The organism is Siccibacter colletis (assembly GCF_025914095.1).
GTDB classification, from domain to species: domain Bacteria; phylum Pseudomonadota; class Gammaproteobacteria; order Enterobacterales; family Enterobacteriaceae; genus Siccibacter; species Siccibacter colletis.
This window is the reverse complement of the sequence record NZ_CP074352.1, coordinates 2,117,830-2,169,655: the sequence shown is the minus strand read 5'-3', so window position 1 is coordinate 2,169,655 and position 51,826 is coordinate 2,117,830. Positions and strand designations below refer to the sequence as shown.

The 51,826-nt window shown below is 51.3% G+C and carries 79 protein-coding genes, 1 tRNA gene and 2 pseudogenes (2 of these 82 running past the window's edge); 61 read left to right on the top strand and 21 right to left on the bottom strand.

The genetic code is table 11. From position 1 onward, the window contains the following. Positions 1 to 33, top strand: a pseudogene (locus KFZ77_RS10505) (Gfo/Idh/MocA family protein) (its annotated part extends 894 nt beyond the left edge of the window); the annotation flags it as partial. A gap of 32 nt (positions 34 to 65) precedes the next feature. Here KFZ77_RS10505 and KFZ77_RS10500 read toward each other — a convergent pair. The 15 genes from KFZ77_RS10500 to KFZ77_RS10430 form a co-directional block, all read right to left on the bottom strand. After that, on the bottom strand, positions 66 to 1,358 hold the full coding sequence (locus KFZ77_RS10500) for a tyrosine-type recombinase/integrase (protein ID WP_264384144.1): 1,293 nt from the start codon (positions 1,356 to 1,358) through the stop codon (positions 66 to 68). 31 nt (positions 1,359 to 1,389) lie between these two features. Continuing rightward, on the bottom strand, positions 1,390 to 1,647 hold the full coding sequence (locus KFZ77_RS10495) for an excisionase family protein (protein ID WP_264384143.1): 258 nt from the start codon (positions 1,645 to 1,647) through the stop codon (positions 1,390 to 1,392). A gap of 98 nt (positions 1,648 to 1,745) precedes the next feature. Then, entirely contained in the window at positions 1,746 to 2,276 is a 531-nt protein-coding gene (locus KFZ77_RS10490) for a hypothetical protein (protein WP_264384142.1), read from the bottom strand. 27 nt (positions 2,277 to 2,303) lie between these two features. Beyond that, positions 2,304 to 2,555, bottom strand: coding sequence for a TraR/DksA family transcriptional regulator (locus KFZ77_RS10485; protein ID WP_264384141.1), 252 nt, complete (start codon positions 2,553 to 2,555; stop codon positions 2,304 to 2,306). A 2-nt stretch (positions 2,556 to 2,557) separates the two neighbouring features. After that, positions 2,558 to 2,842 (bottom strand): hypothetical protein, encoded by a 285-nt coding sequence (locus tag KFZ77_RS10480; RefSeq protein ID WP_264384140.1) that lies wholly within the window; start codon positions 2,840 to 2,842, stop codon positions 2,558 to 2,560. 103 nt (positions 2,843 to 2,945) lie between these two features. Then, on the bottom strand, positions 2,946 to 3,365 hold the full coding sequence (locus KFZ77_RS10475; RefSeq protein ID WP_264384139.1) for a regulator: 420 nt from the start codon (positions 3,363 to 3,365) through the stop codon (positions 2,946 to 2,948). Positions 3,366 to 3,371: 6 nt separating this feature from the next. Further along, on the bottom strand, positions 3,372 to 3,854 hold the full coding sequence (locus KFZ77_RS10470; protein WP_264384138.1) for a siphovirus Gp157 family protein: 483 nt from the start codon (positions 3,852 to 3,854) through the stop codon (positions 3,372 to 3,374). Further along, positions 3,851 to 4,747 (bottom strand): RecT family recombinase, encoded by an 897-nt coding sequence (locus KFZ77_RS10465; protein WP_264384137.1) that lies wholly within the window; start codon positions 4,745 to 4,747, stop codon positions 3,851 to 3,853. The genes KFZ77_RS10470 and KFZ77_RS10465 overlap by 4 nt, the downstream gene beginning before the upstream one ends. Before the next feature lie 17 nt (positions 4,748 to 4,764). Next, on the bottom strand, positions 4,765 to 5,046 hold the full coding sequence (gamL, locus tag KFZ77_RS10460; RefSeq protein ID WP_264384136.1) for a host nuclease inhibitor GamL: 282 nt from the start codon (positions 5,044 to 5,046) through the stop codon (positions 4,765 to 4,767). Positions 5,047 to 5,116: 70 nt separating this feature from the next. Continuing rightward, positions 5,117 to 5,434 (bottom strand): hypothetical protein, encoded by a 318-nt coding sequence (locus tag KFZ77_RS10455; protein ID WP_264384135.1) that lies wholly within the window; start codon positions 5,432 to 5,434, stop codon positions 5,117 to 5,119. Positions 5,435 to 5,444: 10 nt separating this feature from the next. After that, a complete protein-coding gene (locus KFZ77_RS10450; protein WP_031524541.1) occupies positions 5,445 to 5,651 on the bottom strand; it encodes a phage encoded cell division inhibitor protein in 207 nt (68 codons plus the stop codon). Next, positions 5,648 to 5,809, bottom strand: a complete 162-nt coding sequence (locus KFZ77_RS10445; protein ID WP_264384134.1) for a hypothetical protein — start codon at positions 5,807 to 5,809, stop codon at positions 5,648 to 5,650. The genes KFZ77_RS10450 and KFZ77_RS10445 overlap by 4 nt, the downstream gene beginning before the upstream one ends. Further along, entirely contained in the window at positions 5,806 to 6,012 is a 207-nt protein-coding gene (locus KFZ77_RS10440) for a hypothetical protein (RefSeq protein WP_035891763.1), read from the bottom strand. The genes KFZ77_RS10445 and KFZ77_RS10440 overlap by 4 nt, the downstream gene beginning before the upstream one ends. A gap of 162 nt (positions 6,013 to 6,174) precedes the next feature. Then, on the bottom strand, positions 6,175 to 6,657 hold the full coding sequence (locus KFZ77_RS10435) for a hypothetical protein (protein WP_264384133.1): 483 nt from the start codon (positions 6,655 to 6,657) through the stop codon (positions 6,175 to 6,177). Positions 6,658 to 6,703: 46 nt separating this feature from the next. Further along, positions 6,704 to 6,895: a DUF7167 family protein gene (locus tag KFZ77_RS10430; protein ID WP_264384132.1), complete on the bottom strand. Its 192-nt coding sequence runs from the start codon at positions 6,893 to 6,895 to the stop codon at positions 6,704 to 6,706. Between the two features lie 856 nt (positions 6,896 to 7,751). Between KFZ77_RS10430 and KFZ77_RS10425 the strand changes: the two genes are divergently transcribed. Next, complete coding sequence (locus KFZ77_RS10425) at positions 7,752 to 7,961, top strand: hypothetical protein (RefSeq protein WP_264384131.1); 210 nt, start codon at positions 7,752 to 7,754, stop codon at positions 7,959 to 7,961. A 51-nt stretch (positions 7,962 to 8,012) separates the two neighbouring features. On the opposite strand, the gene KFZ77_RS10420 is transcribed toward KFZ77_RS10425, so the two are convergent. From KFZ77_RS10420 to KFZ77_RS10410, 3 genes are all read right to left on the bottom strand, one after another. Continuing rightward, positions 8,013 to 8,135, bottom strand: coding sequence for a hypothetical protein (locus tag KFZ77_RS10420; RefSeq protein ID WP_264384130.1), 123 nt, complete (start codon positions 8,133 to 8,135; stop codon positions 8,013 to 8,015). Positions 8,136 to 8,169: 34 nt separating this feature from the next. Further along, entirely contained in the window at positions 8,170 to 8,517 is a 348-nt protein-coding gene (locus tag KFZ77_RS10415; protein ID WP_264384129.1) for a hypothetical protein, read from the bottom strand. Positions 8,518 to 8,729: 212 nt separating this feature from the next. Continuing rightward, entirely contained in the window at positions 8,730 to 9,440 is a 711-nt protein-coding gene (locus tag KFZ77_RS10410) for a LexA family protein (RefSeq protein ID WP_264384128.1), read from the bottom strand. A gap of 103 nt (positions 9,441 to 9,543) precedes the next feature. On the opposite strand from KFZ77_RS10410, the gene KFZ77_RS10405 reads away from it, so the two are divergent. From KFZ77_RS10405 to KFZ77_RS10290, 24 genes are all read left to right on the top strand, one after another. Next, positions 9,544 to 9,732 (top strand): Cro/CI family transcriptional regulator, encoded by a 189-nt coding sequence (locus KFZ77_RS10405; RefSeq protein ID WP_032619413.1) that lies wholly within the window; start codon positions 9,544 to 9,546, stop codon positions 9,730 to 9,732. Positions 9,733 to 9,861: 129 nt separating this feature from the next. Continuing rightward, a complete protein-coding gene (locus KFZ77_RS10400; RefSeq protein WP_264384127.1) occupies positions 9,862 to 10,146 on the top strand; it encodes a lambda phage CII family protein in 285 nt (94 codons plus the stop codon). Positions 10,147 to 10,183: 37 nt separating this feature from the next. Continuing rightward, a complete protein-coding gene (locus KFZ77_RS10395) occupies positions 10,184 to 10,351 on the top strand; it encodes a hypothetical protein (RefSeq protein WP_264384126.1) in 168 nt (55 codons plus the stop codon). Next, positions 10,338 to 11,234, top strand: a complete 897-nt coding sequence (locus tag KFZ77_RS10390; RefSeq protein ID WP_264384125.1) for a DNA replication protein — start codon at positions 10,338 to 10,340, stop codon at positions 11,232 to 11,234. Before KFZ77_RS10395 ends, KFZ77_RS10390 begins: the two co-directional genes overlap by 14 nt. Continuing rightward, positions 11,224 to 12,627, top strand: coding sequence for a DnaB-like helicase C-terminal domain-containing protein (locus KFZ77_RS10385; protein ID WP_264384124.1), 1,404 nt, complete (start codon positions 11,224 to 11,226; stop codon positions 12,625 to 12,627). Before KFZ77_RS10390 ends, KFZ77_RS10385 begins: the two co-directional genes overlap by 11 nt. After that, positions 12,627 to 12,929 carry a protein ren gene (locus KFZ77_RS10380; protein ID WP_264384123.1) on the top strand — a complete coding sequence of 101 codons (303 nt, stop codon included), beginning with the start codon at positions 12,627 to 12,629 and terminating at the stop codon, positions 12,927 to 12,929. The genes KFZ77_RS10385 and KFZ77_RS10380 overlap by 1 nt, the downstream gene beginning before the upstream one ends. Beyond that, positions 12,926 to 13,207: a hypothetical protein gene (locus KFZ77_RS10375; RefSeq protein WP_264384122.1), complete on the top strand. Its 282-nt coding sequence runs from the start codon at positions 12,926 to 12,928 to the stop codon at positions 13,205 to 13,207. The genes KFZ77_RS10380 and KFZ77_RS10375 overlap by 4 nt, the downstream gene beginning before the upstream one ends. Continuing rightward, complete coding sequence (locus KFZ77_RS10370) at positions 13,204 to 13,611, top strand: hypothetical protein (RefSeq protein WP_264384121.1); 408 nt, start codon at positions 13,204 to 13,206, stop codon at positions 13,609 to 13,611. The genes KFZ77_RS10375 and KFZ77_RS10370 overlap by 4 nt, the downstream gene beginning before the upstream one ends. Further along, entirely contained in the window at positions 13,608 to 14,099 is a 492-nt protein-coding gene (locus tag KFZ77_RS10365) for an ead/Ea22-like family protein (protein ID WP_264384120.1), read from the top strand. The genes KFZ77_RS10370 and KFZ77_RS10365 overlap by 4 nt, the downstream gene beginning before the upstream one ends. Before the next feature lie 3 nt (positions 14,100 to 14,102). Beyond that, positions 14,103 to 14,288 carry a hypothetical protein gene (locus KFZ77_RS10360; RefSeq protein WP_264384119.1) on the top strand — a complete coding sequence of 62 codons (186 nt, stop codon included), beginning with the start codon at positions 14,103 to 14,105 and terminating at the stop codon, positions 14,286 to 14,288. A gap of 3 nt (positions 14,289 to 14,291) precedes the next feature. Further along, on the top strand, positions 14,292 to 15,113 hold the full coding sequence (locus KFZ77_RS10355) for a DUF551 domain-containing protein (protein WP_264384118.1): 822 nt from the start codon (positions 14,292 to 14,294) through the stop codon (positions 15,111 to 15,113). Positions 15,114 to 15,399: 286 nt separating this feature from the next. Then, a complete protein-coding gene (locus KFZ77_RS10350; RefSeq protein WP_264384117.1) occupies positions 15,400 to 15,831 on the top strand; it encodes a recombination protein NinB in 432 nt (143 codons plus the stop codon). Next, a complete protein-coding gene (locus KFZ77_RS10345; RefSeq protein WP_264384116.1) occupies positions 15,824 to 16,396 on the top strand; it encodes an NUMOD4 domain-containing protein in 573 nt (190 codons plus the stop codon). The genes KFZ77_RS10350 and KFZ77_RS10345 overlap by 8 nt, the downstream gene beginning before the upstream one ends. Next, on the top strand, positions 16,389 to 17,024 hold the full coding sequence (locus tag KFZ77_RS10340; RefSeq protein WP_264384115.1) for a recombination protein NinG: 636 nt from the start codon (positions 16,389 to 16,391) through the stop codon (positions 17,022 to 17,024). Before KFZ77_RS10345 ends, KFZ77_RS10340 begins: the two co-directional genes overlap by 8 nt. Positions 17,025 to 17,539: 515 nt before the next feature. After that, entirely contained in the window at positions 17,540 to 18,040 is a 501-nt protein-coding gene (locus KFZ77_RS10335) for an antiterminator Q family protein (protein WP_264384114.1), read from the top strand. A 90-nt stretch (positions 18,041 to 18,130) separates the two neighbouring features. Next, positions 18,131 to 18,208, top strand: a tRNA-Met gene (locus tag KFZ77_RS10330). 146 nt (positions 18,209 to 18,354) lie between these two features. Further along, complete coding sequence (locus KFZ77_RS10325; protein ID WP_264384113.1) at positions 18,355 to 18,735, top strand: hypothetical protein; 381 nt, start codon at positions 18,355 to 18,357, stop codon at positions 18,733 to 18,735. Continuing rightward, positions 18,725 to 19,009 (top strand): hypothetical protein, encoded by a 285-nt coding sequence (locus KFZ77_RS10320; RefSeq protein WP_264384112.1) that lies wholly within the window; start codon positions 18,725 to 18,727, stop codon positions 19,007 to 19,009. Before KFZ77_RS10325 ends, KFZ77_RS10320 begins: the two co-directional genes overlap by 11 nt. After that, complete coding sequence (locus KFZ77_RS10315) at positions 19,006 to 19,473, top strand: lysozyme family protein (RefSeq protein ID WP_264384111.1); 468 nt, start codon at positions 19,006 to 19,008, stop codon at positions 19,471 to 19,473. The genes KFZ77_RS10320 and KFZ77_RS10315 overlap by 4 nt, the downstream gene beginning before the upstream one ends. After that, complete coding sequence (locus tag KFZ77_RS10310; protein ID WP_264384110.1) at positions 19,473 to 19,727, top strand: hypothetical protein; 255 nt, start codon at positions 19,473 to 19,475, stop codon at positions 19,725 to 19,727. The genes KFZ77_RS10315 and KFZ77_RS10310 overlap by 1 nt, the downstream gene beginning before the upstream one ends. After that, on the top strand, positions 19,724 to 19,993 hold the full coding sequence (locus tag KFZ77_RS10305) for a hypothetical protein (RefSeq protein WP_264384109.1): 270 nt from the start codon (positions 19,724 to 19,726) through the stop codon (positions 19,991 to 19,993). Before KFZ77_RS10310 ends, KFZ77_RS10305 begins: the two co-directional genes overlap by 4 nt. Positions 19,994 to 20,137: 144 nt before the next feature. Further along, entirely contained in the window at positions 20,138 to 20,311 is a 174-nt protein-coding gene (locus KFZ77_RS10300) for a hypothetical protein (RefSeq protein ID WP_264384108.1), read from the top strand. Between the two features lie 315 nt (positions 20,312 to 20,626). Continuing rightward, on the top strand, positions 20,627 to 21,304 hold the full coding sequence (locus KFZ77_RS10295; protein ID WP_264384107.1) for a Rha family transcriptional regulator: 678 nt from the start codon (positions 20,627 to 20,629) through the stop codon (positions 21,302 to 21,304). Positions 21,305 to 21,515: 211 nt separating this feature from the next. Beyond that, positions 21,516 to 21,842, top strand: coding sequence for a GrlR family regulatory protein (locus tag KFZ77_RS10290; protein ID WP_031519214.1), 327 nt, complete (start codon positions 21,516 to 21,518; stop codon positions 21,840 to 21,842). A 33-nt stretch (positions 21,843 to 21,875) separates the two neighbouring features. Here the strand turns inward: KFZ77_RS10290 and KFZ77_RS10285 are convergent, their stop codons facing one another. After that, a complete protein-coding gene (locus KFZ77_RS10285) occupies positions 21,876 to 22,166 on the bottom strand; it encodes a hypothetical protein (RefSeq protein WP_152548335.1) in 291 nt (96 codons plus the stop codon). Between the two features lie 27 nt (positions 22,167 to 22,193). Between KFZ77_RS10285 and KFZ77_RS10280 the strand changes: the two genes are divergently transcribed. Then, entirely contained in the window at positions 22,194 to 22,409 is a 216-nt protein-coding gene (locus KFZ77_RS10280) for a hypothetical protein (protein ID WP_264384106.1), read from the top strand. A 3-nt stretch (positions 22,410 to 22,412) separates the two neighbouring features. Further along, the gene (locus tag KFZ77_RS10275) at positions 22,413 to 22,604 is read left to right on the top strand and encodes a hypothetical protein (RefSeq protein ID WP_264384105.1); all 192 of its coding nucleotides are present in this window, start codon (positions 22,413 to 22,415) and stop codon (positions 22,602 to 22,604) included. A 27-nt stretch (positions 22,605 to 22,631) separates the two neighbouring features. Here KFZ77_RS10275 and KFZ77_RS10270 read toward each other — a convergent pair whose 3' ends face one another. After that, the gene (locus tag KFZ77_RS10270; protein WP_264384104.1) at positions 22,632 to 23,063 is read right to left on the bottom strand and encodes a hypothetical protein; all 432 of its coding nucleotides are present in this window, start codon (positions 23,061 to 23,063) and stop codon (positions 22,632 to 22,634) included. A gap of 20 nt (positions 23,064 to 23,083) precedes the next feature. Between KFZ77_RS10270 and KFZ77_RS10265 the strand changes: the two genes are divergently transcribed. The 18 genes from KFZ77_RS10265 to KFZ77_RS10180 all read left to right on the top strand — a co-directional run bounded on the left by KFZ77_RS10265 (position 23,084) and on the right by KFZ77_RS10180 (position 37,604). Continuing rightward, complete coding sequence (locus KFZ77_RS10265; RefSeq protein WP_264384103.1) at positions 23,084 to 23,647, top strand: terminase small subunit; 564 nt, start codon at positions 23,084 to 23,086, stop codon at positions 23,645 to 23,647. Continuing rightward, positions 23,644 to 25,191, top strand: a complete 1,548-nt coding sequence (locus KFZ77_RS10260; RefSeq protein ID WP_264384102.1) for a terminase — start codon at positions 23,644 to 23,646, stop codon at positions 25,189 to 25,191. The genes KFZ77_RS10265 and KFZ77_RS10260 overlap by 4 nt, the downstream gene beginning before the upstream one ends. Before the next feature lie 80 nt (positions 25,192 to 25,271). Beyond that, the gene (locus KFZ77_RS10255) at positions 25,272 to 26,642 is read left to right on the top strand and encodes a DUF1073 domain-containing protein (RefSeq protein ID WP_264386177.1); all 1,371 of its coding nucleotides are present in this window, start codon (positions 25,272 to 25,274) and stop codon (positions 26,640 to 26,642) included. Beyond that, the gene (locus tag KFZ77_RS10250; RefSeq protein WP_264384101.1) at positions 26,587 to 27,576 is read left to right on the top strand and encodes a phage minor head protein; all 990 of its coding nucleotides are present in this window, start codon (positions 26,587 to 26,589) and stop codon (positions 27,574 to 27,576) included. Before KFZ77_RS10255 ends, KFZ77_RS10250 begins: the two co-directional genes overlap by 56 nt. A 37-nt stretch (positions 27,577 to 27,613) precedes the next feature. Continuing rightward, complete coding sequence (locus tag KFZ77_RS10245) at positions 27,614 to 27,952, top strand: hypothetical protein (protein ID WP_264384100.1); 339 nt, start codon at positions 27,614 to 27,616, stop codon at positions 27,950 to 27,952. A 70-nt stretch (positions 27,953 to 28,022) separates the two neighbouring features. Then, complete coding sequence (locus tag KFZ77_RS10240; protein WP_264384099.1) at positions 28,023 to 29,216, top strand: DUF2213 domain-containing protein; 1,194 nt, start codon at positions 28,023 to 28,025, stop codon at positions 29,214 to 29,216. Between the two features lie 3 nt (positions 29,217 to 29,219). Further along, the gene (locus KFZ77_RS10235) at positions 29,220 to 29,654 is read left to right on the top strand and encodes a hypothetical protein (RefSeq protein WP_264384098.1); all 435 of its coding nucleotides are present in this window, start codon (positions 29,220 to 29,222) and stop codon (positions 29,652 to 29,654) included. Between the two features lie 10 nt (positions 29,655 to 29,664). Then, the gene (locus KFZ77_RS10230) at positions 29,665 to 30,762 is read left to right on the top strand and encodes a major capsid protein (protein WP_264384097.1); all 1,098 of its coding nucleotides are present in this window, start codon (positions 29,665 to 29,667) and stop codon (positions 30,760 to 30,762) included. 9 nt (positions 30,763 to 30,771) lie between these two features. Then, the gene (locus KFZ77_RS10225) at positions 30,772 to 31,137 is read left to right on the top strand and encodes a hypothetical protein (RefSeq protein WP_264384096.1); all 366 of its coding nucleotides are present in this window, start codon (positions 30,772 to 30,774) and stop codon (positions 31,135 to 31,137) included. Between the two features lie 2 nt (positions 31,138 to 31,139). Then, positions 31,140 to 31,520 carry a DUF7370 family protein gene (locus tag KFZ77_RS10220; protein ID WP_264384095.1) on the top strand — a complete coding sequence of 127 codons (381 nt, stop codon included), beginning with the start codon at positions 31,140 to 31,142 and terminating at the stop codon, positions 31,518 to 31,520. Positions 31,521 to 31,692: 172 nt separating this feature from the next. Further along, entirely contained in the window at positions 31,693 to 32,043 is a 351-nt protein-coding gene (locus tag KFZ77_RS10215; RefSeq protein WP_264384094.1) for a hypothetical protein, read from the top strand. Between the two features lie 2 nt (positions 32,044 to 32,045). Continuing rightward, complete coding sequence (locus KFZ77_RS10210) at positions 32,046 to 32,471, top strand: HK97 gp10 family phage protein (protein WP_264384093.1); 426 nt, start codon at positions 32,046 to 32,048, stop codon at positions 32,469 to 32,471. After that, positions 32,468 to 32,851, top strand: a complete 384-nt coding sequence (locus KFZ77_RS10205) for a phage tail termination protein (protein WP_264384092.1) — start codon at positions 32,468 to 32,470, stop codon at positions 32,849 to 32,851. The genes KFZ77_RS10210 and KFZ77_RS10205 overlap by 4 nt, the downstream gene beginning before the upstream one ends. A 55-nt stretch (positions 32,852 to 32,906) precedes the next feature. Beyond that, positions 32,907 to 33,650 (top strand): Ig-like domain-containing protein, encoded by a 744-nt coding sequence (locus KFZ77_RS10200; RefSeq protein ID WP_264384091.1) that lies wholly within the window; start codon positions 32,907 to 32,909, stop codon positions 33,648 to 33,650. Positions 33,651 to 33,709: 59 nt separating this feature from the next. Next, on the top strand, positions 33,710 to 34,384 hold the full coding sequence (locus KFZ77_RS10195; RefSeq protein ID WP_264384090.1) for a DUF6246 family protein: 675 nt from the start codon (positions 33,710 to 33,712) through the stop codon (positions 34,382 to 34,384). A gap of 87 nt (positions 34,385 to 34,471) precedes the next feature. Then, positions 34,472 to 34,747, top strand: coding sequence for a hypothetical protein (locus KFZ77_RS10190; protein ID WP_264384089.1), 276 nt, complete (start codon positions 34,472 to 34,474; stop codon positions 34,745 to 34,747). Between the two features lie 41 nt (positions 34,748 to 34,788). Next, entirely contained in the window at positions 34,789 to 37,251 is a 2,463-nt protein-coding gene (locus KFZ77_RS10185) for a phage tail length tape measure family protein (protein WP_264384088.1), read from the top strand. Beyond that, the gene (locus KFZ77_RS10180; RefSeq protein WP_264384087.1) at positions 37,251 to 37,604 is read left to right on the top strand and encodes a phage tail protein; all 354 of its coding nucleotides are present in this window, start codon (positions 37,251 to 37,253) and stop codon (positions 37,602 to 37,604) included. Before KFZ77_RS10185 ends, KFZ77_RS10180 begins: the two co-directional genes overlap by 1 nt. A gap of 90 nt (positions 37,605 to 37,694) precedes the next feature. Here the strand turns inward: KFZ77_RS10180 and KFZ77_RS10175 are convergent, their stop codons facing one another. Then, entirely contained in the window at positions 37,695 to 37,913 is a 219-nt protein-coding gene (locus tag KFZ77_RS10175) for a hypothetical protein (protein WP_264384086.1), read from the bottom strand. Positions 37,914 to 38,079: 166 nt separating this feature from the next. Between KFZ77_RS10175 and KFZ77_RS10170 the strand changes: the two genes are divergently transcribed. From KFZ77_RS10170 to KFZ77_RS10100, 15 genes and pseudogenes are all read left to right on the top strand, one after another. Beyond that, the gene (locus KFZ77_RS10170; RefSeq protein ID WP_264384085.1) at positions 38,080 to 38,784 is read left to right on the top strand and encodes a phage minor tail protein L; all 705 of its coding nucleotides are present in this window, start codon (positions 38,080 to 38,082) and stop codon (positions 38,782 to 38,784) included. Beyond that, positions 38,784 to 39,503, top strand: a complete 720-nt coding sequence (locus KFZ77_RS10165) for a C40 family peptidase (RefSeq protein ID WP_264386176.1) — start codon at positions 38,784 to 38,786, stop codon at positions 39,501 to 39,503. The genes KFZ77_RS10170 and KFZ77_RS10165 overlap by 1 nt, the downstream gene beginning before the upstream one ends. Further along, entirely contained in the window at positions 39,446 to 39,973 is a 528-nt protein-coding gene (locus KFZ77_RS10160) for a tail assembly protein (RefSeq protein ID WP_264384084.1), read from the top strand. The genes KFZ77_RS10165 and KFZ77_RS10160 overlap by 58 nt, the downstream gene beginning before the upstream one ends. 9 nt (positions 39,974 to 39,982) lie before the next feature. Then, a complete protein-coding gene (locus KFZ77_RS10155; protein WP_264384083.1) occupies positions 39,983 to 43,129 on the top strand; it encodes a host specificity protein J in 3,147 nt (1,048 codons plus the stop codon). Positions 43,130 to 43,439: 310 nt separating this feature from the next. Then, positions 43,440 to 44,141: a hypothetical protein gene (locus KFZ77_RS10150; protein ID WP_264384082.1), complete on the top strand. Its 702-nt coding sequence runs from the start codon at positions 43,440 to 43,442 to the stop codon at positions 44,139 to 44,141. A gap of 112 nt (positions 44,142 to 44,253) precedes the next feature. Beyond that, entirely contained in the window at positions 44,254 to 44,481 is a 228-nt protein-coding gene (gene cor / locus KFZ77_RS10145; RefSeq protein WP_264384081.1) for a phage exclusion lipoprotein Cor, read from the top strand. A gap of 56 nt (positions 44,482 to 44,537) precedes the next feature. Next, complete coding sequence (locus tag KFZ77_RS10140; RefSeq protein WP_264384080.1) at positions 44,538 to 45,734, top strand: phage tail protein; 1,197 nt, start codon at positions 44,538 to 44,540, stop codon at positions 45,732 to 45,734. Next, on the top strand, positions 45,734 to 46,324 hold the full coding sequence (locus tag KFZ77_RS10135) for a tail fiber assembly protein (RefSeq protein WP_264384079.1): 591 nt from the start codon (positions 45,734 to 45,736) through the stop codon (positions 46,322 to 46,324). Before KFZ77_RS10140 ends, KFZ77_RS10135 begins: the two co-directional genes overlap by 1 nt. 78 nt (positions 46,325 to 46,402) lie before the next feature. After that, positions 46,403 to 46,642 carry a DNA polymerase V gene (locus tag KFZ77_RS10130; RefSeq protein WP_264384078.1) on the top strand — a complete coding sequence of 80 codons (240 nt, stop codon included), beginning with the start codon at positions 46,403 to 46,405 and terminating at the stop codon, positions 46,640 to 46,642. Position 46,643: 1 nt separating this feature from the next. Continuing rightward, positions 46,644 to 47,030 carry a HumD family translesion DNA polymerase gene (locus KFZ77_RS10125; RefSeq protein ID WP_264384077.1) on the top strand — a complete coding sequence of 129 codons (387 nt, stop codon included), beginning with the start codon at positions 46,644 to 46,646 and terminating at the stop codon, positions 47,028 to 47,030. Further along, the gene (locus KFZ77_RS10120; RefSeq protein ID WP_264384076.1) at positions 47,030 to 48,304 is read left to right on the top strand and encodes a Y-family DNA polymerase; all 1,275 of its coding nucleotides are present in this window, start codon (positions 47,030 to 47,032) and stop codon (positions 48,302 to 48,304) included. The genes KFZ77_RS10125 and KFZ77_RS10120 overlap by 1 nt, the downstream gene beginning before the upstream one ends. A 131-nt stretch (positions 48,305 to 48,435) precedes the next feature. Next, positions 48,436 to 48,579: pseudogene (locus KFZ77_RS10115) on the top strand (Gfo/Idh/MocA family oxidoreductase); the annotation flags it as partial. Beyond that, positions 48,576 to 50,849 carry a glycoside hydrolase family 65 protein gene (locus KFZ77_RS10110; protein ID WP_264384075.1) on the top strand — a complete coding sequence of 758 codons (2,274 nt, stop codon included), beginning with the start codon at positions 48,576 to 48,578 and terminating at the stop codon, positions 50,847 to 50,849. The pseudogene KFZ77_RS10115 and the gene KFZ77_RS10110, both read left to right, overlap by 4 nt. After that, complete coding sequence (pgmB, locus tag KFZ77_RS10105; RefSeq protein ID WP_264384074.1) at positions 50,846 to 51,529, top strand: beta-phosphoglucomutase; 684 nt, start codon at positions 50,846 to 50,848, stop codon at positions 51,527 to 51,529. The genes KFZ77_RS10110 and pgmB overlap by 4 nt, the downstream gene beginning before the upstream one ends. Before the next feature lie 10 nt (positions 51,530 to 51,539). Further along, positions 51,540 to 51,826 carry the beginning of an ABC transporter ATP-binding protein gene (locus KFZ77_RS10100; RefSeq protein ID WP_264384073.1) on the top strand. The gene runs 796 nt beyond the window's last position, so only the first 287 of its 1,083 coding nucleotides appear in the window; the start codon lies at positions 51,540 to 51,542; the stop codon falls past the right edge of the window.

Genomic DNA, 51,826 nt, shown 5'->3' with positions numbered 1-51,826 from the left:
GCGGACGACAATCGCCACCTGCGCAGTATGGAGCATACGTCTACTTAACTTACTGAAATAACAAACTATCCTGCCGATGATCTAACCGCGTGGGGCATGGGTGGGGCAAAGTCGGATAATTTCTGGTTCAGAAGTGCGATCTGTTCCGAGTTGTTATCCGACATCCAGGCACCATAAACCTGATAAACCATCTGCGCGTTTGCATGACCCATCTGACTGGCGATAAAGTTAGGATTAGCTCCAGCTGTAAGTGACCAGCATGCATATGTGTGACGCGACTGATAAGCTTTGCGATGTCTGAGGCCGGCACGCTTCATCACCTTATCCCAAATCTTATTGATCGAACCTACCGAGTAATGGCCCGCAACTGAATTGCGCGTGGTCATGCTCGGGTTGAACACGAAGGTACATGGATGTATTTCAGCTCTCCCGTACTCCCTCATCTTCACTTCTATTTCATACTGCCGCCCGACACGGCTATATAGCGCCTGACTTTTCAGTACATCAACAGCTGGTCCTATGAGGTGGATAACCCTGTCAGTACCTGCATCCGTCTTGGGGAGGGTAAACTCCTTCACCACGGTGTGATTCCTTCTCACCGTTATTGTGCCAGCAGTAAGGTCGATGTCCTCCCATGCCAGGCCGCAAAGTTCTCCATGTCGCATGCCGGTATAAACAGCCAGTGACCAGAAGTTCTTAATCTGATCGTGATGGCATGCATCGACGAACCTCAAGAACTCATCCCTGGTTAGTGGATCTGGCTCAGACCTCGAACGCTTGAGCGCAGTTATCCCATGGAAGGGATTCTTCTGGATGTAGCCACTTGCCATGCCGAACTGGAACATGCCATGGATAATCTTCATGTAGCTGTTCACGGTCGGTACACTTCGCCCCTTCACTGGAGATTTCTGCCATCGCTTCATATCCTGATAACCGGTCAGCAATTCCTTTCTGATTAGCAGCAAATCCTCGTAAGTGACAGCTGAAGCCAGCTTGGTCTCTCCCAGCCTCGGAAGCATGCACTTGATGATGGATTTATATCTGTCGAGCGTGTTGTTCGATATCTCCATCGTCTTAAGGTCGATCCACCTTTTGCACAGCTCACCGACTGTAATCTGCCTCATCTCTTCGCCAAAGCGCGATAGGTTAGGAGAATCCGGGAAGCGGGCAGGGTAGTCGAAATTTCCTGTCTTTATTTCATAGCAGACCGATGACCTGAGCTCGCCAGCCATCTTTCTGTTTTTGGGCGTGTCCGGCACCCCGAGGTTTTCCCTAACCCTTGTTCCTTTGTACATGAACCATATGCGGATGCTCCCACCATGGTTTTCAACGCCTGTTGGATAGGCTGACTTCGCCATATTTCCTCCTGCGTCCAAGAGCGCCATAAGCTTAACCCTTTAAGGCAATCTGAGCACCAGGCTGTTTACTTGCCTGACGCTCAATCCATTCATTGATAGCCTCGCGGTTATACAGGCACTCACTGTTCGGCTTTGGCTCACCGTCTGGTGAAAAATGAATGTACTCGCGTCCCTGCATCCATGACTCTCGTCGGGCGCGGCTGATGGTACCGGGGCGCAGGCCAGTAACGGCGATCAGCTTTTCCTCGGATAGCCATTTGTTAGGCATCAACAGAACAACTTCACTCATGGTTTCCTCCGGGCAAAAAGAAGCCGACACAGTGGCCGGCAAAGTGGGATAATGATTAAAATTATTACAATGAAATGATTGTCAATTAATAATCCTGGCTAACATCTCAGTTCTTTTTTTGCTTCTGAAACTAATGAACTCAGAAGCTTTTCACTTAATTCATAGTGTTTATCTTCTGCCATTAAAGAATCCACCAGACCTTCTTCATCTTCCTTAACTAAATCCTTTCGTGAAATAATGTATTCATTAAGTATCTGTGATGCCGTGTCTGTCAGAGTAAAGGATGCTAGTTGTGAAATCCTCTCAAGCTCTTGTAAATCCTTCCAGTATTCAATAGTTAGCTCCTTTTCTATAGAGGCGGGATGCCGTCTAAATGATAATTCTGCAAGGTTTTTTTTATCATATTCGCAGTTGCGAAAATAATCGTTAGTCATTTTGATTCTGTAAGAAATATCTATGATCTGCGTGAATGCTTCGAGTCTTTTTTCCCACCACTTTTCCTTGTAAAATTTTTTTAACGCTAAGCGTGCCGAGTAATAAGCAGCAATGGTTGCCAAAACAACCGGAAAAACAAAGCCCTTTATAAGCTCGTATCCCATTAATACTTCTGGCGCAGAAGCGTTGCTCATTTTAAAACCTCTTATATCAGTAAAATACTACCTTTCAGTAAACCTTAGTCCGTTACGTTTTTCTAGCCGCAGAGTATGTATACTCTTCATTTCTAGGATTCTCTGGCACTCTGCACAAGTCTTACAACCGGGAACGGCAGCGCGTCTGGGAGCAGGGATATCCTCGCCACAATCCACGCAATGCTCAGCTGATACTGCGTTTCTGTCGATGCGGTGAGCGGAAAGGGCAGCGTTACGCTGAAGCTCTTCAATCTCTGCTGCGGTATCAATGATGTCCATGGCTACTCCTTACCGAGGGCTTTGTTGATGGCATGCAGCGCCTTCTTTCCGGCAGGCTCATCTTCTAGCCGCCAGTTACCGGCATCGCCTGAATCAGCGAGCTGCTTATAGTTGTCGAGCAGGGATTGAAGCGCTTCCAGTAAATCCGGCGCTGCGGCCATGAGCGTGCCGTTATCGCCTTCGGAACCATTAATCAGTAACTCAGCGAGAAGGCCACCATCACCGCGAATTGTTCCGGTCTCTTTGCTATATGACCAATTAGCTTTAGTGCCTTTAAAATCTTCCATATTCACTCCGCGAACTGTCGGTTAATTCGGTTGAAGGTGAAAGCCAGCAATAAAAAAGGCCGCGATAGCGACCTGGTGATTCGGTGGAGTAGCGTCCACGATTTCATATCGCTGACTCCAGCTCGTCGAAGTAGAGACCGGCTTTGATGAAGCCAGCTCGCTTAGATGCTTTATCGATGCATGCCTTTCTCTTGTCCGGGTCAACGTTGAGCAGCGTATTCCTCGTGAACACCTGAGATCGCCCGCGAGGCACCACCAATTTCGCCTTCTTCTCAACCTGATAGATTCGGTCACGCGTTCCGTCGTCACGGATAAACCACTCGGTTGCAGAGATACTCACGACTTTCCCGACGCCTATGTACTTACCAACAACCTTGTTAAATTCAGCGATGGAGTAGCCGAAAATCGCGCACAGCTCCGTACCGGTTAATGGGCCTTTAGATAGCTGCCATACCATGCGCTCTTTAAGGCCTGTGAACTTACCGACCCTGCCAGGCCGGCGATAGAAGGGGAGTTTTTTCATGATGCCTCACTTAATTATCAGCGCAGGCTTGCCTAATTTAATCACTGCGCCAGGCACATCAACGCCAGCTTCAAGTTGGTGCTTGATTGCCAGTTTGTCAGGCTTGATGACGGTGTCATATTCGACGAACTGGGGTGGTAGAGACGAGGCGTCGATAATGTCTACCGACTTCGAAGGCGCACGGACCGTTACCTGATGGATGCCCGCCTTAAGTGATTTTTTCCCTGCGGTTTCGAGGGAAGTGGCAACATACTCCTTCATGCTCGCCACGCGGTTCTCTGCTGCTTTAGCTCGTTCAGCAAGGCGCTTACTCTCTTCCTTCAGCGCCTCGGCATACGCGGATTCGTTTTTGCAAATAGCGAGAATCTGCTCAACCTTTGCTTCCAGCTCCCATTCAATGCCATCAAGAGTGTCGGCGATAATTTCCGGCTCCATGCCAGAATCAGTCAGCTTGGCGAAATCATTCGCGATTTGATAAAGGGCTGTCATTGAGTCACCTCGTCAAACTTCATTTTGCATTCGCTATAAATGGCCTGAACGTTTTGCTGCAGCTTCATGCCTGCTGTCATCTTGTAGGCCGACTGGAAGTGAATTTTCAGATCGTGCATGGTTTCAGCGCGCTCCATCTCATCACACAGATCCGATACCCTTTCATGCAACTCCTGCTTTCGCTGTTCTTCCGAAAGGATTACTTCGCTTTCTGTCGTGTGAGCCATAACCGGCTCCTGATGAATTCCCTCATCTTCATTGATGACGTGGATTGCGTTATCCAGGCGTTCTGCGCGGGGCCAGTACTTGCTGGCTCGCTTAACGATTGTCTTCCTCGCCATCTCCTCCCAGAAGTTCTTCCATGGGCCATTCTTGGCTTTGCTGGTTGCTTCGGTAGCCTTAATCTCTGCAAGGCTCATCTCTTCCGTCAGATAATCACCATCCGGGGTTTTCACCGTGCAGTAACCGCCGACAACTGCGCCGCGGTCACCGAAGGCGTTATATTTATGGGTCGGCGCAGTATCGAGGCCGTTAGACTCGTAGGTATCGTTTGAGTAGACCAGTTTGCACTGGCCCCACTTGATTGAACCTGTAGCCTGAGCCAGATGAAGAAGGCCCATATAGCTGATATCGAGACACACCATGCCATCACGAGGAACCAAATAGGCCAGTTTGCTTGCTGGGTTAAGCGTGATACCGATGGCGGCCACGTTGATGATTGCGTTCTGTGCACTGATTGGATTGTTGATTGCCGTCTTCGCGAGGAAGTCATTTTTCTGGAAGAGCTGAATGGCAAACTGGCTTTCTTTAGCCCAGGTAATACTCTGGTCAGTAAGAGCGCCGCAAAATAGCGGCTCTTGCTGACGCACGAATTCGATAATGTTGGCGCTCATAAATGAACCTTGTTTAATCAGAAAGGGCAGGTGGGATACAGGCGATCCCATTCTTTCTCTGCGCGGATATAAGCGATGGCGGACACATAGTCGTTATAGGCCTCTTTGGACTCGTCACCAAGCATCGCTGAAAGTGCCTCGCGAGGTAATGTGAAGCAGCCCATGCGCGTTGGTTCATCCGGGAACAGCGAGATAATTTCCTGCGCCCGGGCATCAATCCACGCGTCGCGCTCAACAGTCGCCTGGTGATTGCTCCAGCGCTGTGCCTCGATGCGTTCCTGAACGAGATATGCAGACATGCATCCTCCTGAATTTGAATGTGCAGAGGCCGCCGCGTAATGGCTGCCGGTGTTGATGTGGGGTAGGGGATTACTTGCCGAGTGCTTTGGCGATGGCTGCTTTGTTTCTTTCATAACGAAGAGAGCCGATGTAATCAGGCGTAAAGCAGAGCGCTGCGTGCGTCTCGATTAACTCTTCCAGCAATTCAGGGGCGGCGGCAATGAGCTGCGCGTTCTTGGTAGCCTCGATGCTTGTCGATGAGTCATCCGTCCAGCCGCATGCGTAGGCAATGTGGTATCCAAGACAGTTTGATCCGTTAGTCTGAATAACATTCATATCACCAGTAACTTCGATATTCTTTTTTGGTGATACAAACCACGGTGCTGGCGTTCCTTCGAATTTATCCATCATCATCTCCTCAATGACTCAGCCCGTTCCCACGCCCATCGAGATAGACGACGACAAGCAGCTCTTTTGTGTATGTGCGTTCAACGCCGCGATGCAGAAACAGCTTGCCGCGTGAGTTAGCCGACGCAGTCCAGACGCTGTCTTTGTGCTTAACGAGCATTCCGGGCTGAACCGCACCACGATTAACTTCCTGCGTACCGTAATGATGCGCTGTCATGCTGCTTTCTCCACGATGTGAGCGAAGCCGGCCAAAATCATCTGCTGGCGATTCAGTGTTAGCTTGCTGCGGGGCGCATCGACTTCTACCAGCTGCCACAGATAGCGTGAAGCGACCTGAGTGACGGTGTACTGCTTGCCGTTGTGGGTTACTGTCATGATGCCTCCCGGGCGCGGAGCATTGCGTCAGCAATTTTATATGCGTGATTAGCGAACAACTCCGGGCTATGACCTACGTCGACAATTGCTTGCATAGCCTTAGCTGCGAAGTAGTCACGAAGCGTCATTCCGGGGTCTGAGTAGTCTTTAAAGTGATTCGCTTCAATCGTAGGGAATGCCGGTTTTGTATGGTCGTTTTCCATAATCATCTCCTGCGCTTCAGGCCGCGCCGCCGAACGTTGATAAAACCTGACATCGCGCTCTTGCGATAATTGCGGTGGATAGCCGCGTCATAACTGACCGCACTCGTAAATGCGGTGAGGTATGGGCGATAAAAAACCCGCCGGAGCGGGTTAGTTCGAAATTCATGGAAGCTTTTCTGGCACTGGAGGGCGTTCAAATTTGGCCCATGCTAGGAGAATTCGGTCTGGAACTTCTGTTTCATTCCAGCGATTGGTTATTTGCAGCTGGCCAGCATCGTTCTTTTCAAAATGCTCCCAGTACATGCGACCTTCTTCAGGATATTCGTTATAAAATCCGTGAGTGCCCACAAATTCAGCATTTTCAGTTAGCCAGTCATCAAGCCATCCCGGCGATCCATCAGGCCACTGCCCCTCATCATGAAAATATGAGAGCTCGGCTTCAGTGGCCGCAGCGTTTGAAAATCTTAGTTCTACAACGCGACGATCAATCTTTTCTAAGATTGCATCCCTAGTCGCCTTACCAACCTGACCAGTAGCACCCCACTTGAATTGATAGCGATAAAAATCGACCAGCCCCCACACCTTGATGTCATCGCCTCGTTTGATATCCGGGATATCCGATGTTTTATGCCATTCAACTTCCATACCCTTACCCTCTGTAGTTACCCGCAAAAAAGGCCGCATAAGCGACCTATTCAATTTCTTTGTAGCCCCAATCCATTCTTTCCCATGCGATTTCTTTCATGGTTTCATCGCGCTCTTTCTGCGTCATTTGATCCCATTCATCTGACTCAATACCGAGCTCATCCAGGTCAACCTCCGCCTCATAGCGACTGTGGATGTTAGCCCCAGAATCCAGGTAAACCTTAAACTTCCTTCCCATTGCCTCACCTCAAAGTTGTTATTAACGCGAAATGCTTTGGCGGTGTGGTGTCGGCACTGAGTCGCCACTCTCACTTACTTCCTGACGCCCTTTTTTCTGTATTGGCAAACAACTATCTGCCCAGCCGGTTTTCAGGTCTTATCACACTGCTAGCGTTGCACCTCGCTTGAGGACACCGCCACCACACCCCAAAACATTCCATTCTGTGGAAACCCCCGGCAAACCCGGGGGAACCATCGCAGCTGCACGATGGATGCAGCACGCCGATCAAAAGTTATTTACTCTGGTTGATTAAGCTCTGCCGTCGCATACGCTCTCTTTAGTTGGTGGTTGGTATAGTTTCGAAATGCTTTGGCGATTGGATGGCCGGGATGAGAGTCCGGCTTACTGGTTGGAGCGCCCGCACCACCAGTGACACTGTCTTGAGGCGCCGGTTGGTTACGGCTTGCCATGGGCGCTGTTAATACATCGGTCGAGCATCAGCCTGCTCATTCATCCAATCCCAAAGAATTTCAGCTTTGGTGCATCCAACCCTGTCCGCCGCGCGCCCGGTATGCCATGACGCCTTAACGTCTGGAGATAGCGGGGTACTGAGTTACGCGAATCTCTTCGCTCAGCATCGGATGCAATGTGTAATTTTTTAAAGAAGCAGCCTGACTCATGTCTGGCGCTGGCTAACTTCGCTCAGCTGTCGATGTGTTGTCTCGATGGGTTAACAATACTAGCGGTATTAATATTTAGCAATACCGCCAGTATTAATAAATCACAGTCTAATACTAAGAATATGAAATTGAAGTGTTTTTATTTTTGTAAATGCCGGTGATATGCTAAAAAAACATCAACAAGGAGGGCTGCAATGGATCTAGATGAAGAAAGATTGAATATGATGGCTCACACGGTCGGCAGGGCGGTGATGGAACTGTCTCTTGCGGGTCTTCCTGTGACGCAGCAAACCATCATTGATAAGCTGGAGCAGTACCGCAGGGATACTGGAAACGTGATAGGTAAGGGCATAAACAGGGATGCTGCGGAGATAGTGCGGAAAGGGAGAGAGGCAATAGGTTAGGAATGAAAAACCCGGCACGGTGGCCGGGTTTGGTATGAGCAATAAGCTGGATTACGCAGCTTTCTTGTTCATTTCTGCAAGGATGATGTCCTTGCGAGCCTGCATTTCTGCAACGATTTCATTAAGACGGCCAGCCAGTTTAAGCATCTCAGAAATTGCGTGGAGGTTGTTCATATACGTCTCCTCAGTGCCTCGTTTAATCCAAAAGTTATTTAAAAATTATAGCCCCTTTGAGAATCTTGGAGCTTTGTGCACACAGATCTGGGTTTTTCTGTTTAATGTCACGAATCAGTATCTGTGCAGTAAGCAATACCTGCTGTAGGTCAAGAGCGCCAAGCTGCTTGGCTTTGGTATCAAGCTTAAGGATAATCTCATGAACCTCATCAAGTGACGGGTCAACAAGTTCATGCAGCTTTTCGATACCCAACTCTTCAAAGCTAGTGACAACAAAATCAATCAAAGCCTTCACAGCTATCTGAACCTGATACAGTTGCCTTTCTTGAAAGGAGGCTTCTGCATCTGTCACTTTAACAGCATCTCTAAAATTCTGGGTCACTAACTATACTCCTTATATAGGATCTCTCCAATCGGTTTTCAATGCGAATTGGACGATTTCCGCTCAATAAGCACGATTTAGCTATGAACTAATTGACTTTGAAAGGAAACATCTCTATATCGCGCGCGCATAATATTTATACACTTAAAATCGGCTAAAAGAATACAAACTTTATGATGATTTTCATCAATCGTGTTGAATGATGACCGCTATCACACCAACCGCAGCTTAGTCTCTATAGCAACCCCAATTATCCGACAGTTTCCATTCACCGGTACCATAGGCCATTGTGGGTTAAGACCCTTCAGGTACTTCTGGGCACCGTCGATCACCAACTTCTTAAACGTCGCCTCGTTCGAATCAGATAGCTTTGCTATTACCAGGCTTCCGTTGATTGCCTCGCGACCCGTATCAAACAAAACGAATGCACCCTCAGGGATGCTTAGTCCTGCCGGTGCAGTCATGGAGTCACCATCTACCTGCAGCCAGAAGGCTTCACCCTGAATGTGAGCATCAGAATCAAGCCACAAGTCGATATCTTTAAGGGTGTATGGCTCAACAGCCTCACACCACGCGCCAGCCTGAACCTTGCTAAGAACAGGGTATTTTGAGCCAGGAGAATAATGTCCGACGAATGAAGTATTTTCGGACGCGACCGAGCTCATATCAGATATATCTTTCGCTAGAGCGGGACTGAAATCAGAAACGCTAACCCCAAGAACTCTGGCAAATACAGATGCTACAGATGTATTTAAAGCATTCCTTCCATTCAGATAGTGGCCGACAGCACCCTGGGAGATATCCAGCGCATCCGCAATGGATTGCTGAGTAATGCCCAGTTCTTTCTTCTTCGCTTCGTAAATGGCTTTGAGGCGCTGTGAATCAGCCACTTGAGCAGGGGTGAGAATCTTTTTCTTTTCCATTTTCAAATATTAATACCAAAGCTCATATTTTAAAAATACCGCAGGTATTGCTTTATGTAATACTTCTGGTATTGTTTGTTTATGCACTCAAAGGAGCAGCCACATGAAGATTTCTTTAGCTGAGTTTGTTGGCGAGGTCGGCCAGGCCAAAGCAGCTGACGCTATCGGTGTACACCAGACGGCAATCAGCAAGGCAATTAGGGTTGGGCGTCAGATTTTTATCAACAGACTGCCAGACGGGAAAATTAAGGCTGAAGAGATTAAGCCTTTCCCGCACAGCAAAGCCCCGTAAGAACCTCGCTCTTTAACAATCTGGAAACCAATTTAAGCGACGGTAACTCGTTGAATTTAATCCGATATGGGAATTCCCATATCGACGATTACCGTCAAAACCCAATTTAACTAACAGGAATTTTCTCTCATGGAGAACACAACAACACGAAACAAGAATCAGGCCCGAAAAATCGAATCCTGGATTCTGAATCAGATCGCAATGAAAGGCGCATCGAACGTCGCGAAGGCGATCGGGATGGACAAGTCAGGCATCACACGTTGGAAAGCAGACATGCTTCCGAAGTTCTCAATGCTGCTCGCGGTACTGGAGTGGGGCGTAGTGGATGACGATATGGCGCGTCTTGCAAAGCAGGTCGCAGAGATACTCACAAAAGAGAAAGCGCCCAGCTGCGGTAACAGTCTGGACGCTTAAGACACTGTGTTTCGCCAACAAATGTCAGGAGGTAATTATGGCAAAGAGCCGTATGAAACACCAGGAAAATGAGGAGCGTCGCCATCAGGATGCACCCGAAGGTCTTGTTGTCACTGCTTCGAAGAACAAAGCGTTCGCGGAGCGTTTAATTGGCGTAATCCGCCTGGCAATGGCGACATCGGGGGTGAATCGTGGGCGTCGTTAAGTTAGCAGACTACCGGCCGCAAGAAAGCCGCGTAAACAAGCAGGAGGCAGCCGGTATGGGGTTTGTCTCTATACACCGCCAGTTCATGGACAGCCGTCTCTACAAGGACTCTCAGGCAGTGCATTTGTGGGTGCATCTCATCCTCAAGGCGAACCACGATGAAGCAGTAGTTAACACCGATGTCGGCGCAATGACTGTTGGCAGAGGGCAGATGATTACAGGTCGCCCTACGCTGGTCAGCGAGACGTTCATACCGGACAACAAAGTGAAGAGTCTGCTGCGTAGTTTTGAGGCGAAAGGCATGATCACAATCACCTCTATGCAGAAGAAATTCAGCCTCATTACCATCGTGAAATACGACGATTTTCAGTCTCAAAATTGTCCAACGAATGTCCAAGAGATGTCCAACGCAAACACCTGTAAAAATGCGCCTCTCAGCGCTGTTTGTCCAAGCGATGTCCAACGATTGTCCATAAACAATAATATAAATAATAACTCTCTTACTAACGTAAGAGAGAGTGCATCTTCCTCAGAAAATCCAGACCAGAAAAAACCATCTCTCAGCTGCGAACAGGTGGTCGATGCTTACCGCAGGATTCTTCCTGAAGCACAGGGGATAAACATCCTGACTGACAAGCGAAGAAACCTGATCCGAACCTTCTGGCAAAAAGCCAGCAAAGTTACCCGGCAACTGGATGGACATCCCTTCACTCTGAATGACTGGGAAGTCTATCTGAACTACATCGCCACCAACTGCCGCTGGATGCTGGAAAGCAGACCAGACCAGCGCACCGGCAAGACGTGGCGGAAAAAGTCCCTGGAATTCTTCCTGAACGTCGATGTGTACGCTAAGACGCGAGAGGGGGCCTGTGATGACCTCTGAATTCATGATGCAGCCGCAAAGCACCGAGGCAGAGCAGAGCGTACTTGGCGGCCTCATGCTGGACGACGACAGCAGCGCACGCGTTCAGCAGGTGCTTGCAATACTCAAGCCTGAATCGTTCTACAGCCGAGCTCACCAGGTGATTTACAGCGAAATGCTAGCGATGTACCGCGACCAGAAACCTGTAGACCTGCTGACGCTGTTCGATGCACTGGAAAACAAATCACTCACCGAGTCTGTTGGCGGATTTGCCTACCTCGCTGAGCTTTCCAAAAACACGCCCAGCGCCGCAAACATCGTCGCGTATGCCTACCGGGTGCGGGAGACAGCAATGGAGCGCTACGGCATCCAGCGCCTGACGGAAGCGACCGAGCTGCTTTACGCCCGGAACGGAATGAGCGCAACCGAGAAGTACGAAGCGGTACAGGCCATATTCACCCAGATGACTGACCACGCTAAGACCGGTAGTCGACGTGGCGCACGTCCACTGATGGACGTCATGGAAGACTGGCTGGTTGAGCTGGAAGGGCGCTTTGACCCTCAGCAGAAATCGCGAGGCCTTTCCACTGGCATTCAATCACTCGATGACATGCTTGAACCGAAAGGTCTGGTACGCGGATCCCTTCTGGTTATCGGCGCTCGCCCAAAAATGGGCAAGAGTACGCTGTACAGCCAGCTCGCAATCAACTGCGCGATGAACGAAGAATTGCCGGCAATCATGTTCAGCCTGGAAATGCCTGATAAGCAGATATTTGAACGCATGATAGGCCAGCTATCTGGCTGCAATACGGACATCTTCTACCGTGGCGCAGACAGTCAGGATGAGTTTGCTCATGCAAACGCCCGGGCGCTGCAGATGGCTGAATCCGGCAACCTTTTCATCGACGACACCCCGGGGGCGTCACTCTCTCACATCATCTCAGAAGCCCGCCGCATCAAGCGAGAGAAGGGCAAGGTAGGAATGGTTCTCGTTGACTACCTGACGCTAATGAGCGCCGAGAAGGCCGACCGTAACGACCTGGCTTATGGGCTTATCACAAAAGGCCTCAAGAACCTCGCTAAAGAGCTGGACTGCGTTGTGGTGCTGCTTACTCAGCTCAACCGTGAACTGGAGAAGCGACAGAACAAACGCCCACTTCCCAGTGACTCGCGCGATACAGGGCAGATTGAGCAGGACTGCGATTACTGGATCGGAATCTACCGCGAAGGTGCATACGACGAAAACGCGAACCAGAGCGAAACGGAATTGTTGCTACGCCTCAACCGGCACGGTCACTCCGGTGTCGTGTACTGCGAGCAGCGTAACGGCGCGATTTACGACACGGACCAGGTTCAGGCGCGTACCAGAGCTATTGAGAGAGAAAGTAAGCCCAAGCAAAAAGGAGGCTTCTGATGACAGGCAGACAAGCAATCATGCTGTGGATGAAAACTCACAGCACGTTCCGGACTAAGGAAGTGGACGACGCAATGAACGTTGAGCGAAGCATCGTAACGTCAGCTGCACAGCGCATGACCCGAGAAGGTGAAACAGTCGTTGTTCACCGCAAATGGCCTGACAACACCTACCGCCTGACCACCGATGAAGAGCGAGCAAAGTTCGGCCCGCTAACCGGCATCAACGTTATCTGCGCTGAGTGCCGCAACAGTCCTGTGATGAAGCGAATTTTAACGGTATATGGGAGAGCATCAGCATGAAAGAGGCAAAGCTAACCGAAGTCTTCGTGACGAAATACGCCCTTACATCTGGGCCGTTCCGTGTTATGGCGGAAGTTAATGAGAGTGAAGGGATGTGCGTGTACAAAGCCCCCGGCAGTTATTTCCATCAATACGCTCACGGAAATGATTTTTGGCTGACCCAAGAAGATGCTCTGGCTGATTGCGAGCGCCGCCGTGCCGCGAAGATTAAATCTATCGAGAAGCAGAAAAACAAACTGGAATGCATGACTTTCACTATCGGGGAGGCTTCAGCATGAGCGAAGTAAAAATTCACACTGTAAACAGCGAAGATTTATCGCCTCGTATCGTCGGTGAAGGTTTCTGTACTGACGTTGTGCGTTACAACGACTATGCGGCGATGGAAGCAAAGTGCGCGGCGTTGGCTGCGGAGAATGCGGCGCTGAAGGAAGACTATCGCACTACTCCTGCGTTGAGGAGCAAAGGATGGCCTAAAACCCCGGCCACGGACGCCTTCCTGGCTGAAGTGCGAAACGAAGCTGGCGCGAGAGCAGTTGAACTGTTTGCTCAAACTCTCGGCAGTCCATATAGCGTGCGGGATGAAAAATGCTATGAGGATGGATTTACCCGCGCAATCGAAGTTGTGAGAGACGCTCAGGCTCCGCGGTTCGCCGCCCAGCTTCGCCAGGGAGGTGCGGCATGAGTATCGACAAACAGGCGCTGCGTGAAGCGGCGGAGAAGGCGAAGGGATCGCATGACCGGCTCAGCGTTATGCCAGCAGACGATATCTTCGATATTTCACAGCATGAAGGCACTCAGCTTGATGCAGACATCGCCGCCGTTAACGTGTTTAACGAAGCCGCCAACCCCGCCACAGTGCTGGCGCTGCTGGATGAGCTGGAAGCAGCAGAGAAGCGCATAGCCAGTCTGAATGAGAAGCTGGTTGACTGTAGGGAAATCGTCTCTGTGCAGGCGACAGGTAGACGCGAGCTGCGCCAGCGCATCGCAGAGCTTGAGGCCAGAACGCTCACCGTGAAGCTTCCGCCTCGGGCAACGGCCGCCAAATACGTTGATGACTCATTCGACAATAGTGACCTTGCCTCGATTTACAACGTTTGCCGCCTTGAATGTGAGATGAAGTTTATAGACGCCTGCGCCGCCGCTGGCATCCAGCTGAAAGTGGAGGAGTGAGATATGGCTAACAAATTAAACATTCGCGCAGAAAACGTTGAACCCGGCGATTTAGTTATCACCAGTGAAGATAAGCGCTACACAGTCGAATCGTTCTGGATGCATGATGACATAGTGACCCTGTTCGGCACCGATGGCTCTGAAAATGACTATGACTACTGCGACATGCTCAACGTTGAGAGGGAATAAGCCATGACAAAACTGAGCAAAGAAAATATCGCCGCAGTAGCAGACCTCAAGCCCGGCTACAAGCTGGGCGCAACAGACGTCGCAATACTGCAGGAAATGACCCGCCGATTGCTTGCCGCCGAAGCGCAGGAGCCGGTGGCGTATCTCGCCAAATATAAATCAGGGGCAGCTCACGGAACATGCGAAAGCGACGACCCTGTAGCAATGGAGTGGCTAAAGCGCGGCATGACCTTAACGCCACTCTACGCCGCCCCGCAAGTAGCGCAGCCAGTGCATAATTTTCCTGAGACATTGCCTTGCCCGGTAATGCTGGAGCCTGGCATGCGTTTTGGTAAAGGGGTTCGCACTCAAACGATGCTGGATGCACTAAAGCGCAGGGCCGAGTATTACGCGGAGCTTGACGCGATGACTCCCGAGCAGCGGGCGGAGCATGATGCAAGACTGAAGGAGTTTTCCGCCATGCTGAAGGGCGGCGAACATGCAAGCCAGCCTTCCACGTTGCGAGATGGCGTGGAAACGATAATCAACTCAGGTATATCAATCGACGGTGATAATATACTGGCTGAGCGTCACTCGCTTAACGAACCTGTGCAGAGTTGGATTCCGTGCAGTGAGCGGATGCCGGAACGTGAATACGTTTTAGCGGCTGACTTCAGCGGTTCGTATTACCTGCCAAGCCTGCCGAATACGCAAGTCGGCATTTACGCGGATTGGTTCGAAGACGGTAAGCCATCCTGGGATGACGGAGACGGAAACGACCTTAACCTCAAGCAAGTTACCCACTGGATGCCACTTCCAGCAGCACCGCAGCCGGATAGTGATTAATGCCTACATTCATCACTTATATCTTCGCTGCAGCATGGATAGCAGACACCATTAAATCACTACTGTGAATGAAGCCCCGAAAGGGGCTTTTTTGTTGCGGGACGTTTTGATAATTATCTGCAGATACGTCATAATTGTGTTGTCAGCCTGAACAACTGACAACCTGAACATCGCGCCGCAATGGGGACATTATGGCGCACACACAATCTGAAATCCTCACTCTGTCACAGATGCTGAAAAGCACCTGCGATTTTCTGCGTTCTGCGTTACCTATCGGAGGTGGCGTATGAACCTGCAAAAAGACGGCATCCGTCTGCACAAATCAAACTTCAACGCTATCGGTCAGCAGCTCCAGCCCATGCTGGAATCTGGCGATTGCTATCGCCTCATCATCAAGCCGTGGAAAGAAAAGCGCAGCCTGTCACAGAACTCGCTTATGTGGCTGTGGAATGGCGACGTAGCCACTGCAGTTAACCTGCACTCAGCCAGCAAGCTCACCGAAGAAGACCTCCACGAATTCCTCAAGGACATGTTCTGCCCGGCCAAGCCGGTGACCGTCCTTGGGGTCACCAAGATGGTGAAGTCCACCAAGCTTCTCGACACCGAAGAGATGACCTTCTACCTGCGCCGCATCGAAGTCTGGTGCATTGAGCGCGGCATCAAGCTGCGGATCCCCGCGAACTCCGAATACCACGCAAAAGGACACGATCATGTTTGAGAATGAAATCTGGAAGAAATCATTCATTACGCCTGAATATGAGGTGAGCAACTTTGGCCGTGTGCGTTCTATCGACCGCGTGAAGGATGTTTGCTCTGGTTACTCCAGAAGTTTTTCAGGATCAATTTTAAAACCATTTATTTCTAAAACGACTGGATATCTACAGGTAAAAATATTCGGCAAGAAATTTTCCGTGCACCGCATGGTGGCAATGGCATTCTGCCTTGGATACGAGGAAGGCCTTCATGTTAATCACAAGAATGGCGTAAGGGACGACAATAGAGCTGAAAACCTCGAATGGGTAACGCCATCTGAAAACGTAAAGCATGGCTTTCGAGTCTTAAATCGCATCCCAAATGGCCTTGGGAAATTTAGCGAAGATAACGGAGCAAGCAAAGCTGTCATAGCAACCTCTATGAGTACCGGCGAAGAGGTCCGTTATGGGGCCGCAATGGATGCCGTAAGAGAAGGCTTCGATAGCTCAAGCATTAGCAGATGCTGCAATGGAATTAACGCATATCACAAAGGGTACTACTGGCGCTTTGAGGGTGAGCGCAATGCGTAAACCATCCCGCCGCAAGTGCAAAGTATGCTCCGCCTGGTTTATCCCAGCATACGCCAACATCCGTTGGTGCAGCCCTGAGCACGGCACTATCTACGCTCTCGAACTCCGCGCAAAAGAGAAGGTGAAGGCCGAGGCTAAGCGCATCAAAGCACAACATGAGGCGGATAAAGCAGGGCGTAAACGCCGCAAGGAACGACTGGCAGAGCTGAGGCCCACCGGGCACTACAAGGCTCAGGCTCAGCAGGCATTCAATGCATACATACGGGCGCGTGATGCCGATTTGCCCTGCATCAGCTGCGGAGAGACCAATCCACCCGATCTTCATGTTGGTCAGTGGGATTGCGGCCACTTCAAAACGGTGGGAGCTAACCCTGAACTTCGCTTTGAAGAGCGCAACGCCCATAAGCAGTGCAAATCCTGTAACGCCGGTGCTGGCAAGTACACCGCCAAAGAGGCGAAGGTCGCGCAGCAATACGAAGCTGGCTTGGTAGTCCGATACGGACAGGATTACGTCGACTGGCTAAACGGCCCCCACGAAATGACCAACTACCGCCGCGAAGATTATATCCGCATCCGTGATGAATACCGGGCAAAACTCAAATCCATGAAGCAGGAGGAAGCAGCGTGAAAAATGATTCTTTGATAGCCCTGGCATTTTATTTCGCGCTGTTGTTTGCGTGGACTTATTACAACTACAGGAAATACAAAACTCACCGAATTCAGTACTCAGCTATAAGGAAAGGAATTGATTTCAAGAGGAAATACCAACTCCTTAAAGCATTAAATGCCGGCGCGGGGGATGCAACGTGAACGTTCAAAACACTATCGCCTTGCTGGAGATTTTCAGGGGCAGAAACGTCTCAGCTGTTCGCACTCCTGCAGGTGTCATTTTCATGGGAGTTGCAAACCTATCCCCAGAAGAGAAGAAACGCCACCTCTCAATCCCACAGATGGAACTGGAAGCAGCGTTACGGTGGCAGCAATGACAAGACATCAGATTGAGCAGTACGAGCGCGACAGCCTCCTCCGTGCCGGGTTCAGATTCAATGCCGGCCGTAACCCCGGAGACGACACAGCACAGCAGATTATCCGCAATAGTGAGCGCCGCAAGGCAGAAACCCGAAAGTCAGCAGGAGAGACAGCATGAAACTGGAACTTACCTCAGATCAACACCGTTGGATTGATGGCCAGCTCCAGTTATGGGGCGCATGGGTGCAGACCGGCCGTATCGACAAATCCATGATTAATATGATTGCCAAGTTTATGGCAACGGTCGAGCCACAGCAGTGCAGCCGGCCTGTTTGCAGCGATGATGATGGCATGCTGATCAGCCAGGTCATCGGGACACATCTCAAAGCTATCGACGAGAACGCCTACAAAATGCTTTTGGCTTATTACGTCTACCAGTCGAGCGAAATTCGCATTGCGACCTGGCAGCATGCAATCGCATGTCCGCGCCTGATGAAGACGCGAGGCGGAAACACGTATAAGAAGCCAAGCATCTCAACAGTGCGGCGTGAAGTGAAAGAAGTGATCAACGCTGCACTGTTTTGCCTTTACCAGCCGATGCAAAATGCGTTCATCGTTCGCGATAATGCGAAGAAAATCGCAAAAAAAGTTCATTACTCGCTTGCTTTTCAATGAACAAATGAGCAGAATAAATCGTATATGTTGCCATCAATGTGTGTGACATAAGAAATTAAAGCCTCGCATCTGCGGGGCTTTGTCGTTTCTGGGCCGGAAGCTCATTTGGTATGAGCGGTCCCCTCATAAGGGAAGGGTAGACAGGTTCGAATCCTTCACGGCCCACCAAACCCCAGCCATGGTATCTTCGGACACAGATCCGACATTGCCTTACCCTCACATTACGCCGCATGGCGTTTTCAGCGCCGTTGGATTTCCCCATCTTCCAGAGTTACGGCGCTCTTTTATTTTCAATGCGCAGCTGGAAACGTCCAATGGAGAACAGCCTAATCACAAGCATTGCCGCCGTTTTATTTGGCGGCGGTGCGCTCGCGCTTTTCTGGAAACCGTTAAGCGCGGTTATTGCCTCTGCCGTCACTAATAACAGAGCTGGCGGCGAAGTAATAACGCACTACAAAGAGCAGGTAGTTCTCCTGAAGGCAACAAACGACGAGTTGCGACAAGAGAACAATGAATTGAGAGAGCGAAGAGAAAAGGATCTGCAGCGTATATCTCATCTCGAAAGCGACATACGCATCATCAAAAACTCGCTTCGCATACTGATAGCAATGACTCAGACCGGAGGCGATGAACAGTTCCGGGGCCAGGTGAGCTCAATGCTCGCGAAGCTGGAGGAAGATCGCCATGAAAGTTAAAGCGTTCATTGAGAGCCATAAAGGGCGTCTCATGATCGGCGCCATGTTTCTTCTGTTCTGTGCCATGTGCAGCGTCTTGACGGTTGCCTTCAACTACTCTAACAACAAGATGCGTGCCGAGTATCGCGAGATTGCTGATAAGCGTGATCAGAAAGTCGAGAACCTCGGTAAGCAGGTTGGTGAGATGAAGGTGAAGCTCGACGCGTTACCTGAACGAACTGCTGAAAAGACCGTGGACAAAGTTAAGCCACTTGTAGAGGAGGAGAAGAAGTGAGCCAGATAATTCCAATCCTCAATTACGAGGAGGGTTACCGAGAGCGTCCTTATATCGATACGGAGGGTTTTCCGACGGTAGCATGCGGCATCAAGATTGGCCCAAAGGGAGCGCCACTGAGCAACTACACCTTCAGCGTCCCACGTGGAGTCGGTGATGTGTGGCTACAGGTATTCACCGATAAGGTGATCGCCCAGTGCTCATCAACTCCGTCTATCCGTGCAGCTCTCCAGAAGTGCAATCCTGCGCGTGCGGACATTCTTTATTCTATGGCCTATCAGATGGGCGTGAATGGGCTGGCAGGCTTCAAAAACACCCTGGCAATGATCGCCGCAGGCAAGTTCGACGAAGCGTCGAGTGGAATGCTCAACAGCAAGTGGGCGCGGCAGACGCCTAACCGTGCCCGACGACACGCTGAAGTCATGAGTTCAGGTAGCTATGACATCTACAAAGGTCTCATCTGATGGACGTGTTCAGCATGCTGCGTGGTAGCGCCGGCACTATATCTCTTAGCAGGACGCAGGCCGCACTGGGCTTCCTGGTCTGCAGCTGTGCAGTTGGATGGCAGGCCTATCAGGGGACACTATCAGAAGTGATATTCGGCCTTTACTTCGGCTTCTGCACTGCCGGCTACCTTGGGGCTAAAAAGCTGTCAGGCGATAAGGCGATAAAAGAGCAGCAAATCGACGCGGGAATGAACCCGGGAGAAAAATCATGAGTTTCATTGAAATGCTGATCGCCGGTTTCTTTGCAGTGGTCGCAATCGCTGCCGGTGCCTTTGGTATTGGTCACTCAAAGGGGAAGGGAAAAGCCGAACAGGCCGCGACCGAGCGTGAAACCAAAACCAAAATCGAACAGGCTCAGGCTGCTACTGAGCGCCAGACCAAAACCAGCAAAGAGGCCGCTGATGTACAGGAAACCGTTACTCGCATGCCTGGCAGCAGTGTTGATGACGAGCTGCGGGAAAACTGGATCAACAAATAGCACCGTTGTGGTCGATACGGCCTGCAATTGGGTGAAGCCGATCTACGTTACTGAGGCCGATATTATGACCATGGATGAACGCACCAAGCGCGCCATCCTGACCCACAACAAAACGTGGAAAGCTAACTGCGCGACGGAAGCCAAATGAGTGCTTACTCCATCTACAACATCATCTCCGGCGGCTGCATCGCAGCGCTGCTTATGACGTGGCTTTTCTTCTGGATTTACTGGAAGCAGGAACGCCGGCATCGCGACGAAATTCGTCGCCTGCAGCGCGAGGTTGTGATGGAGATAAAGAACGCGCACAAGATGAATTAGCTGGACAAACCCCAAGAAGATTCACTCAGCAGTATCCAGGATTATGAGCCTCGCCAAGTGCGGGGCTTTTTTATTGGGGCATGACAACCCCCAAGAAGATACATCCACTACTGCAAAGCATCATCGCCCTGCTGCATGGGGCAGATCCTCTCCATCCCGATGATTATCGAGTTTAGAGGAATACTGCGTCTCACACGCGCACACCAATACACAGAACCTTTCAGGATGACCCTTGAGGATACCGGTTTGGCTATCGGTGCCTTCTGTGGGCCGGACTCCTGTGTGACAAGGTTCATCACTAAAAGGTAAATACCGATGCAATTAGTTGAAATAAAGAAGCTAGACCTGGTAACCAACACTGCCGCCATCTCCGAAGGCGTTGGGCGAGACCATGACACCATCATCAAGCTGGTTGACCGCAACAGGAGTGACCTTGAGGAATTCGGAGAGGTCGGATTTGAAATCCGAGCTGGGTACAACAACTCTCGGGTTCGCGTCGGGTTATTAAATGAGCAACAAACCACGCTACTGATCACCTACATGCGGAACAATGAAGTTGTGCGGACATTCAAAAAGCGTCTGGTCGCTGAGTTCTTCACTATGCGTGGCGCATTGGCGAAGAAGAAAATGGATCGCAACTCTGCGCGTCTGGAATACAAACCGATGACTGACGCCATCAAGCATGAGCGTGAAGCTCAGGGCAAGCAGATTGCTCCGCATAACTTCAGCAATGAAGCCGACCTGATTAACCGACTGGCGCTGGGCATGACCGCGGCTAAGTTCCGCGTACATCATGAGATCGGGAAGAAAGAGCCGATTCGCGATTACCTCACACCAGAGCAAATCCACTGTATCACCGAGCTACAGCGCGCTAACACGGTGTTCATCAGCATGGGGTGGGATTTCGATCAGAGGAAAGAAGTGCTGCGCGGGATGTTCGAACGCAACCATCGTCAACCGCTTATCGAAGAACAGCACCACCTTGCAGCGTAAAAAAGTTGAGAGCCACTTTCACAACGGCTTTTATCACAATGCCCGTTTTAACAAGCGGGCACGATGATGACTGTCATCATCTCCTCCTGTGTCTACGGTTAGCACTGCTGTGAAGCAGCGCGAAGCTGGAAGTTGAATGGTGTTAATATTTCCTCAAGTGAAATTAGGTATAATGCCGGAGCCATATGGCAAAACCATATAAGGATGCGAAATGAAAAACGGCATTTATAAGGTTATTTTTGACAGTAATGTTAACCGCAATGGTAACTGTGATGGGATTGTTACCGTTCGGGATGATCGCCTTAATGGTGGTGACTATGTTTGCTACTATCAAGGTGTGTTTGATGGCAATAAAATCTCATTGAAGGTCGTAAGGCATAATCCAAACGACACCACTGTTTTTAATGGAGTGGATAACGTTGATTTAGATTTGACGTTAAATGAATTGCCAGGAGGAACAGTGTTTAAAGGGAGCGTGAAAGGACGCCCTGGTTTGGTTATCGCCGGAAGCATGCATTATTTGAGCGATATCATCTAAATATAAGCCGCCTCCGGGCGGTTTTTATTGCCATTACAAAGTTCGCCTGCTGGTTGGTTTGATAATGCCGTAACGCTTTAACACAGCCAATCTGATAACCAGGCATGCGGTTTTGATGACATGATTGATAGATGGTGCATAAGCAATTGCTAAAGAGATTTCTAACTCAGTAACCATATTACCCCCTATAGAAAAGAGCAGGCAAATTCCTGCATCAATAATGGTCTCTATTGCACAGTGAATGGATTGAGTGCCAATGGCAATCACCACTTTCCCAATAGTGAGGGTTAAATCAGAAAGCACTTCCTGCGGAAAATTGGACATATTCTCAAGCAAATAAAGAGGCTTTTAATGTCCGACATCTACAAAATCACCATCACCACCACATCGAAAGAAACCTTCACCGGACTGATGAAGCGCAGCCAGCCTGAAATCGTAAACGGCTTCGTTGCGCTGGCGACCGACACGGGTGAGTGGCGGTACTTCCGCCCGGATAGCGTGGAGCAGTTCCACTTTGTGCCTGTGGCAGAAGAGCCCGGTCAGTCCGAAGAAGAGACAAAGGAGTAAAACATGGCATCAGATAAAGAAGAGGAAGTACAGCGCCTAATTTTGCTTGGGGCCATATCCACGCTTGAGGAATCTGAGAGAGAGGAGATTTTTTCCATTAAGCACAAGATTATCAAGCTGTGTGAAGAAGCGAGCAGAAAAGAATTCGCAATGACGGCGATTGCTTTGGCCGCCATTGAGGAAGGGCAAAAATGAAGCGCTTCGGTCTTCTTAATATGATCCTCAAATAAGATCGGCCTCAGAAGCGGCTTGAATCAACTCATTCATAAAATTCTCCTCAAAGTTAATTGAGTACTCAAGATCCACTACGGGATCTCTTGTGGGAGTGCCAAAATTAACATTTAAATCTTGGTTTACGTATAGCTTATGGAAGGCAGATTTAGCATCGTTATCCTGAACGAAAAACGTTACCTCGCTTAAGATTGCGTTGTTTTTGAATATCAATCTACTCTCGCTGGTACATTCGAACCTGCATTGAGGGATTGAAACATAAAGCTCTGACTCTCTTAGCTCTACACCAATCTGGGAATTCTTGGTGCGTGATTTTGTCCAGTAATTGGAAACCCTCTCAAGCATCCATTTTGTCTGATATTGCAAATCATCACCGTGCTTTGAAAGCAAGCTAGAAACGCCTGAAAAAGTTAACTTACTCATAAAACCTCCAGAGAAGAAACATGGCACTCACCGACAAACAAGAAATGTTCTGTCGCGAGTACCTCATCGATTTAAACGCTACACAAGCGGCTATTCGGGCGGGGTACAGCGAAAAGACCGCGAACGAACAGGGCGCTCAAAACTTAGCGAAACTTAGCATCCAGTCCAGAATCTCCGAACTCAAAACGGAGCGCAATGATCGAATCGATATTGATGCCGATTATGTGCTGAAGCGCTTGTTTGAGATTGACCAGATGGATGTGCTCGACATCCTGACTGAGACGGGAGATCTGAAACCAGTATCCCTGTGGCCTAAGGTATGGCGCACAACATTGTCAGGATTTGATGTTATGACAATGGCTGGAGACGGTCACACGGCGGGTCTTCTCAAGAAGATCAAATGGCCTGACAAGGTGAAGAACCTTGAGCTGCTTGGCAAGCACATCAGTGTGCAGGCATTCAAAGAGCAGGTAGAGCAGAAGGTCACGGCAACTCACAACATCATGCCTATCCCATCGTGCACAAGCGTTGATGAATGGGAGAAAGCGGCGCAACAGCAGCAAGGCGAGGTACTGGGTGGATGAATTACAAAGCCGTCTGGAAGCCGCTTCCTGGTTCGCAGTCACTGTCCCTGAGTTGCCCGTGTAACGAAATCCTCTACGAGGGAACGCGCGGACCCGGTAAAACCGCCGCGCAGCTGGCGCGGTTTCGTCGCCTGGTTGGCATGGGTTACGGCTCTTTCTGGCGCGGCGTTATTTTCGATACCGAGTATAAAAACCTTACCGACATCATTACCCAGTCAAAGCGTATGTACCGCCTGTTTAACGACGGCGCACGATATCTGGCATCTGCCAGTGAATTACGCTGGGTATGGCCTACTGGTGAAGAGTTGCTTTTCCGCTTCGGGAAGGAAGAGGGCGACTACTGGGACTATCACGGACAGGAATTCCCGTTTATCGGCTTCAACGAACTGACCAAGCAGCAGTCGGCGGAATTCTACGAGATGATGTTTTCCTGCCGGCGCTCGTCGTTCCGGCCTGAGAACTACCCTCTGTCGGACGGCAGTCTGCTCAAGCCGATACCTCTGGAGACGTTCAGCACGACTAACCCGTTTGGCATCGGCCATACATGGGTGAAGAAACGCTTCATCGAGCCAGCGCCGCGCGGCACCATCATTCGCGAAACTCAGAAGGTGTTTAACCCTCAGACCGAACGTGAAGAGGACGTGACGCTTACTCGCGTTGCCATTCATGGTTCTTTCAAAGAGAACCCGTATCTCGACCCGCAATACATCGCAACTTTGATGGCTATAAAAGACCCGAACCGGCGTAAAGCTTGGGTAGAGGGCTCGTGGGATGTGACCAGTGGCGGCCGCTTCGACCACCTCTGGAATGAGACGATGCACGTCATCAAAGCTTTCACCATTCCTGAAAGCTGGACTGTTGACCGGTCCCATGACTGGGGTGAGTCTAAGCCGTTCTCTAATCTTTGGTGGGCTCAGTCGGACGGTACAGAGGCGACATTGCCAGACGGCCGTAAATTCTGCCCTCCTGCAGGAACATTGGTTCTGATTGGTGAGTGGTATGGCTGCCCGCCTGACGAGCTGAACAAAGGGCTTAACATGTCATCGACCAACGTCGCAAAGGGCGTGGCGTGGATTGATAAGCGCCTTGCCGGTGAAGAAGTTGAAGAGCCTGAAGAGGTTCAGGGCAAAGGGCAGATGCACATTGTGCCGGGAATATGCAGCAGTGTTATTCCGGGGCCGGCTGACGGCGCAATATTCAACACTGGCGATAACGAGCTTTCCATCGCACAGAAAATGGAGGCGCAGGGCGTTACCTGGCTGCCAGCCGATAAGAAGCCAGGCTCACGCATCAACGGCGCATCACTATTTGCCGACATGCTTGAAGCTGTGGTCGAAGGTAAGAAAACGGAATCTGGCATGCCGGATAAGCCAGCCTTTTACGTCATGGAGCATTGTCGTGGATGGATAAGCCGAATCCCAGTGCTTGTCCGCGACGATAAAAATCCAGATGACGTGGACACCACCCAGGAAGACCACGACTACGACGCCACGCGATACCGCGTGCTGCATTCGCCGAAGCAGGTCGGCGCAGTATTCTTCTAAGGAGCTCATCAGTGAGTGAATTAAGCACCGGGGAACAGTTCCTCGTTAATGCCCTTGCTGATGCTATCGGGCGGCAGCGCATGCTGTACGCAGGCCAGCCTGGGAATACCAAACGCACGAAGCTGTGGGATGAGTTCGGCTATCCCAACAGCCTTGAGTTCGACCGCTACTATCGCGCCTACGAGCGTAACGCTGTGGCCTATGCTGCGGTGCATAAACTGCTCGAATCCTGCTGGATGGATAACCCAACCATTATCGACGGCGAGGAAGCCAAGGAGGCGACAAAAACCACCGGCTGGGAAAAGGCGGTAACCAAGCTACTGAAGAAGCACTGGCCGAAAATCAAGGATGCAGATCGCCGTAACCTTGTTGGCCGGTATTCAGCGCTGCTCATCCAGTTCCGTGACGGCAGGGAATGGAGTGAGCCGGTAGACAGGTCGGTGGTGGCACGGCTGAAAGACAAGGCCATCGTGAAGCTGATCCCCGCGTGGGAGTCACAGGTTAAGCCAGGCAACTTCGACACCGACACGCTTTCAGAAACGTACGGCCAGCCAGTTTCGTATAACTTCAACGAGCAGCCGGTTGGCGATGACGGTACCTACGGCCCGGTGCGCGGCGTTACTGTTCACCCGGAGCGAATCATCATCCTGTGCGAAGGATCTGAAGACGAAAACATGCTCTCCGGGGTTCCTTTCCTGCGTGCCGGTTACAACAAGTTGCTCGACCTTGAGAAAGTCTCTGGCGGCAGCGCCGAGGGATTCTTAAAGAACGCCAGCCGACAGCTTGGTATCGCATTCGACTCTGGCACCAATATGGACGCCATTGGCAAAATGGCGAAGGATGCTGGCTACAAAGACCTCGGTGAGGCTCTGAACGACAAGGTCGCCAAGATGAACCGTGGTACTGATGCCGCTCTCGTAATGCAGGCCGGTACGCCGTCTGTTCTCTCAGTTGCAGCTGCAGACCCTAAGCCGACATGGGAAGTTACCGCCAACGAGTTCGCCGCATCAATCCAGTGCCCGTTCACCATTCTTTTTGGCCAGCAGACGGGGCGTCTTGCTTCGGATGAGGATAAAACGGACTGGGCGAAGCGCTGCAACGGTCGCCGATGGGGTTTTATGTCATCGGTAATCGAAACCATCCTTGAGCGCTTCTGGACACTTGGCGTTATCGACCAGCCATCATCCGGCGAAGTGTCGCTGGCATGGTCTGATCTGCTCGCTCCGAGCGAGAAAGAGAAGATTGCCAACATGCAGGCCATGGCGACTGTGGCTAAAGACACTCAGCAGGCATACGGCACACCGGCAGTGGATGAAAACGAAATCCGCGCGGTTGGTGAGCTGGAGCCGCGCAAAGAGGTGAAAAGCCCAGACCCTGAACAGAAGGTGACAACCGATGATCCTCTCAACCCAGCCGACGAGAATCGGGACGCCGATCGTACCGCGCAATAAAGCCGACCCTACTCAGTCATCGCGGCAGGTCAGCAGGATGTTCAACGATATCGAAGACCGGTATCTGAACATTAAACGCCGTCTGAAGGAGTTGTTCGGGCAGCGAATGACCGGGCGCCAGCGAGAAACCAACGGCGAGCGGTCATGGATGATGTGCAACAACGAAGGCGCAGTATCTTCGCTGTACCAGGTCAATGCCGGCAAGTTCATTTACGACATGACCGCCTCAGAGCTGGCTAGCTTGCTTCAGATAGTGCAGACCATCCTTGATGATGCGCTTCTTGATGGCGGAAGCCAGAATCTGTGGGCGCTGGATTATGTCACCTCTGAGTATGAGCGAGGCACGCTGAATGCCTTTACCAACCTGTCGGTCCAGTCTCCAGTCTATGCCAGCGAGACAACGCTGCAGCAACTGCTGTCCAGCCCGGCATATCAGAACCAGATCGCCAGCGCCTATATCAGCACCTACAGCGACTGGAAGGGCATCAGCGATACGGCTCGTGCAGATTTGGCGAATATCATTGCTGATTCCATCGGGCGGGGCATCAATCCAAGAGAGACAGCCAGCATCGTTAGTAAGCGTCTTGATGTGTCGATGGCAAAGGCCAAAAGCATCGCGCAAACGGAGCAGGTCGGCGCATTGCGTCAGGCGCAATGGAACGAAACAGACTGGGCTGCAGACAGGCTGGGATTGAATACAGCAACGCTGTGGCTTTCAGCATTAAAGCCCAGCACCAGAGCCTGGCACGCCAGCCGTCATGGAAAGGTCTACACCACCGAAGAGGTGCGGGACTTCTACGCTGAAAACGGCAACCGCTACAACTGCTATTGCAGCCAGATTCCGGTGCTGCTCAACGATGACGGCAGCATTATCAATAAAGGGCTGGCGGAAAAATTGGCGAAAGAGCGCAAGCAGTGGAATGTAAGTTCATGATATAAAAAATATGAGCATTAACTAGTAAGGAGAGCTCATGTTTTTCAATTCAAAGTTACACACAGGACCAGAAAACTGTGAAAAGCCAGATCATGGCATGCTAATTGGTGATCTTTTGCATGTAAGCATGACTAAAGATGGCGACATGAATGTTGCTAAATTTACAGCAAAAGCGCATGAGGATTTCCATAAAGCGAACATGATTGTTGATGCCTTAAGGCGTGATCTCCAAACTAATATAAAAGTTTGGTCAATTGCGGATCATGGTGAGACTTTAATGGAAGGTAGGTTGGTGAAAGTTGAGACTATTAGCGACATCGCTGAGAACCGTCTCATAGATGAAATCACCGTTACCATCAATATTCCTATCGTGTAATCATTCAATTAGATAAAGGTTGCCTCGGTGACCTTTTTTATTACCTGAAATACACCAATGAGGACCCAGCATGAAACGCAACCGCGTTAACGTGCTGACCGTCGTCAACTCCGCTTCAAACATCACCACTGAAACCATCGACGGCAAGCCACATATCGTGGTTCGCGGCATCACGCCTGTCGTGGACGATATCGTGATGAACCGGAAGTTGTACCCGGCAGCCGAAATCGAAAAGGCCTACAACACGCTCGAGCGAAACCCGATGCCGCTGGGCCACCCGAAAGTGGATGGCAAGCACGTATCGGCGCGCGATGTCCGGGCTGTGAACAACTATCACGTTGGCGCATGGCTCCAGAACGTCAGCCACGAAGAAGGCAAGGTCAGCGGCGATATGTACGTCGACCGCCAGTACGCTGAGTCGAGCGACAAGGGAAAGCGCCTGATTAACCGTCTGGACGAGATGCTTGCTGGCACCAACTCAGACCCGATCCACATCTCCACCGGACTTCTGTATTCCGGTATCGCTGCCAATGGTGAATCTAAGGGCAAGAAGTACAACGAGATCGCCACAAACATGCTGTTTGACCATGTGGCTGTTCTGCTTGATGAGCCAGGCGCCGGTACACCGGAGGAAGGTGTTGGCATCTTCGTTAACGCTGAGGGTGATGAAGTCGAAATCGAGGTCGTCAATCTCGAAGAGTCTACCACCCCAGACCAGCAAGACCCCGCATTCAAAACATTTTTCAACCAGCTAAAGGCGTTTTTCGGCGCCAACAGCGATTCAACCCAGAAGGAAACAGACCCGATGAAAGAGCTCATCGTTAATGCGCTGAAGGCCAAAGGTAAATCGGTTGACGGTAAAACCGATGCCGAACTGATGGACGCATATAACCAGATGCTGGCAGAAAACGCCGACAGCAAAGAAGAAACGCCTGAAGAGAAGGCCGCCCGTGAGAAGAAAGAAGCGGATGACAAGAAGGCGAAAGATAACGCCACCAACGGTGAAGAAATCCCGGCGTGGGCGAAAGCGCTCGCATACCGCGTCGACACCGTTGTTAACAGCCTGAACGCGAACGCTGACAAAGAGAAAGGCGATAAGCGTGCGGCTGTGAAGATGGCGATGAACATGAGCGATGAAGAAGTCGCCGACCTGGACGGCAAGGCGCTCGACGCCATGTACGCCAAATGCCAGAAATCAACCGGCCTCAATGGTGCGTTTCGCCATACGGCTACCAATCAATCTGTCAGCGAAATGCCGGAGTAAAAAATGGCTAAAGATGGAAAGCATGTAATCCACGCGGGCGGCGTATTCCCTAATCCGCTGCTCAACCGTGAAGGCGGCGCTGCCGCGTCAACTCTGCCGGGTACTGTCGGTTTCTTCAGCACCGCTGACAAGTTCACTGCGTCGGTTGCTGGCGCAGAGAGCGCGATTAAGTACGTAGCCAACAAAGACTACCTCCGCTGCATGAGCGTTGATGATGCCATCGCAGCTAATGAGCTGGTGATCGGCATTCACCCGCTGCCGGGCATGTTCCTGAACGTGCGTGCTGCAGCTGGCACCTATACCAAAGGCCAGCCGGTAGCAGTTGCCAACGGTCGCGTTACCGCAGTCACAGCGGATGCCGCGGTTTTCGCTTATGTCGAAGAAGATAAAGCAGTCACTGCGGTGGCCGGCGATCTGATTCGCGTTGTGTTCAAGTAAGGAGCACTGAATGTTTGTTTATTCGAAGAAAATTGGTCAGGAGACTGGCAACCTGGAGATCAACCAGGAACAGTTTCAATCTCTGACCGCCGAGCGTAATGCCAGTGCTCAGGCTGCAGCTGACTTTCTGGCTCGTGCCAGTTTCCGCGGCATTGCAGAGAATGCACCGCGCATTGACGCAGTGAACGCGGTGGATGATATCCGCCGCCTCTATCGCGCATTCGATACTACCGTGCTGCAGCAGTTTGAGCCGAATACCGAGTTCACCCTGCTTAACGACCTGATGCCGCTGTCACGCTCTGTGCGTCTTGAACAGTCCCGTTACGACTACGCCCGAACCGGTGGCCGTGGCTGGGCTCATACATCAATGTCCGGGCAGGTCGGCGCGGCGCTTGATGCCCGCAGCTACACCTTCGACGGCACGATGGTTCCCATCCACGACTCGGGCTTCAAGTTCGAATGGCGTGACCCGATCTTCAACAGCCCGTCAGCACTTCAGTCTCAGGCTGATGCACAGCGCGGTTCTGTAGAAGACGTACAGCGCCGTTACGTTGATTACATCTTCAACGGCTTCCGCGATAAGGCTGGTAATTTCGCAGTGTTCGATGGCCTGACATGGAAAGGCCTGAAGGATGACGAACGCGTGGCGCAAATTGATCTGGGCGCTTCCGGTCTGAACATTGACTTCACGTCGCCTACTGCAACTTCCCAGCAGATGCGCGCTGGCGCAATTGCGCTGCGTGACCAGTTGCGCCGAATTAACAGCCAGTATGCAGATCAGACTTGGTATGTATCCGGAGAAATCATCTCCAACCTGGAGCGCTTCTTCTCCGATAACTACCAGTCCGGCACCGTGATGGATGAAATTCTGAAACTGACCGGCGTGGCAGCTATCAAAGAAGACAGCCAACTGACCGGTAACGAAATTGTCATCGTTCCGCTGGGCTCAGGCGTTATCGCTCCGATCGTCGGTCAGGCTATCGGCACAGTTGCATCTCCGCGCCCGGAGTACAACAGCGACTACATCTGGCGCACCTGGGGTGCGATGGGCCTGATGGTTAAGCAGGACATCAACAACAAATATTCCGTCATTCACGCATCGAGCTAAGGAGCTCTCATGGCACTGGTAGAAATCGTGGCAAATAACCTGCACGCCGGTGCCAACCTCCGAAAACTGGAGGTTGGTTCGGTGGTGGAAGTAGACGACGCGACAGCACAGCGCTGGATAGGCACAGGTAAGGCCAAGGAAACCGATAAGAAGAAAGGCGAAAAGCTTTCCTTTGAAGTTGCTACTCCTTCGGCGCAAACCGCTGACCTGTCCGGGCTGCAAAAGCAACACGCCGATGCGCTGGCGCAGATCGAAAAGCTGAACGCAGATGCTGAAGCGAAAGACAAGGCTCACGCCGATGCGCTGGCAGCAGAAAAGAAGCGCGCTGATGACGCAGAAGCGGCGCTGGAAGAACTGAAGAAGAAGGTGAAATAACAATGGCGACCCCAGTTACGGCTGACGACGTGAAAGGCTTCCTCTCCGAATTGGGGTATGCCATACCTGACGCTTTGCTTACTCCAATCCTCTGCGTGGTGAACAAGATTATCCCGTGCCTTGAAGGTGCCGGGTATGACGAGTGCACCTCCCAGCTCATTCTTATATACGCTGCGGCGCTGATGGCTACTTCATCCGGCGCGCGGCGTGTCAAATCGCAGTCAGCGCCATCTGGTGCGTCACGCTCATTTGAGTATGGCGACGACGGTGTGACATGGCTGCGTGACACGCTATACCGACTCGACACCAACGGTTGCACCGGTGAGCTGCCGATCAGCGCAGGTAACAGCGCCGGGTTCTTCGATGTTGTTGGGGGATGCTGATGGAGTGGGTATCTGTAGCCGTACGACTGCCTCGTTCATTCACCCGAGTATGGGTGATGACCGACACTGGTCGTGAAACTACCGGCTACGTCAAATCTGACGGCGAGTGGTTCATCAACTGCCCGAGCATTAGGGCGACTGGCGCGATGGTGATCCGCTGGAAGGAGGGCTGATGTCGGAAACAGCAAACTGGTCATACACAGCCACGGCGACCATCTGGCGAAAGCTGGAAGGAACTGACGAATACGGCGATCCGCTGGGCTATGCGCTTCCTGAGCAAATCATGGTGGATTACGAAGGCGGCCTGTCGAAGAGAATCGGCAGCCTGGGCGCTGAAATCGTCGTGAAAAACACCGTCTGGACTGAGTTCGCGCTGGCAGAGGCCGGTGATTATTTGCTGATTGGCATATCGACCGAATTTGACCCGATTGTGGCCGGCGCTGATGAAGTTCGGCAGGTAATTCGCTATGCAGACACCTTCGACCGAATGGCGGATGACTTTGCGATCATCACAGGGGTGTGACTATGGCCGGAAAAGTTCGCGGAATTATGGCCGCTCAAGCTCAAATGGAAACAATCATCAAAGAAGTTTCCGGCAAGAAAGCTGTGCGCGGCATTCAGTCAGCTCTTTTAATACTCAGTGCCGCTTCGGCTAAAGAAGTGCCGAGAGACACGTCATACCTGTTAAATAGCCAGTTCAGGCAAATAGACTTCAATGGCACAAGGATAACAGGCAAGGTGGGTTACTCGGCAAGCTACGCCGCCGCGGTGCATGAGGCCCCTGGAAAGTATCTAAACACGCAGACTGACCGTCCTGTCAGGCGTGGTGAGGCAGAAGGTTCCCGGGGTGTTATTTGGGGACCAAATGGTAACCCAAAATTTCTGTACTATCCGGCTAAAGATAATGAAGAAGAGATGCTCGCAATCATCAGAAAGGAGATGAAATTATGACTCCTATGATGCATGAGCGTGTGCGTAACTCTTTTGGTGCAGCAGGATTAACGGCGGGTTTCGAGGTTCAGCAGTTACTTTTTGAAGATCCAAAAGACCTGAAAAAAGCCATCATTCTATTCCAGCCTAACGGTGGTTCGGCGATACGCAATGAACTTGGTAGTGAATACTACGTGCTGGTGAATGTCATAGGCGCGAAGGATAAACGCAGCCAAGCTTTAACAGCGGTACAGCGAATCATAGACTACGTGCAGGCTAATCCAATGGCAGATCCATGCATTGGGCATATCGAAAATGTAGGGGGAATACCCTCACCGGTGCTAACAGAAGAAGGTCGCATCGTTTTCAGACTTCAGTTCGCTTGCCTCTACGGGGAGTAAGCAAAAATCCAGGCTGCCATAAGGCGGCCTTTTTATTTATTAATAGGAGTTCCCCATGGCAGCAAATTGCCCAACAGACAACACAAAGCTGTTTGGTAGAGCCATCGTGCTCGAAGTAGCAGATGGCTGTGCAGATACAGTGCCGCTTGAATCTGAGTGGATGCCGTTGGCGGCAGGTACAAGTAAAGGCTTCGACTTCTCGCCGAACAGCGTGACTTCTGATGCTGACGACACCAAAGGCTACGTCGAAAATATCGTCACAAATGCTGATTTCACCATCTCCTTTGAGGGTGAGGTGCGCCGTAACGACAAGCTGGACCAGTACGGTGTGGGCCGCCTGATTAAGTACTTCAATACCGAAATTCAGGCGGCCCGTCAGCCTACTCTGTGGGTGCGGATGGAGTTTGGTCCGGTAACGTTCATTGGCTACATGCTGATCAACGCACTGAGCTCTGATGGCGGCACGAATGACATCATCACGTTCTCTACCGAGTTTAAGGTAGCGGCGGCTGACACTATTCAGGTTATCGATACAGCTGATGATGTTGCTGTAACCAGCGTAAGTGTTACGCCTTCTACCAGCTCTGGCGCAGTAGGCACCACCGTTCAGCTGACTGCTAACGTTCTGCCGGCAGACGCCACTGACAAAACTGGCGTGTGGTCATCATCTGACACCTCAAAAGCCACGGTTAATGCTACCGGGCTGGTTAATCGCGTCGCCACCGGATCGGCCACCATCACATTCACATCGAATGATGGCGGCAAAACGGGCTCAAGTTCAATCACCGTAACTGCGTAATTGCCATTTCAGGGGCTTCCTTATGGTGGCCCCGAAAATGGTAATTTCAGGGAAACCTTATGACCCCTTTAAAAGAGATCGGCGAGTGCCTCATCACTGTTGATGGTGAAGAATATTTATTTCGCCCCTCATTTGTGAACATGACAAAGATTGGCGAGCCACAAGAGATAGTTCAGGCATTCTACGACCTTCATCATAACGAGCTGTCAGATATCCTGGTTAGCGCCGTGCAATTGTACGGCCATATTCCGCAATGGTTGGTCAACCAAATCAACCGTACGTCTTACGGAAGGAAAGCATATATCGCTGCGATAGTGGTAATGAACGCCTGCTGCGAAAGAGAGGCCGAAGCGCTGACAGGATACCTTCAGCCTGCAAGAGGGAAGGGGCGCACTTTTAAGTTTAGAAGCGGCCTGCTTCCTGCATCTGACATTCTACTGATTGCGCAAGAGCTCATTACCCACGGAGTGATTGGCAAAGCGAAGATCAGGCGGCTTCAGCGCCATGAGAATGGTGAGTCCAGCGCTGAGTTCTCCGCTATTGACTATATCGTGGCTGCCCAGACTCACTTTGGCCTCAGCGAGCAAGAGGCTGGCAACCTGACGATGACTAAGTTTCAGCTGCTGCTAAATGCAAAGTATCCAGACCAGAAAGGCTTCACAAGAGACGAGTACGATAAGGTTGCTGATGACTACTTCGCCAAGAAGGCCAGAAAATTAGCGAAAGCCGCATGATGCACGAAACAATGCGCAACTTTTCGGCTCAGCGATTGAAAACCGATCACTTCCTGATAGGATTTAGTTATTCGACAGGAGAGTGAAATGAAGAAATACCTCTTAATGTTTCTTTTCGCTACATCAGCATCGCACGCGGCAGGAGAGATGACTTCAACATTGAAGTCGGCAGAATCTGCTATATGCCGTGACAATTCGAACAAAGCACAGTGTGAAGTTGCCGTTCAGAAGCTCATGTTTGCAGTTAACAAGGTCACTGAGCTGAATGAAAACTGTAAAAAGTCTGATGTAGGTATCAAGGCTCAATGTCAGCAGTCTGAAGAGGCGATAGGATACATAGAAAGCCTTGGAACCAAACAATAACTAACCCGCTCCGGCGGGTTTTTTTATAGCCGGAGAAAAGCATGGCAGGCGCAGAAAATGCCGGAAGTATCGTTTACGAAGTAAGCGCTGACGTGGCACCTCTTTTACAAGGCGGGCGGCAGGTCAATCAAGTTCTCAGTGAGATTGAGTCCGCATTAGACGAGAACATAAATCAGTTCAAGCGGCTGGAAACAAATGTCACGGCGACTGCTCAGTCTGTATCTGCAGCCACAAGAAGCATGGGAAACCTTCGTGGAACATTCGGGCAGCTAGGCTATCAAGTACAGGACGTCGCTGTTCAGTTGCAGATGGGTCAGAACGCCATGATGGTATTCGCTCAGCAGGGTTCTCAAATAGCATCCATTTTTGGTCCGGGCGGGGCGGTAATCGGTGCAATTATCGCTATCACTGGCGCTATAGCAGGCGCCCTGCTCCCATCCTTATTCAACTCTAAAGATGCAACTCAAGAGCTGGAAGTGGCCCAAAAGGCACTGGCTGACACAGTTGTCAAAACGGACTCTGGCGTCAGTGCTTTATCGGAAAAAATACAGCGGCTAGCTGCAGTTAGCTCAGACGCAGCAAAAGCCCAGATCGCAGTGGCGATGACAGATGCTCAAAAAGCCATTAGCGCCGCCGGCACAGTCATATCAGAGCAGATTAATGACCTCGGAAGCTGGCGTAATAGCATGTCTGCAGCTGAAAGCCAGCTAACGACGCTCGAGGGAAAAGGCGTTGATGTATCAGCTGCACTGAAAGAGTTAGGTGGCAGTTATGCGGGTAACATTTCAGGCCTTAACATCCTGAACAATGTCACCAATTCTATGGCCGAGACGTTTGGAATTACTCAAACACAGGCTGTTGGCCTTGTGAAAGTATTCCGAGACCTGCAGAAAGAGCCCACAGCTGAAAACATGCAGTCTGCTGCAGCTGCACTTTCATCTCTAAGTGAGCAAACTGGATATGCCAATCCAAAACTAAATGAATTAACAAATGTCGTTAACCAGAACTATGTATCAGCTGCAAATGCTACAGATGCTATCAACGTACTTAAAGGCGCACTGGACAACCTTACTGGTGCAACCGAGGCATCAAAACAGGCTCTGTCAGGAAATGCTGAGCAGTTAAATAAGCTTGTTGAGGCTGCTAAAAATGAAGCCGCAACAGTAGGCTTCAGCACCAGGCAAAGGGCTAAATATGTTGCTGGACTTCTTGGGGCTACAGACGCTGAGCTTAAGTCTATTGATGCGAGCTATGACAGCATTGAAGCTTACGAGAACGAGCAAAAAGCGTTAAAAGAGCAAGAAAAAGAGCAGAAGAAAGCTGCTTCTGAAGCAGAGGCTGCAGCCAAAAAGACAGCGGCTGCCCAGCAACAGGTTGTTAACCAACTTGACCAGCTATCCGAGAAATACCAAATAGCTGTTCTTGAACAGCAAGGAATGGGCAGGGAGGCGGCAATTCTCGCAGCACAGCAACAGATAGGCGCTGCCGCCACAGCACAACAGGTTCAACAGGCAGGTGAGCTGGCGGGCAAGCTGTACGATGTAGCTCAGGCTACAAAAGCTGCTAAAGACGAGGAGCAGAAACGCAAGGAGGCTTCGCAGAACTTCAGCGCGCTAAGAGGTCAGGTATCACCCGTTACTGCAGCAGACGATACTTTCCAGAAACAAATGGAGCAGTTGAATCAGTATGCCACTCTCTACCCTCAGAGAATCGCAGAAGTAGAGGCCGTAAGAGCTTCGATTGAGGAACAGTATCGCCAGAAAAGGCAGGCGGCAATGTGGCAGGAGTGGCAGCAGCAAAGCGAGATTAACCAGCTTGCAGCTTCTGCTATCGACTCGCTACAGGGAGGGGCGACTAACGCCATCACTGGCCTGATTGGCGGCACGCAGAGCCTTCAGGAAGCGTTTGCCAACATAGGAACGACCATCCTGAGCAGCGTAGTTGGTAGCCTGGTTGAGATGGGTATTCAGTATGTGAAGAACCAGCTCCTATCACAGGCGGCAGCAGCGGCAACATTAGCATCAACCGCAGCGCAGGCCACAGCGGCAGCAGCAGCATGGGCGCCGGCAGCGTTAAGCGCCTCTGTAGCAACGCTTGGCAGCGCAGCGGCGGTCGGACAGGCATCTTATGCAAGTTCGCTTCTGGCGGCTAAAGGTCTCGCAATTGCAGGCGCCCGCTATAACGGTGGGCCGGTAGCAGCTAATTCCATGTACCGCGTCGGTGAGAACGGCAGGCCGGAGATATTCCAGGCCAATAACGGCAGTCAGTACATGATACCGGGCGACAATGGTCGGGTTATCAGCAACCGTGATATAGGTTCCAGTGGTGGTGGTGGGATGGTGCAAAACATAGCTTTCACTATCAACACTACTGGAGGAATAGGAGAGGCAGAATGGGCGCAAATTGAATCCAGGGCCGTTGCCATTAGTAAAAAAATGGCTCTCTACCAGATTAGTGATCAGGCCAATCGGCCGAATGGAATGATTCAGCCGAGGAGAAAATAATGCCCGAAACATTTATCTGGTCACCACAAAAAGGATACTCCGTCGAAAGCGCTCCTAACGTGGCGGTGGTTAAACTAGGAGATGGTTATGAGCAGCGGCAGGTAAAAGGAATTAACCCTTTGATGCCTAAATATTCTCTGACATTTAAGGGTGTTGAGGATAGGAAATGCGTCAGGACTAATACGGCTAGGGAGGCTGAAGCATTCATAAAAGCAAGAATGGCCGTCGAGTCCTTCTACTGGACGCCATCTGATACTGGCGTGCAAGGGCTATTTGTATGTCGGTCATGGAGCATGGTGAAGACCGGCCAGATGTATGAACTGACGGCCACATTTGAACAGGTACCACGATAAGCCGAAAGGCGGGAGATAGTTATGGAAAATGAATGTGGAAAACCACCCGCTTACATTGGGTGGTCGATTGATAAAAATGGAACTATTGAATTAACGAGGAGGACGAGGGTTTGCAAACTGGTCAAATTCTTCCGCAGAATTTGGCAATCCCCATCGGTTTAAGTCATCGATCACTTGCTGCCTTTCCTCGGATGGCAATTTGGTTAAAATAAACCCAATAACCATCTTAAGTTGGCCGATTTCTTTATTTATTTCCTGTAAGTTAGTCGCTTCGCAGCTTACATTCAAATGATGTTCTTCAAGAGCCATCCTATTTCCTTAACCAGAGGTAATCAGCCATCCCTCATCGCTATGTGCGCCCATGCCCCAAACATGGACGGGCTGAATACTCAACATATCCTTATCAGTAAATCAGCGACATCCTGATATTCAAACAGTAGCCACCCGCGGGTGGCTTTTTTAATGGGAGTATTCCGTGCGCGATATACCAGCGGAACTGATTATCGAAAGCGTTGAAGCGGGCGTTGGCGCATTCATTGACCTCTTCGAGGCAAACCTTCAGCCCTATGGCGGCGATGTAATCCGCTTTCACTCCGGCACCAATGGATATTACGGCGATGTTGTATGGAAAGGGGTCGCCTATCCGGCATATCCGATAGCCATAGAGGGATTCGAAATCAAAAACGAGGGGACCTATGCGCGCCCCACTATGGCGGTTGCAAATATCACCGGCCTGATAACCGGCATTAACCATGACTTCGACGACATGCTCGGGGTGGTGATTACTCGCCGCCAGGTGCCGGTTAAGCATCTCGATGCAGTCAACTTTCCCAACGGTAACCCTGACGCAGATCCATCAATGGAGGCAGTTTCTCGTTACGTCGTGGAAGAGATGACAGAGGAAACCGCCGAACAGGTCACCTATACCCTGGCAACGCCAATTGACTGTGATAACGCCATCATCCCGGCAAGAACCATTCTTGCTGATGTATGCCAGTGGCAGTATCGCGGGGCCGGATGTGGATACGACGGACCGCCAGTTGCAGACGAAAGGGATAATCCAACATCTGACCCTGCCAAAGATAAATGCTCACACAGGAGGACAGGATGCAGGTTTCGATACCCGCGCCCGGAGCCAATGCCGATAAGCAGCTTCCCTGGCTCACAGAAGGTGAGCTGATTCAGCAGTGCCTCGATTATGCCGCGACATCGTGTGACGAGGTATGCGGACTTATCATTGATAACTCATCGTTCTTCCCGTGCAGTAACTCACACCCTGAGCCAGCGCGACACTTCCGTATAAGCGACGACGACTGGCTGGCAGCAGAAGAGCAGGGTGATATCACGGCGGTATTCCACTCACACCCTGAAAGCATATCCGTTCTATCTGGTGCAGATCGTCATGCGCAGGTGCTGACTGACCTGCCATGGTGGCTGGCATCTAATGGCGGATTGCGTAAGTTCAGGGTGGTGCCGCACTTGCTTGGCCGCCGGTTTGAACATGGAGTGATGGATTGCTACACCCTTTTTCGTGATGCGTACCATCTGTGCGGCATCGATTTGCCTGATTTTGAGAGGACGCAGGGGTGGTGGCTTCGGGAAGAGAACCTGTATCTCAAAAATATGGAAGCCAATGATTTCCATCGGGTTGAACTGTCGGAAGCTGGGCCCGGCGACGTAATCATTCGCCAGCCTTTCCCTGGTGCTGACCCATGCCACGCCATGATCCTCCTGCATGACAATATGGTTCTTCATCATGACTGCGCTGGTCACCTTAGTCGCAGAGAGCCCTACAGACCGGCTTTCATTAAGCAAACTCATTCCATCTGGAGGCACGAAAGGTGCTCATCTTTAAATTTGCAGGGCATTTACGAAGACATTTCCGCCAGGTTGAGATGAATGTTGAGACTCCTGCTCAGGGATTGCGCCTTCTGTTAGCACAGAGTCCAGAATTCAAAAAGGACTTCCTAAAAACGCGCATACGCATCCGTATGGCTGGTGAGGATGTGACAGAAGAATCAATCCGCCTACATATGGACAGGAAACTTCCTGCTGGCTCAACTGTGCTTTTCGTTCCCATAGTGGAAGGCGCTATCTCGGGCACCGTCGCCCTTGTGGCAACTCTCGTTATAGCCGCGGCTTCTGTTGCATACTCAATCTACATGTCACGCAACATGAAAACCAAGAACGCAGCAGAGGCGGCAGAAAGTAACACCATCACAAACAACTCGTTTACCAGTGCTGAAAACCGCGTTGGTCAGGGGCGGCCAGTGCCTATTCTTCTTGGAGAAATGGTGGTTGGATCCAATGTAATTTCCCTCGGTATCGACACTTCGAACAACCAGGACTGGACAGAATCAATAAGCTAAGGTGGCGTTATGTCTTCAGGCGGCGGCAAGGCCAGTACTCCCAAACTTCTCAATGATAATCTCAAATCAAAACAGTTTTACCGCGTGTTGGACCTGATCAGTGAGGGACCAATTTATGGACCCGTCGACCAGACGCACCTTTCCTCTTTCATGCTGAACAAAACGCCGATCACTTCGCCAAATGGTAGCGTCAGCATCAATGGTGTTAGTGCAGCCTGGCGCCCGGGGTCAGGAACGCAATTGCCTATAAACGGCTTCTCAGCTATTGAGGCAACCACAATCGTTAACACGGAGGTGAAGTTTTCCACACCTTTAGTGCGCACCATTACTGACCAGGATGTAACTCGCGTTCGGTTTAATGTTGGTGTAACAGGATTGGTTCAGCAAGATACAAAGGGTAATCAGAACAACACGTCTGTTACGCTTGTCCTGGAAACCAGAACTGCGTCCACAGGATGGGTGCAAGAAAAGACCGTCACAATAAACGGTAAAATTTCCGGTGAGTATCTTGAGGCCCATGTAATAGAAGCTCCTGATATCAAACCATTCGATATCCGCGTACGTCGAATTACTCCTGACAGTGGCAGCGATTTGCTTTCTAACGGGACCATCTGGAACAGCTTTACGGAAATCACTGACGATAATCTTTCCTATCCATTCTCTGCAATTGCCGGCGCGGTGATTGATCGAGACCAGTACACTGACACACCAAGTCGCACCTATCATCTGCGCGGCCTGATTGTTGATGTGCCGGATAACTACAACCCAACCACCAGAACCTATAGCGGGTTATGGCTCGGGGGCTTTAAGAAGACATGGACCAATAACCCAGCATGGCTTTTCCGTGAGCTGGCGAAGAATACGCGGTTCGGCCTGGCGCGCAGGGCGGGATCAATTGATGTCGATGACGGCGCGCTGTATGTGCTTTCTCAGTATTGCGACCAGCTTGTTGGTGATGGCTACGGTGGTAAAGAGCCTCGAATGACGCTGAACGCTTACATTACCGAGCAGGCCAGCGCCCGCGATATTCTCGACAAAATTGCCGGGATGTTCAGAGGGATTGCGCTGTGGGATGGCATGCGGCTTACAGTTATGCTGGATGCGCCGCAAGACCCTATAGCCACAGTAACAAATGCCAATGTTGTTGATGGTAAATTCAGCCGCAGCTCGGTTAAGCGTTCAGAGAAGTATAACGCCGTCGTAGTTTCCTGGACTGATCCGGATAATGGGTGGGAACAGGTAAAGGAATACGTATCTGATGATGAAATGATCGCCCGTGGCAATTATAACGAAACCACTATCGAGGCCTTCGGTTGTACGTCACGCGGTCAGGCATGGCGTGCTGGTAAGTGGATTCTGGAAACCGCGAAACGTGAGAGCAACAGACTGACGTTCCAGATGGCGCGGGATGCCATCGCATTTACACCCGGAGATATCATTGAAGTCATGGATAATGATTACGCTGGCGCAAGGCTTGGCGGTCGAATCCTTTCTCACTCAGGCAATAAAATCACCGTAGATGCGAGTCTCTCCAGCCTGGTATCCCCCGGCGATGATATGTCCATTATGGGCAGCAACGGGAAGTTCTTGAAGTATGAAATCACAACGGTGTCTGGCGCTGTCGTCACCCTGAAAACCACGCCTGCATGGGTGAGGGATGGGACCGTATTTGCTATCACAACCACGGAGATTTCTACTCGTCTTTTCCGTATCCTGAGTATCGCGGAGACAGAAAACAACTCGGTCTATAGCATAACCGCTTCGCAGCACGATCCGAATAAACAGGCAGTGGTAGATGCCGGAGCGGTGTTTGAGGTGCCGAACGACACTCTGAATGGCTATCGCGTGCCAAATATTGAAAACCTGCGCGTTATGAACGTGAACAGTGAGACTGTACAGGTTACGGCAACCTGGGAGACGGCCACGACCACCAAAAAACTGGTATTCGAACTCTATGTGTATAACGATTCGGGCAAAGTGGTTGCGCAATATGAGACCGAGAACTTTAGCTATGACTTCTACGGACTGAATGCCGGAGGCTACACGCTTGGCGTCAGGGGCAGAAATGAGAACGGCATGAAAGGGGCTGAAACTCAGGTTAGCCTTGTAATTGGCGCACCGTTGGCACCGACATCAGTTATCTGGACTCCGGGTATCTTTTCGGCAGACATTGTTCCGGTAATGAGTGTAACAGCAACAACTGACACGACCTTTGAGTTTTGGTACTCAGGTGAAAACCGCATCTCTGATCCATCAATAATTGAAGAACAGACTCAGTTCCTGGGACGCTCAAGTCAGTGGACACTTCATAACCTAAAGGCCGACACGACGTACTACATGTACGTAAGAACCAAAAATGCATTTGGTGTTTCTCCATTCGTTGAGACATCTGGAATGGCCTCCGCTGACATTCCTGGAATGCTGGAGTATATCGACGATGCTATTCGTAACTCAGGCGCTTTTGAAAACATTCAGAATGGAATTGATACCAATATTGAGGGGATTTTACAAAACGCCCTTGCCAATAACTCAACTGCCGAACATCAGTGGGCTCAGTATGGTGAAGTTAGATCTGATATTCTAATCGTTAAAACTACTGTTGCCGATGTTGATAAATCGCTTGCTGAGTTAACCACTCAAGTACAGGCTCAATATCAACAAACAACAGCTGCGCTTAACCAGAAATTAACCGCAACCGTCACCGATAATGGAACTGCCAAGGCCTTCTATACGCTCAACCTAGGCATCAAGCGCGGTGAGCAGACATATAACACCGGGTTTGCAATGGGTATAGAGCCAGACGGGTCAGGAAGTTATAAATCAACAACGGTCTTTGCAGCCGACCAGTTTGGCATTTATTCAGGTAGCGATCCGGGTAATTATCAGGCGGCGTTCTTTGTCGTTAATGGTCAGGTTTTCATGCGATCAACGTTTATCCAAAACGGAAGTATAGATAATGCCAAAATCGGAAACTTCATCCAGTCCAATAACTATGTGGCAGATAGCACAGGATGGAGACTGGATAAAAATGGAACGTTTGTTAACTTCGGGAGCAACAGCCAGGGTTCAATGAAGCAGACAAACTCAAAAATTACCGTCAGGGATGCCAATAAAAGGGTAAGGTGTCAATTCGGTTATATTGATGGGGTCTGGTAATGTCTGACTGGGGATTTCAATCGTGGGATGCCAATGGCGTCCCTAACAACTATGGGATAAAACCCGTTTCCGTTATTAGCAACATAATATTATCCAATGGGCAAAAGTCGGGGAGTTATTCTTTTAACGTGCCCAACGGCTATCGTTTAGGTTTTGTATACGTGCCTGTGGGTGCAGATACATATATCCAGGGGAGGAGAATTATAAGCATATCAGGTAATAGTATTATTATCTCTGCGGGTACTGATAACTCTCTTAACCAATACCAGTCAGGGGCAGCTAACCTGACTGTTTTCCTTGAGGTTGAATAGTGGCTGAATTTGGAGCTTTGTTAACCACCCCGAGCGGGGAGGCATTTGTAACCCCTCAGTCAACTCCGCTATGCCTTTATGCGGTCAGGACATTTAATTCATCCAAAGTGAATGACACATTGCAGCAGGCTGTTGGAACTATAGCCATGCCTGATATGTCACAACCTATCATCCCGTTTGTATACAGCTCCAGGCCTTCTACAGGTTCGGTGGCTTTTGTTGCTGAAAGGACATCTTCCGGGATGAGGTTTACTGGAAATAATGTAAATGGAAACGGATCTTTCAGCATGACGGCTCTGGTGTTTACTTTCTTCGAGCAGCCTATGCCAAATCCGCCGTGGGGGATGGCAATATGGGATGAAGCAGGCAAGCTAATCCTTACCCATGAGTCGAGAGTGCTAACCGACCTTGTGACGATTGGGACCAGAGGCTCAGGCGGTGGAACAAGCATAGACATCACCAGGCCGGGAAGATGGGCCATAGTTCCTGATTGCTCAGGACAGCAGCAGTGGCAGTTCTCTACGGGAGGGCCGGGCGGGGCGGTTATATCTTTAAATACAGCTTTTGGTGCTGAATACAACGGTTCAAGCACGCGGATGCACGCAACCCTACTTTCATATCCGGGCGGGCAAGCACAGATGGTAGGCGCAACAAATGCTGGCAATACTATTACAGCAATTGATGTTTCAAAATATATTTGATGCGACCGATCGATGAAATCGATCAATATCCATAAATCGATCCGCTTTATCAATTATCGCTACTCAGTTTTTGCTGTTATGTTCACCATGAAAATTAAACCCGGTGACGATAATGAAAAGATTAATAATTGCCTTTTGCGCATTTTCATTGGCTGCATGCTCTGGAATTGAAAAACAAAACCCAGTTTGTACTGCCACTGCAAGTATTGGCGGGGCAGAATACTCAGTTAATATCTATGGTGTACGGAAAATATCAGAACGGACAGAATTTAAAGCTGGATATCCTTTCAACTGGCGCTGGGTAAATAAATCAAACTTTATCATCTCAACGTGTGAATAAAGCATACATTCAAAACAAGCCCGCTTATGCGGGTTTTTTATTATCAGGAGATTGCCATGTCGGCAGGAACTCTCGCGCTTACGAACAAATCTGACGTCGTAAAAGGAACTGGCACCGCCTTCACCGAAATGAAGACCGGTGATTTTATCGTGGTGAGCATCGGCGGCACACCTTACACGCTGACAGTCAAATCCATCACCAGCGATACGCAGTTGACACTCATCAGTAACTTCACCGGTCCAACGCAAAGCGGGCTGGCCTGGTATGAGGTTCCGCGTGAGGCGCAAAGCCTCATTACTGCAGCGCTGGCAACGCAAACAACCGAAGCGCTGCGCGGGCAGAACCTGGATAAAGATAACTGGCAGCAGGTTTTCAGCGTGAGCGATGACATCACGGTAACGCTGAAGGATGGCTCTCAGTTCACCGGCCCCAGCTGGCTTAAAGTAGTTGATCTCCTTAAGGACGTGGATATCCCTGCGCTGCAGGTTATCGCTCAGCAAGTGCAGGATGATGCTGAGTCTGCGGGGCTGAGCAAGGATTCTGCTGCACAGTCTGCTCAACAAGCCAGCCAGTCTGCATCTACTGCGACAACTAAAGCGCAGGAAGCCAGTGCCTCTGCTCAATCTGCCGCTGAGTCCGCAGCCACGGCAGTCGAGAAAGCAGAGTCAGCATCTTCAGACGCAGTATTGGCTTCAGGTGAGGCTACCAGAGCAAAGAGTGAGGCGGACAGGGCTGCTTCTCTTGCAGGAAGCATGGACTTCACCATGGCCGACGTTAAAGCCTATGCCGACGCGGTAATGCCTATAGGGGCGAAAATAGACTGGCCATCGATTAATCTCCCCGACAATGCGGAGCTGGGGATAAAATTTCTTCGCTTGAATGGATCTTCATTTAGTACTTCTCAATATCCAAAGCTAGCAGCTCTTTACCCTGCAGGGGTTTTGCCTGATATGCGTGCTAATGTTTCCCGTGGTTATGATGACGGAAGGGGGATTGATCAGGGAAGAAACATACTTTCTGAACAGGCTGACGGTGCTCCTAATATCAGCGGCACATTTCAAACAATGAACGGCGCAGCATCAGGGGCTTTTGCAGACCAATCAACAAATAGCTCAAGATTAGCAACTTCAACATCAGGAGCTGCCTCTGGCGTTAGTTCTTTTGATGCCAGCAGATCAAATGCAGTATATGGCAGCGCAAATGAGATTAGAATGAAAAACCTTGCATGGAATATGATAGTGAGGGCTGCATAATGATTATCGAATTTGATGAAAATGGTTTCGCCGTGCGTGACGATGTAACTACCGTGTATGTAATAGATGGAAACCGAGAATACACAGGGTCGGTAGAGATGGTAATAAGCCAGGGAACAAGCTTACCACCACGTGCTTTTATGGATAAACCACCTAAAGCAGAAAAAGGTAAGGCAATATTACGCGCTGACGATGGAAGTGGCTGGGTGCTGGTTCCTGATTATCGAGGAAACACTGCATACGCAAAAGACACAAGCGGCAATATAACCGTTTCACTCCCTGGCGAAATTGACGAAAATTATACTCTGCTCAAACCGGAGACAGAATTTGATTACTGGGACACTGATAAATGGAAAACAGACGCCTCTAAACTTAAGGCCGCCCAGCAGGCCGAGGCAATAAATCAAAAGGCATATTTACTAAATTCATCCAGCCAGGAAATATCCACTCTTCAGGATGCGGTGGACTTAGAAATGGCGACAGAGTCTGAAGCTGCTCGTTTACTCGCTCTCAAGAAGTATCGGGTGCTTCTTAACCGGGTAGACACCTCAACAGCACCTGACATTATCTGGCCCAGCGCACCGAATTGATAGGTCGCTTCGTATTGATCTCCTCAATGAGTAAATCTACTGTATGTACATACAGTGATTGCAAATGAGGAGGTCAGTATGGGCAGAAGATACGAGATAGGTTGCGCTTTTGATGCGGCAGTGAAAATTGAGGCTAATGGTCGCCGAACAGTAACGACAGACGATTTCGTTGCGCAGCTTAAAAAAGTTAATTACGAATGGAGCTGTCGCGAGGCCAATCAGTGGATCGAGATGTCCGTCTCTACATTCCGTGATGTCTCGAAAACAGAAGGTGAGAACCGGACTTTCATGCTCTTCAATCCGAACGGAGGACATTGATATGTTCCAGTCTCCCGCGCAGGATTATGTAGATAAGCCGCTTTCAATCGATGATATGTGTCAGCTCAACAAGCCGTATACATATATCCTGAAGTCTGAGATCAGCTCCTGGCGTGCAGCCATCCGCAAAGATGCTCTGCTTATTCTGGACTGCTCGGCCACTCCATACGATGGTTCAATCGTGATGTGCCACCTGGGCGGGCAGATCGCTATCCGGCGTCTCCGTCTATCTCCATCCCCTCGGTTAGAAGACCTCGATTTCCCTTCTCAGTTTGATCATTACGACGCTGAAGACGACACATCTCACGCGGTGGTAAAGGGCGTGATCACCCACATTATCAATGACGCGAGGTCGGGCGAGTTCGTAGATGACTGCCCGGTAATGTGATGTTTGCGCTCGTTGACGTTAACTCATTCTACTGCAGCTGCGAAACAGCATGGCGTCCCGATCTGCTCGGCAAACCGGTAGTTGTGCTTTCGAACAACGACGGCTGCGTGATTGCGCGCTCAGCTGAGGCGAAGGCGCTCGGGATTAAGATGGGCGAGCCTTATTTCAAAATGAAAGAATACTTTCGGCAGAACGGGGTTGTCTGCTTCAGCTCAAACTATGCCTTGTATGGCGACATGAGCCAGCGAGTAATGACAACACTGGAGCAACTTTGCCCGCGAGTGGAGGTGTACAGCATCGATGAAGCTTTTTGCGACCTGACCGGCATCCGCAACTGTCGCGACCTGCACGAATTCGGCAACGAACTGAAGGATAAAGTTTTCCAACACACGATGCTTCGGGTCGGGGTCGGGATAGCTCAGACAAAGACCCTAGCGAAACTCGCCAATCATGCTGCTAAGACATGGAAAGCTACTGGCGGCGTTGTTGATCTGTCCAACGTGGATAGGCAGCGAAAGCTGATGCATCTGCTGCCAGTAGAAGAGGTGTGGGGTGTCGGCCGGCGCATTGCCAAGAAGCTGAACACAATGGGCATCTGTACCGCTCTGCAGCTTGCTGATGCCGATCTGCGATTCATCAGGAAGCACTTCAGCGTTGTGCTGGAACGCACGGTGCGGGAGTTGCGTGGTGAATCATGCCTCGGAATTGAAGAGTTTGCTCCGCTGAAACAAGAGATCGTTAACAGCCGTAGCTTCGGCGAACGCATTACCGAATACGAGGATATGAGGCAGGCGGTCTGCACATATGCCAGCAGGGCAGCCGAGAAGTTGCGTGGGGAGCATCAATTTTGCCGGTATATATCGGTGTTTGTGAAAACGAGCCCATTTGCAGCCGGGGAAGTTTACTACGGCAACAGCGCCGCCATACGACTACAGGTTCCGACGCAGGACAGCAGGGATATTATTGGCGCCGCAACAAAGTGCCTAGACCAGATATGGGAAGATGGTCATCGATACCAGAAGGCTGGCGTGATGCTGGGTGATTTCTTCAGCCAGGGCGTCGCGCAGTTAAATCTTTTCGACGACAACGCACCGAAGGAAAACAGCGAGGCGTTGATGAAATTGCTCGACGGGATGAATCACAGATATGGACGGGGAACTCTTCAGTTTGCTGCGCAGGGTATTGAGCAGCCGTGGCAGATGAAAAGAGAGATGCTGTCGCCAGCATACACAACAAGGCTTTCAGATATACCAGTTGTGAACGCCAGGAAGTGATGGGGCATGGATGGGGCAAAAATAGTTGGCGAACTAAGTCGAAATTGATGGTCTGAAAATTTCCTTTCTCTAACGTTCTGATATTTGGTGCGCTCTTGGACGATCTTAATTGTTCATGAAAACTGCGTAGTCATATGCGCAGTATGGAAGCGTTTATCGAACACGTGCAGGGCAAGCCGGTCACCATCGCCGACGCCGAGCAGGGTTTCATTATTCAACAACTGGTCAGCGCCATCTATGAGGCCGCGGAGAAAGGGACCTTCGTCGAACTATGAATACATTAACCTCGCTGATTCGCTCGCGTTTCGATCCGCACAGCCTGAACAAGGAGGCCGCGCTGATGGCCGCCGGGAACGGCTACGCAGGGATCCGCGCGACCCATGAAGAGGATTACACGCTCCAGACCCGCGGCATGTTCTGCGCGGGGTTTTACCATCGGGCTGGCGCGCAGGAGACCACGGAGCTGGTCAACCTGCCCGACGTGGTCGGTATGCAGATTGTCATCAACGGGGAGGTGTTCTCGCTGCTGAGCGGTACCGTACTGTCGCTGCGTCGCGAGCTTCATTTTGCCAGCGGCGAACTGAAGCGTGAGCTGATCTGGCTGGCCCCGGACGGGCAGCGCTTCGCCATTGAAAGCCGCCGTTTTCTTAGCGCGCGCCAGCTGCCGTGCTTTGCGCAGCGGCTGTCGATAACCCCGCTCTCCGGGCCAGCTAGTGTCAGCATCGTCACCGGTATTGATGCCACCCAGACCAACGCCGGGCGACAGCATCTTGACGAAATGCAGGTCAGGGTATTCGATCGCCGCTGGTTACAGGGGATCTATGCCACCCAGGACGGGGCGCACCAGCTGGCGATCACCAGCCACTGCCAGGTTTCCCGGGCGGAAAATGTGCGCTTCAGCGCTAAAAATCGCAGGCTGATGCAGCATATCAGCGCCAGCGTGGAACGTGATGCCACCTTTACGCTGGAGAAAATCAGTTGGATCGCCGTCTGGCTCGACGGCACCGGGCAGGGGAGCGACATCAGTAAGGATGGCCTTGAACATCTGCAGGGGTGCGTGGCACAGGGGTATGACGCTTTGCTGGAGGCCTCCGTGGCGGCCCGGGAAATGTACTGGCGTCGTAGCCGGGTGAAGGTCAGCAGCCGCAATCCGGAAGACCAGCAGGCGCTGGATTTCGCCCTCTACCAGTTGTTCGCCATGACCCCCTGTCACGATGCCCGATCCAGCATCGCTGCCAAAGGCCTGACCGGGGAAGGCTACAAAGGCCACGTGTTCTGGGACACCGAAGTCTTTCTGCTGCCGTTTTTCCTGTTTACCCGACCCGGCGTGGCGCGCCAGCTGCTGCGCTACCGCTGGTATAACCTTGCCGGGGCGCAGGAGAAAGCCGCGCGCAGCGGCTACGACGGGGCGCTGTTTCCCTGGGAGAGCGCCCGCAGCGGACATGAGGAAACGCCGCCCTTTGCCGCCATCAATATCCGTACCGGCGTGCGCCAGCGCGTGGCGTCGGCGCTGGCGGAGCACCATCTGGTTGCCGATATCGCCTGGGCGGTAGTGCAGTACTACCAGGTGACGCACGACGGCGATTTCATGACCCGCGAGGGGCTGGATCTGTTGCGCGAAACCGCGCTGTTCTGGCTGAGCCGCACCACAGAGGCCAACGGACGGCTCGAACTGCACGACGTTATCGGCCCGGATGAATATACCGAGCACGTGAACAATAACGCCTTCACCAATCACATGGCGCACTACAACGTCGCTCAGGCGCTGCACTATCTGCGCACGTGGCAGGCCTGTGATGCCCAGTTTGAAGCCCGGGCAGAGGATTTTCTTACCCGGCTATGGCTCCCGCAGCCTGACGAGCAGGGCGTGATGGCGCAGGATGACAGCTTTATGGCGAAACCCGCCATTGACCTGACGCGCTATAAGGCCGAGGCCGGCACCCAGGCCATTCTCCATGATTACTCCCGGGCGGAAGTGAACGAGATGCAGATCCTCAAGCAGGCTGATGTGGTGATGCTCGCGTATCTGCAACCGGGCACGTTTACCGCCGCGCAGCTGGCGGCTAACCTGGCGTTTTACGAACCGCGGACCATTCACGACTCGTCGCTCAGCAAGGCCATTCACGGCATCGTGGCGGCGCGCTGCGGCGATGCTGAAAGCAGCTACCGCTTCTGGCGGGAGGGGGCGCAGATCGATCTCGGCCCTGACCCGCACAGCTGCGATGACGGCATTCACGCCGCCGCCACCGGGGCGATCTGGCTGGGTGCCGTGCAGGGTTTTGCCGGGCTGTACGTCAGCGACGGCGAGTTGCGGCTGACGCCCTGTCTGCCCGAACACTGGCAGGCCATCGATTTCCCGCTGGTCTGGCAGGGGCAATCCCTGCATTTTCACATCACGCACGACACGGTTGCTGTCAGTGCCGATAGCCGGTTGCCGCTTACCCTGTGGGGTAAGCCGGTGATGGTCACGGGGCAGCACATTTTCTATCGCCGGGACTTTTGCAGTAGCGAACCCGGGAGCGCTACCACGGAGGGCAGAGCATGACGTTTGCAGCGGTAATTTTCGATCTGGACGGGGTGATTACTGATACCGCACACCTGCATTTTCAGGCCTGGCAGGCCACGGCAGCCGGGATCGGCATCGCTATTGATGCCGCGTTTAACGCGCAGTTAAAGGGGATAAGCCGCATGGACTCGCTGGAGCGCATCCTGCAACACGGCGGCAAAGCGGCCCGCTATGACGCAGACGCGCGCGCGCGACTCGCGGCACAGAAGAACGCCCGCTATGTCGAACTGCTGGCCGGGCTGGACCGGCGGGCGATCCTGCCTGGCATCTCTGAGCTACTGGAGGCGCTGGCGCAGCGCGGTATCGCTATCGGTCTGGCGTCGGTGTCGCTGAACGCCCCGGCGATCCTCGCCGCGCTGGGCCTGACCTCGCGCTTTAACTACTGCGTCGACGCCAGCCGGCTGCGTCGCACCAAACCCGACCCGGAAATTTTTCTTACCGCCTGCGCCGGGTTACAGGTAGCGCCCGCGCAGGCGATAGGTATCGAGGATGCGCAGGCGGGCATTGATGCCATCAACGCCAGCGGCATGCGCTCCGTGGGGATCGGCAGCGATCTGCAGGGCGCCGGGCTGGTGCTGGACAGCACCGCCCAACTCAACGTGCCGCTGTTACAGGCATTCTGGTCAACCCAACCGCGCGCGGTCGCGCAGGTCAACTGAGGCAGGGACGATGGCTCAACTTTCGTTACAACACATTCAGAAAATCTACGACAACCAGGTTCATGTAGTGAAGGACTTCAGCCTGGAGATTGCGGACAAGGAGTTTATTGTTTTCGTCGGCCCGTCCGGCTGCGGTAAGTCCACCACGCTGCGCATGATTGCCGGGCTGGAGGCAATCAGCGGTGGCGAGCTGCTGATTGACGGCATCCGCATGAACGACGTGCCGGCGAAATCGCGCAACATCGCGATGGTGTTCCAGAACTATGCGCTCTACCCGCACATGACGGTGTACGACAA

Coding starts and splice junctions, on each gene's coding strand:
- KFZ77_RS10500 (WP_264384144.1), bottom strand. CDS start 1,358: ATGGCGAAGTCAGCCTATCCAACAGGCGTTGAAAACCATGGTGGGAGC.
- KFZ77_RS10495 (WP_264384143.1), bottom strand. CDS start 1,647: ATGAGTGAAGTTGTTCTGTTGATGCCTAACAAATGGCTATCCGAGGAA.
- KFZ77_RS10490 (WP_264384142.1), bottom strand. CDS start 2,276: ATGAGCAACGCTTCTGCGCCAGAAGTATTAATGGGATACGAGCTTATA.
- KFZ77_RS10485 (WP_264384141.1), bottom strand. CDS start 2,555: ATGGACATCATTGATACCGCAGCAGAGATTGAAGAGCTTCAGCGTAAC.
- KFZ77_RS10480 (WP_264384140.1), bottom strand. CDS start 2,842: ATGGAAGATTTTAAAGGCACTAAAGCTAATTGGTCATATAGCAAAGAG.
- KFZ77_RS10475 (WP_264384139.1), bottom strand. CDS start 3,365: ATGAAAAAACTCCCCTTCTATCGCCGGCCTGGCAGGGTCGGTAAGTTC.
- KFZ77_RS10470 (WP_264384138.1), bottom strand. CDS start 3,854: ATGACAGCCCTTTATCAAATCGCGAATGATTTCGCCAAGCTGACTGAT.
- KFZ77_RS10465 (WP_264384137.1), bottom strand. CDS start 4,747: ATGAGCGCCAACATTATCGAATTCGTGCGTCAGCAAGAGCCGCTATTT.
- gamL (WP_264384136.1), bottom strand. CDS start 5,046: ATGTCTGCATATCTCGTTCAGGAACGCATCGAGGCACAGCGCTGGAGC.
- KFZ77_RS10455 (WP_264384135.1), bottom strand. CDS start 5,434: ATGGATAAATTCGAAGGAACGCCAGCACCGTGGTTTGTATCACCAAAA.
- KFZ77_RS10450 (WP_031524541.1), bottom strand. CDS start 5,651: ATGACAGCGCATCATTACGGTACGCAGGAAGTTAATCGTGGTGCGGTT.
- KFZ77_RS10445 (WP_264384134.1), bottom strand. CDS start 5,809: ATGACAGTAACCCACAACGGCAAGCAGTACACCGTCACTCAGGTCGCT.
- KFZ77_RS10440 (WP_035891763.1), bottom strand. CDS start 6,012: ATGGAAAACGACCATACAAAACCGGCATTCCCTACGATTGAAGCGAAT.
- KFZ77_RS10435 (WP_264384133.1), bottom strand. CDS start 6,657: ATGGAAGTTGAATGGCATAAAACATCGGATATCCCGGATATCAAACGA.
- KFZ77_RS10430 (WP_264384132.1), bottom strand. CDS start 6,895: ATGGGAAGGAAGTTTAAGGTTTACCTGGATTCTGGGGCTAACATCCAC.
- KFZ77_RS10425 (WP_264384131.1), top strand. CDS start 7,752: ATGGATCTAGATGAAGAAAGATTGAATATGATGGCTCACACGGTCGGC.
- KFZ77_RS10420 (WP_264384130.1), bottom strand. CDS start 8,135: ATGAACAACCTCCACGCAATTTCTGAGATGCTTAAACTGGCTGGCCGT.
- KFZ77_RS10410 (WP_264384128.1), bottom strand. CDS start 9,440: ATGGAAAAGAAAAAGATTCTCACCCCTGCTCAAGTGGCTGATTCACAG.
- KFZ77_RS10405 (WP_032619413.1), top strand. CDS start 9,544: ATGAAGATTTCTTTAGCTGAGTTTGTTGGCGAGGTCGGCCAGGCCAAA.
- KFZ77_RS10400 (WP_264384127.1), top strand. CDS start 9,862: ATGGAGAACACAACAACACGAAACAAGAATCAGGCCCGAAAAATCGAA.
- KFZ77_RS10395 (WP_264384126.1), top strand. CDS start 10,184: ATGGCAAAGAGCCGTATGAAACACCAGGAAAATGAGGAGCGTCGCCAT.
- KFZ77_RS10385 (WP_264384124.1), top strand. CDS start 11,224: ATGACCTCTGAATTCATGATGCAGCCGCAAAGCACCGAGGCAGAGCAG.
- KFZ77_RS10380 (WP_264384123.1), top strand. CDS start 12,627: ATGACAGGCAGACAAGCAATCATGCTGTGGATGAAAACTCACAGCACG.
- KFZ77_RS10375 (WP_264384122.1), top strand. CDS start 12,926: ATGAAAGAGGCAAAGCTAACCGAAGTCTTCGTGACGAAATACGCCCTT.
- KFZ77_RS10370 (WP_264384121.1), top strand. CDS start 13,204: ATGAGCGAAGTAAAAATTCACACTGTAAACAGCGAAGATTTATCGCCT.
- KFZ77_RS10365 (WP_264384120.1), top strand. CDS start 13,608: ATGAGTATCGACAAACAGGCGCTGCGTGAAGCGGCGGAGAAGGCGAAG.
- KFZ77_RS10360 (WP_264384119.1), top strand. CDS start 14,103: ATGGCTAACAAATTAAACATTCGCGCAGAAAACGTTGAACCCGGCGAT.
- KFZ77_RS10355 (WP_264384118.1), top strand. CDS start 14,292: ATGACAAAACTGAGCAAAGAAAATATCGCCGCAGTAGCAGACCTCAAG.
- KFZ77_RS10350 (WP_264384117.1), top strand. CDS start 15,400: ATGAACCTGCAAAAAGACGGCATCCGTCTGCACAAATCAAACTTCAAC.
- KFZ77_RS10345 (WP_264384116.1), top strand. CDS start 15,824: ATGTTTGAGAATGAAATCTGGAAGAAATCATTCATTACGCCTGAATAT.
- KFZ77_RS10340 (WP_264384115.1), top strand. CDS start 16,389: ATGCGTAAACCATCCCGCCGCAAGTGCAAAGTATGCTCCGCCTGGTTT.
- KFZ77_RS10335 (WP_264384114.1), top strand. CDS start 17,540: ATGAAACTGGAACTTACCTCAGATCAACACCGTTGGATTGATGGCCAG.
- KFZ77_RS10325 (WP_264384113.1), top strand. CDS start 18,355: ATGGAGAACAGCCTAATCACAAGCATTGCCGCCGTTTTATTTGGCGGC.
- KFZ77_RS10320 (WP_264384112.1), top strand. CDS start 18,725: ATGAAAGTTAAAGCGTTCATTGAGAGCCATAAAGGGCGTCTCATGATC.
- KFZ77_RS10310 (WP_264384110.1), top strand. CDS start 19,473: ATGGACGTGTTCAGCATGCTGCGTGGTAGCGCCGGCACTATATCTCTT.
- KFZ77_RS10305 (WP_264384109.1), top strand. CDS start 19,724: ATGAGTTTCATTGAAATGCTGATCGCCGGTTTCTTTGCAGTGGTCGCA.
- KFZ77_RS10300 (WP_264384108.1), top strand. CDS start 20,138: ATGAGTGCTTACTCCATCTACAACATCATCTCCGGCGGCTGCATCGCA.
- KFZ77_RS10295 (WP_264384107.1), top strand. CDS start 20,627: ATGCAATTAGTTGAAATAAAGAAGCTAGACCTGGTAACCAACACTGCC.
- KFZ77_RS10290 (WP_031519214.1), top strand. CDS start 21,516: ATGAAAAACGGCATTTATAAGGTTATTTTTGACAGTAATGTTAACCGC.
- KFZ77_RS10285 (WP_152548335.1), bottom strand. CDS start 22,166: ATGTCCAATTTTCCGCAGGAAGTGCTTTCTGATTTAACCCTCACTATT.
- KFZ77_RS10280 (WP_264384106.1), top strand. CDS start 22,194: ATGTCCGACATCTACAAAATCACCATCACCACCACATCGAAAGAAACC.
- KFZ77_RS10275 (WP_264384105.1), top strand. CDS start 22,413: ATGGCATCAGATAAAGAAGAGGAAGTACAGCGCCTAATTTTGCTTGGG.
- KFZ77_RS10270 (WP_264384104.1), bottom strand. CDS start 23,063: ATGAGTAAGTTAACTTTTTCAGGCGTTTCTAGCTTGCTTTCAAAGCAC.
- KFZ77_RS10265 (WP_264384103.1), top strand. CDS start 23,084: ATGGCACTCACCGACAAACAAGAAATGTTCTGTCGCGAGTACCTCATC.
- KFZ77_RS10260 (WP_264384102.1), top strand. CDS start 23,644: ATGAATTACAAAGCCGTCTGGAAGCCGCTTCCTGGTTCGCAGTCACTG.
- KFZ77_RS10255 (WP_264386177.1), top strand. CDS start 25,272: ATGCTGTACGCAGGCCAGCCTGGGAATACCAAACGCACGAAGCTGTGG.
- KFZ77_RS10250 (WP_264384101.1), top strand. CDS start 26,587: ATGATCCTCTCAACCCAGCCGACGAGAATCGGGACGCCGATCGTACCG.
- KFZ77_RS10245 (WP_264384100.1), top strand. CDS start 27,614: ATGTTTTTCAATTCAAAGTTACACACAGGACCAGAAAACTGTGAAAAG.
- KFZ77_RS10240 (WP_264384099.1), top strand. CDS start 28,023: ATGAAACGCAACCGCGTTAACGTGCTGACCGTCGTCAACTCCGCTTCA.
- KFZ77_RS10235 (WP_264384098.1), top strand. CDS start 29,220: ATGGCTAAAGATGGAAAGCATGTAATCCACGCGGGCGGCGTATTCCCT.
- KFZ77_RS10230 (WP_264384097.1), top strand. CDS start 29,665: ATGTTTGTTTATTCGAAGAAAATTGGTCAGGAGACTGGCAACCTGGAG.
- KFZ77_RS10225 (WP_264384096.1), top strand. CDS start 30,772: ATGGCACTGGTAGAAATCGTGGCAAATAACCTGCACGCCGGTGCCAAC.
- KFZ77_RS10220 (WP_264384095.1), top strand. CDS start 31,140: ATGGCGACCCCAGTTACGGCTGACGACGTGAAAGGCTTCCTCTCCGAA.
- KFZ77_RS10215 (WP_264384094.1), top strand. CDS start 31,693: ATGTCGGAAACAGCAAACTGGTCATACACAGCCACGGCGACCATCTGG.
- KFZ77_RS10210 (WP_264384093.1), top strand. CDS start 32,046: ATGGCCGGAAAAGTTCGCGGAATTATGGCCGCTCAAGCTCAAATGGAA.
- KFZ77_RS10205 (WP_264384092.1), top strand. CDS start 32,468: ATGACTCCTATGATGCATGAGCGTGTGCGTAACTCTTTTGGTGCAGCA.
- KFZ77_RS10200 (WP_264384091.1), top strand. CDS start 32,907: ATGGCAGCAAATTGCCCAACAGACAACACAAAGCTGTTTGGTAGAGCC.
- KFZ77_RS10195 (WP_264384090.1), top strand. CDS start 33,710: ATGACCCCTTTAAAAGAGATCGGCGAGTGCCTCATCACTGTTGATGGT.
- KFZ77_RS10190 (WP_264384089.1), top strand. CDS start 34,472: ATGAAGAAATACCTCTTAATGTTTCTTTTCGCTACATCAGCATCGCAC.
- KFZ77_RS10185 (WP_264384088.1), top strand. CDS start 34,789: ATGGCAGGCGCAGAAAATGCCGGAAGTATCGTTTACGAAGTAAGCGCT.
- KFZ77_RS10180 (WP_264384087.1), top strand. CDS start 37,251: ATGCCCGAAACATTTATCTGGTCACCACAAAAAGGATACTCCGTCGAA.
- KFZ77_RS10175 (WP_264384086.1), bottom strand. CDS start 37,913: ATGGCTCTTGAAGAACATCATTTGAATGTAAGCTGCGAAGCGACTAAC.
- KFZ77_RS10155 (WP_264384083.1), top strand. CDS start 39,983: ATGTCTTCAGGCGGCGGCAAGGCCAGTACTCCCAAACTTCTCAATGAT.
- cor (WP_264384081.1), top strand. CDS start 44,254: ATGAAAAGATTAATAATTGCCTTTTGCGCATTTTCATTGGCTGCATGC.
- KFZ77_RS10140 (WP_264384080.1), top strand. CDS start 44,538: ATGTCGGCAGGAACTCTCGCGCTTACGAACAAATCTGACGTCGTAAAA.
- KFZ77_RS10135 (WP_264384079.1), top strand. CDS start 45,734: ATGATTATCGAATTTGATGAAAATGGTTTCGCCGTGCGTGACGATGTA.
- KFZ77_RS10130 (WP_264384078.1), top strand. CDS start 46,403: ATGGGCAGAAGATACGAGATAGGTTGCGCTTTTGATGCGGCAGTGAAA.
- KFZ77_RS10125 (WP_264384077.1), top strand. CDS start 46,644: ATGTTCCAGTCTCCCGCGCAGGATTATGTAGATAAGCCGCTTTCAATC.
- KFZ77_RS10120 (WP_264384076.1), top strand. CDS start 47,030: ATGTTTGCGCTCGTTGACGTTAACTCATTCTACTGCAGCTGCGAAACA.
- KFZ77_RS10110 (WP_264384075.1), top strand. CDS start 48,576: ATGAATACATTAACCTCGCTGATTCGCTCGCGTTTCGATCCGCACAGC.
- pgmB (WP_264384074.1), top strand. CDS start 50,846: ATGACGTTTGCAGCGGTAATTTTCGATCTGGACGGGGTGATTACTGAT.